Source organism: Emticicia sp. C21 (genome assembly GCF_003418935.1).
Classification (GTDB): domain Bacteria; phylum Bacteroidota; class Bacteroidia; order Cytophagales; family Spirosomataceae; genus Emticicia.
This window is the reverse complement of the sequence record NZ_QVMT01000001.1, coordinates 1038086-1095756: the sequence shown is the minus strand read 5'-3', so window position 1 is coordinate 1095756 and position 57671 is coordinate 1038086. Positions and strand designations below refer to the sequence as shown.

Genomic DNA, 57671 nt, shown 5'->3' with positions numbered 1-57671 from the left:
GAATCTGTATATGAAATCATCGGCAGCATCAGTAATGTATCCACCTGCGGCCAAGGCAGCCTTTAAGTCCGCATTACCACTGGCGCGACCTTTACGGGCAGTCAGCAATAATTTGATTTTAACAGTCTTAGCTAATTTAATCCATTTAGAAATGCTGCCTTTGTAAAGAAAATCGCCACCCTCAGTTGCTACTGATACAGGGCTCGTTTTTGAAAGATTAGCCACCGCTTGATCACAAAGTTTGATTAAAGCCTCATAAATTTCTGAATCTTTGTCAAATTTAGGTGTCAGAACAGCTGTTTCTGCGTTGCCTTTCCAGGCTTCTGAATAGGGGGCATCACCAAACATATCTACAAAGTTTCCCATAGCCAGGGCTTTCAGGGTTTGTGCTATACCTAAATAATGCGGGCTGTTGGCACTGGCATTAATAATCGCCTCCACATTATTCATGTCACGATAAAAATTATTCCAAGTGCCATTGTACGACTGGTTGTTCAGATCATAATTATCCGAACTGCTCAACAAACCTGCAAACCCAAGCGAGTTTTCAGAAAGCGAGGTAATGGCATTTACTGCAGCCGATTCTGCTGTTGGTAATAATAGTTTTACCGCAGCTACCGACGGACGGTTTAAATCCTGGTTAATATCCAGATCCGTCAGGTCGCAGCCACTAATTACACTGACGATACCGGTAGTCAGTATTAGTTTTGATATATGTTTTAATTTCATTGTTTCTGATGTTTAGGTAGTTCCCTGAATTAGAATGTTACTGCAAGGTTGACTCCATAACGACGGGTAGAAGGAGCAGCACCTAAGTCGAAACCCTGAATGTTCGAGTCCGCAAAGTTTGATAATACTTCTGGGTCGAAGTTCAGGCCCTCAAGCATATTTGGCGCTTTGAACCAAAGGTTTCTACCTGAGGCTGAGATTCTGGCGCTACCAAAGAATGGAAGCACTTTTTTCAAAGCAGATTTCGGAATCACATAACCTAAAGAAACCTCACGCAGACGAATGGTTGTAATATCATAAATATTAGTTTCATCGGCACCATAAGCACCGTAACCACTAGAGAAATGATATTGAAAGGCCGTCATCGGAATCGTATTTCTGATTTGTTTGCCTGCTTCGTCTAGCAATGGTTTATAGGTCTGAGGATCTCCTAATATACCCGGAATCACACGCATACCTTCGCGGTCTTCTGAGTTTTTCAACTGACCTCTCAACAACAAAGAAGCCGCCGTTGCCGAGAACATGCTACCTCCATGACGGTAATCCATCAGGGCTGTCAGGGTGAAACCTTTAAAGGTGAAAGTGTTTGTCCAGCCTACTGTAAACTTAGGAGCCGGATTAGCCAGGATGTCAGAAGTCGGACTAAGAATCGGTAATCCGTTGATAGGGCTGATTAATAGTTTGTCATCATCGCTACGAGAGTTTTTCGAGCCATAAATCATACCATACGGGTAACCATTGCGGTGCATAGTACCAGTGGCAGAAAGACCAGTGCCACCTAAGAACAGTTCACCACTTGGGCCAGCATCAACTATTTCGGAACGTAGACGGGTAAACGCCACAAATGAATTCCAGGTAAAGCCATTGCTAAGTTTTACAGGCACCAGATTCAGACCGATCTCAATACCATTATTCTTGATTTTTCCGGCATTGGTTGCTTTATAATCAAAACCTGTTGAGGTAGGGATACGAGCCGTAACAATTAAATCAGTTGAAGTACGATCGAAATAAGCGATGTCAAGACCAATACGATTTTTGAAGAATTGCAATTCGGCCCCAACTTCTACTTCTGATGTAAACTCCGGTTTTAAGCCTGAATTGTTAAGCGTAGTCGGTAAACTTTCTGAAGAAATAGGGGTAGCATTATAATAAGTAGCCCCTAAGTTGTAGGCAGTGTATACCTGATATGGATCGGCATCTTTACCTACTTTAGCATAGTTGGCACGTAGTTTACCAAAACTTAATACATTGGTTGGTATCTTTAATGCTTCAGAGAACACGAATGAAGCACTTACTGACGGGTATAGATAACTGTTGTTGGCTTTCGGCAAAGTAGAAGAGTGGTCGTTACGGATGGTTGCCGTCAGGAACAAAATATTGTTATATCCTGCAGTATATTCAGCAAAGAAGCCATATAATCTTCTTTTCTCACGATATTCAGAAGCAAACTGTGCATTGGTACCACCCACAATTGGCAGGTTAGGGTCAATAACTGTATTACCCGTCACATAGCTGATATTCTTGCTACGTTGGTTGGCATTATAACCTACCATCAAACGCATATTCAGTTTCTCACCAATATCCTTGGTAGCTGTGGCAAGGAAAGTAAAGTCGATTTCGGTATTAGTAATATCACGACGGCTTACATTACCTAGCGGAACACTCACCCCGCCCGGACGAAAAACATTACGACGCACCTCGCTATAAGTATTCACCCCGCCTTTGGCCGTCAGGTTCAACCATGGAGTTACATCATAATTCAAGGCCATATTACCAAATACACGGTTTACAGTACTATTATATAAATTGTATTTGGCTGTCCAGAGCGGGTTATCTAAAGCACGGAAATATACGTTCGAGCCATCAACCGGATTTTCGAATGGGTATCCGTTCAAATCGTAGTTACGAGGCTGATAGAATAAACGACCGTAAATTGAACCGCCAAAGCCTAGTCCACCATAATCAGCATAATAACCTGCTCCTGATTGTGGCGATTGCTGGTCAGTATTTACATAGTTTACATTACCGCTCATTGTGATTTTATTAGCCAGAACCGCATTACCTCCAAAGTTGAGGGTAGTGCGGCTTGCTGTTGAATTTGGGATAATCCCTTTGTTGGTCATGCATGAAGCCCCGGCACTGATAGTAGTTTTATCACCGGTTGAAGAAATATTCAGGCTGTTTTCAAATACATTACCTGTACGGAAGAACCCCCCGATAATATCATGCGGTTTCAATTCAACACCTACCGGTTTGCCATTGGCATCAAGCAAATTCGGGAATACAGAAGTATAACGTGCTGCCCCATAAGCTACCCCAACTAATGGGTGAGGAACCTGTCCGGCAGGATAGTTAGAATCAATAATCTTAGAGTAACGTTCAAAGCCTAAGGCCTGATTTACACGGTCTACTTCTGAAGGGAATACTGTTCCCCAGTTACCAATAAAACCACCATTATACGTTTGGTTTGAACCCTGTGTATAAGTATCCTGGTATTCGGGTACAGTAGAAATTTTTTCAACTGAGTAAGAAGATGCATAGGTTATTTCTAAACCTTTTTTAGCATTTTTACTTCCGGCTTTTGTGGTAATAACCACTACACCATTAGCCGCCCGAGAACCATAAAGCGCCGATGCCGCAGCACCTTTTAATACAGTGAGCGACTCAACGTTATTAGGGTCGATGTCATAAGCACGGTTAGAAGTAACCGTATTCTGGTTGAAACCATCAGTAGCATTTACTGAGTTATCAAACGGAATACCATCTACTACGAATAGTGGTTGGTTGTTTCCGGCGAATGAGTTGTTACCCCTAATGGTAATACGAGTGGCTTGTCCTGGAGCACCACCACCGGCAATGATGTTTACGCCTGGTACTTTACCATTCAGCGCCCGTAAGGCATCGGGCTCAGAGCGTTGTTGTAAATCGTCTGCCTTTACATTTGATACAGCATACGCTAAAGCACGTTTTTCGCGTTGAATACCAATGGCCGTTACCACAACTTCTGAAAGTTGTTTGGTATCGCCACCTAAAGAAACATTAATAACAGATTGGTTGCCCACTTTTTCTTCGAGAGTGTTCATACCAACAAAACTGAAAACAAGGGTAGCGCCTGTAGTGGCTTCAATAGAATAATTGCCATCTACATCTGTTTGTGTACCTTTGGAGGTACCTTTTACTTGAACTGAAACGCCGGGCAATGAAGAGCCATCGTCGGATGAGGTCACTTTACCGGTAATCTTCCTTGTTTGCGCAGTAGCGGCAATAGCAAGCCAGACCCCCAGTAAACTGAGAAGTAGAGTTTTTTTCATGAACAGTTTAGTTTAGGTTTATTAACGCATGATGCGGCAGAAATAACTATTTTTACAAAAAGGATAAAATAACTATTCTTTCACATCATAAAATAAACTTATACTTTTTTTAGATTAAAAGAAAGTAAATGCAAGAAAATTTATAAAAAACTTTGTTAAATCATTAATTTTATAAATAGAGTGCAAAGTTTTAATATATTTTATTGATTTGTCAAAATTCCAAATATTATTCTGATATTATTGATATACGTATGTTGTTGTGCTTTTTTAAGGTCTTTGTTTAGTGATTTTTACTTATTTTTGGTTAAAAAGAATATTCTTTTTAAAGTACAAGTACATATGTACTACTCATAAAAAATGAAAAGTCATTTTGTTGCGACGAAAAAAAATATTGTTGATATGATTGAAAAAAATATATAGACAAAGAATGAATGCACCGACTGGTAACAAAGGATTGCTTATAAAAAAACTACAAGAAATAGATAATAAAGAGGCTTCTTTGCGATTTTTTGTACTTTTACAAGAATTGATAGAGGTGACTAACCTGGGAGTAGACGACCCTCGGATAGCCTTTTCTATACGAAAAGACAAGGCAATTACGGCCAATATAAATAACTATATTGCTCTGGATTTCCGACGTAAAAAAGGGGTGTGGTTTGACATGATATTCTGTAAACGTCATGAGCAGTTATTCTCAAAACACGAAACTATTGAAATTTCACCGCTGAGTAATCCTGATTACTTTTACGCACATATTCCTTTTGAACAGAAGCATTTGATCGATGATACAAAAATCAGAAGTGGCTGGCAGGAATGTCTGGAAGAGTTGAAAGCGATGGCTGTATCAAGCGCCAGAAAAGAGCGCCATAATCCTTATATATACGAGATTGCTGAAAACGAAAACTTGCGCAACGAACTTTTCTGGGAAATTGATAATCCGAATACTCCATATTCACCGCAGGATGAACACCTCGTGGAGGTAAAGGAAGATGACCCAGCATATGTAGTAAAACTGGATATTCCGCTTAATCTGGTCTATTATGGTCCTCCGGGTACAGGCAAAACTTTTGAAGCCCAACAGATTGCCCAGAAGACTCATGCCCAGTTCATTACTTTTCATCAATCATATAGCTATGAAGAATTTATAGAGGGTCTCAGACCTGTTACCAAAGGCGGACAGGTGCATTATGAAGTAGTAAAAGGTATTTTCTATAAAGCCTGCCTGGAAGCTTTGAAAAAGGCCGGATACCATAGCTTTACCGCTTGCATTGATGATAAGAAAGAAAACCGGGAAAAGAAATTTAAAAACGCTGAAAGCCACGTATTGATTATAGATGAACTGAACCGCGCAAATATCTCAAAAGTTTTTGGTGAACTAATCACCCTTATTGAGAATGATAAACGCTTGGGAGCATCTAACGAACTCTCATTGACGCTTCCTTACTCAAAGGAGCGTTTTGGTGTTCCTGCCAATCTACATATTGTGGGTACCATGAACACTACCGATCGCTCAATTGCCTTATTAGACCTGGCTCTGAGACGAAGGTTTGAATTTCAGGAGCTAATGCCCAAGCCTTATCTGTTAAAAGAGATACAGGGCATTGATTTAGAAAAACTTCTGACCAGACTCAATCAACGTATAGAGTTTTTGCTAGACCGTAATCATACCATCGGTCACGCTTATTTTCTTGAAATAGAATCTGCAGAAGAACTGCATCGGGTATTCCTGAATAAAATTATTCCCTTGTTACAAGAGTATTTCTATAACGATTGGGAGAAAGTACGTTTGATTTTAGGCCAGGAAATTATTCTGCGCGAAACCATCAGAACGAGAGAAGTATTCGGCAAAAATCTGGATAATTATGACGACGAAACTTATCGGTATATAATTAATCAGGAGTTAAATGCTGAGATATTGAAAAGTATTTATTCTTAGGCCTGTGTGGCACGGCTATACTCGTCCGCAAAAGGCCGTGTCACGCATATTTTGGGGAATGAATTTAAATTTTATCCAAATAATAAAAAAAATGGCATAATTGGTAGGAGTGCTTATGCGTGGTACGCGCTTTTTCGGACGAGTATACGCGTGCCACACAAGTCTTTGCTCTAATAATTCAAAATACTCAAATCCCAAGCTTTCTTAATATCATATCTTAGGCTACCATTTTCAACAGTAAGTGGGCCATCTATATTATTATGATATAATCCGCCAGTACCTAAGCCTTGCGGAAGAGGATTTTTGTATTCGGCAGTAAATTGTGCAATGGCGTTTAATCCTATATTCGATTCAAGGGCAGAAGTAATCCACCAGCCAATCTGTAGTCTGGTAGCAATTTCAATCCATTCCCGGCAATGTTGCAAACCACCCAATAGGGTAGGTTTCAATATAATATATTGAGGTTTTATCTTTTTGAGCAACTGCATTTTCTGCACATAATCGCTCACGCCAATCAGTTCTTCATCTAAAGCAATCGGTACAGGACTTTTTTCACTCAGACTAGCCATTGCCTCAGTCTGGTAAGCTTTAATCGGTTGCTCTATACTATGGAGTTGATAAGTGCTTAAAGCAGCTAATTTTTGTCCGGCTTCTTCTACAGCAAATGCCCCATTGGCATCTACGCGTAAACTGATTTGCTCAGGCGAAAATCTTTCTCTGATAGATGCCAGAATACTCAACTCATCCTGAAAATTAATAGCACCTATTTTAAGTTTCAGGGTATTGAATCCTGCTTCCAGTTTTTCTTCTACCTGATTCACCATAAATTCTTTACTCCCCATCCATACTAGACCATTAATAGGAATGGTCTTTCGGCCATCAATAAAATCATTTTCAAAGATGATTCTTTTACCTCCATTCATTACATCGAGCAGAGCGGTTTCAAAGCCGAATTTTACAGAGGGAAAAGCATCATCAATTAATTGCGAGAGAATAATATTGAGATTCCACGGAAAAACCTCCAAATCAAGACTGTTGAAAGTATCGCATACGTTATTCAATACCTGTTCGAAATCAGGTACATAATCAATACTCAAACCAGCCAGGGGGGCAATTTCACCCAATCCGAAAACCGTGGGATTCGCGGTATCAGATATGTGTAAAATAAAAGTTTCTTTCTCGGTATAAACACCACGAGACGTCCCCGCTTCAAATTTGAACTTCAATAAGTGTTTAAACCATTTAGCTTTCAGCCCCATCGAAAAAATGCGTAAGTTTGCAAAAGTACAGAAAGTTTTATTTTTTATGTCACAGATAACCCAGTTTGTATTGTTTTATACCGAAAAAGTATAAAAAAATTGATGTAATGGTATTGATCTGCATACTCTCATAAAATTTCCGATGTTCTTTATTTTACGTATAGTCTTATTTCCTATTACAATTTTGTTGACCTGTGTGGTCTACATAAGAAACTGGCTGTACGATAATGGCATACTCAAAAGTACTCAACCCGATGTGTTTACAATTAATGTAGGAAATCTGAATCTGGGTGGCACAGGAAAAACCCCTCATGTAGAATACCTGGTTAATTTATTGAGCAATCAATACAAGACCAGTATCTTGAGCCGGGGATATAAGCGCCAGACCAAAGGTTTTGTATTGGCAGATAATACCGTCAACGCCAAAACCATAGGCGACGAACCTATGCAATACTATCTGAAATTCAAGGATAAAATAAAGGTAATAGTGTGCGAAAACAGGGTACAAGGAGTAAACCAGATTCAGGCTACTTTCCCGGATAATGAATTAGTTATTCTGGATGATGCTTTTCAACACCGCAAAATCGCCCCACATCTTAATCTGCTCTTATGTGATTATAATCGACCTTTTTACAAAGATTATTTGGTACCGGTTGGCAAGCTGAGAGATATTCGCCGAAGTGCCAACAGAGCCCATGTAGTGATTGTGACCAAATGCCCGGAGGAAGTTTCTGCTCAAATAAAAGAAGAAATGAAGACGAGTATAAGCCAGTATACTTTCGCAAATACCCCTGTTTTCTTTTCTCGAATTCACTATAATGCAATTGCATCTTATGTAGGTGATAAGGCTTTTATCTCTGAAAACCCTGCAACTGTTGTAACTGCCATTGCCAAGCCAGAGGTATTTCAGCAGTATTTACAGAAGAAAGGATATAAGATTGAGAAGGCAAGAGATTACCCGGATCATTTCGCTTTTTCAAGAAAAGAAATCGATGCGTTGCTTGATACTCAAAACCCCGCACAGCAAATCATCACGACCGAGAAAGACATGGTAAAAATAAAGCCCTTGCTGATTGAGCAAGAGCTTGAAAAATTCTTTTATATTCCGATTGACGTCATTATCTCTGATAAAAATGATTTTGATAAATTCATTCTATCAAACGCTGCCAGAGCTATTTCAAAAAGTATCTGAAGCCGATGCCTACTGATGGATTCAGACTTATATTAGTACTCATTGTATAGCTACTCAGGTCGCCAGACTTAGTGTAAACCGAGGTTATATTAACCAGTGAGGTTACTCCTTCGATAGCCCATTTATCATTCAATAAATAGATAACACCCGGCCCTGCGTTTAAATCAAGTATCGCACCCTTTAAGAGATCATCAGAATCGGCAGTAAGCGAGGTAGTAGTAAACAAATATCCTACTTCCCCACCATATCGGATAGACGCCCCGAATTTTTCGTTAAACATCTTGTAATTGCTTAAATAAAAACCCGCCGAAATAGTGTGTACTGAAGCTTTCAGAAGTTCTGAGCTAAACGATGCTTTAGATCCGGTAGTATTAATAGAATACCCTAACGATACAGTAAAAGCGGTATTATCTTTTGTGAAACTCGTAAAAGAGGGGGTAATACCAATCATAAATACGTTATTTTGAACCACACTTTTTACTTTCGATTCCGTTATATTGAATTTTAAATCGCCGCCTATAAAACGCGTGCCTTTAGGAATTACCTGTCCGAAAGTTGTGATAGAAATAAATAGAAAGAGAGAGATACACAGCTTTTTTTTCATGAGGAATAGATTTGTTTTGTTGTGGAAAAATAAAACTATGATAAAGATAGAGATTGATTGGGAGGGATAAAAATTAAAAAACTAAAATGGTTATTTTCGGGCATTAATATATGTTAAATCAGTTGGCTGACGTTTAAATGAATCTATCCCGATGATTACGCGTATATTTGCATCATGCTTCAATCGTATTCAGTAAAATATGCCAATCTTATCAAAGCCAAAGCACAAGAGTTGGGTTTTGATTTTTGTGGTATATCTAAGGCTGAATTTCTGGAAGAAGAAGCACCACGACTGGAAGCATGGCTCAACAAAAACTATCATGGCAAAATGGCCTATATGGCCAATTATTTCGATAAGCGCCTCGACCCTCGCCAATTAGTAGAAGGTGCCAAGTCAGTCATTACACTCATACTGAATTATTATCCCGAAAAAACGTTGCCTCAGGAATCTGATGACTTGAAATTATCCAAATATGCTTACGGTAAGGACTATCATTTCGTGATGAAAGACAAGCTAAAGGATTTGATGGAAATGATTTCGGAAGAAATAGGAGAGGTAAACGGCAGAGTTTTCGTCGATTCAGCTCCGGTCATGGATAAGGCCTGGGCGAAGAAAAGCGGAGTAGGCTGGGTTGGCAAACATACCAATCTGATTAACCGTGAGATAGGTAGTTTTTTCTTCATTGGTGAAATCATCTGTGATTTGGAATTACAGCCCGATGGCGCGATAAAAGATTATTGCGGCACCTGCACCCGTTGTATCGATGCCTGCCCCACAGATGCCATTGTAGAGCCTTATGTAGTGGATGGTAGCAAATGTATCAGCTACTATACTATCGAGCTGAAAGAAGCAATTCCAGAAGAAGTAAAAGGTAAATTGGATAACTGGATTTTTGGCTGTGATATTTGCCAGGATGTCTGCCCCTGGAATTCCTTTGCCCGTCCGCATACTACCCCGGAGTTCAATCTGAATCCTCAGTTAGCTGAATTTACTAAGAAAGATTGGGAGGAAATTACTGAGGAATTATTTCAGGAAATTTTTCGTCGTTCGGCAGTGAAGAGAACAAAACTGGAGGGATTGCGGCGGAATATTGGGTTTGTAGCAGATGTATAACGATTTTTCAAATCGTTTGTGTGGTCGATTGTTAATTTAGTAGAATTTTACCGCACAATTATATTTGCTGAACGACGATTTGAAAAATCGTCATACACAAGAAAATCACTTTTTAAAATCCCTTATATCAACAATATTCTTACAAAAAGCATACTCACTTGGCTGATTAGAACAGATAATCAACAGACGGTCCTGCGTATGTTCTTCAACTTGACTTAGATACCATTGTGATGCCTGTGCATCAAGGTTAGAAGTGGGCTCGTCTAGCATAATTATGGGGCAATCAGAATAAAAGGCTAAGCCAAGTTTCAGACGCTGTTTCATGCCTGATGAAAAATTCTTGACCGGCTTGTTTTTATGAGGAGCCAACTGTATAAGTTCGAGCAGTTGGGCAGGGGAGATTTGATTTTTAAATGGCTTGAATTTCTGATGAAATTCCACCATTTCGAGCAATGTAAATTCTTCTATCAGTTCAAGATATGGGGCAGCAATGACAATTTGTTTGTAAACATCATCAATGCTTACAGACTGGCTACCCGTAGTATAAGTGATTTCTCCTTCTGATTGAGGTAAGATGCCCGAAATAACTTGTAAAAGAGTGGATTTCCCGCTGCCATTCGGTCCTACGAAAGTATAACTTTCTTTGGCAGAGAAAGATAGATTGGCATAGCGAAAAATCCATTCGTTCCGGTATTTCTTACCGATATTATCCAGATTAATAGTCACTTTCAGAACCTTTTTTTGCAGGACTTTTAATAATTCCTCTTTCAGAATTAGAGATAAAATTCAGAATTTCATCACGCTCCGGCGAAGCCTGAAACTCTAACTCTACCTGCGTGATGGCATCACTATTATTTAATCCTTTCAGATAGATATAACGGTAAATATCCTGTATCTCGGCAATTTTCTCATCAGAGTGTCCTCTGCGTCTTAATCCTACCGAGTTGATACCTGCATAAGAAAGTGGCTCGCGGGCAGCTTTGATATAAGGCGGTACATCTTTACGGATTTGTGAACATCCTCCGATATAAGTGTGTTTGCCTATCTTCACAAATTGTTGCACAGCCGACATACCACCGATATTAGCATAGTCGCCTACTGAGATATGACCTGCTAATTGTACACAGTTTGCCAGAATTACATTATTTCCTACCAGACAATCGTGGGCAATGTGGGTATAAGCCATAATCAGGCAGTTAGAGCCGATTTCGGTGCGGTATTTATCTACTGTTCCGCGGTTAACGGTCACACATTCTCTGATAGTCGTATTATCTCCAATGATGGTTTTTGTATCTTCACCTTTGAACTTCAAGTCTTGTGGAACAGCCGAAATAACTGCTCCCGGAAAAATACGGCAGTTTTTACCGATTCGGGCGCCCTCCATGATAATTGCATGAGAGCCTATCCAAGTTCCTTCACCAATTTCTACATCCTTGTTTATCACAGCAAAGGGCTCAACTACTACGTTATGAGCTATTTTGGCATCTGGATGTATGAATGCTAATGGTTGATTCATAATTGTTTGATTTTGCTTATTAGTGGGAGTTAAACCTACACTCAAACGATTAGTAGTTTTAACTGGTGGTTGTGCTTATTTAGCTTTTTTTACTAATCGGGCGGTCATATTTACGTCACATACAAGGTTTTTGCCCACCCATGCATCTCCGTGCATTTTAGCTACACCTAATTTCATAGGAGCAATCAGTGAGCATCTGATTATCAATGTATCACCCGGTAATACATTTCTATAGAACCGACAGTTATCTATACTCACCAGATATGGCCAGTAAGCTTCAGGGTTTCCGGTAGAAGTCAGAACCAACACACCGCCATTTTGTGCTATCGCTTCAATTTGCAGCACACCAGGCATTACAGGATTATCAGGGAAGTGTCCTGTGAATTGTGGTTCGTTCATCGTAATATTTTTAATACCAATCACAGTTTGTCCGTCCAGATATACAATCTTGTCTAATAAAGCAAACGGATAACGATGCGGCAGTAATTTGGCTATATCGTTCACATTCAGCACAGGAGGCGTATTCGGATCATATTGAGGTGCCCCCTTTGCTGAATCAACCATTTGTTTTTTGATTTTCTTGGCCAATTCAATATTAGGCTTGTGACCCGGGCGAGCTGCCAGAATATGGGCTTTCAACGGACGACCCACCAACGCAAGGTCTCCCATTACGTCTAATAGTTTGTGGCGGGCAGGTTCGTTCGGGAAGCGCAAAGGCGCATCATTCAGAATACCTGTTTTGCCAACACTGATTTTTGGTTTATTCAGTAATTTAGATAAATCTTCCACTTCTTCTTCCGAAACTTCCTTATCTACAATTACCACCGCATTGCCGATATCTCCACCTTTAATCAACCCAGCTTTGAAAAGTGCTTCCAGTTCGTGTAAGAACACAAAAGTGCGGCAAGGAGCGATTTCTTCTTTAAATAACTCAATGGCATGTAACTGTGCATGCTGGCTATGTAGAATAGACGAGTTATAATCAACCATCGCTGTCAGGCGATAATCATTTAGTGGTAAAGCTGCCAGTTCAATGCTGCGTTCATCGTTGCGGTAATGAATGGCCTCTGTTACCTCATAATAATTGCGTAAAGATGCTTGTTCTTCAAAACCTGCTTCTTCTATTAATTCAACAAACTTGATAGCACTACCATCTAAAATCGGAATTTCAGGGCCATCAAGCTGTATCAAGACGTTATCAATCTGAAGACCAACCAAAGCTGCTAAAACGTGCTCAGTAGTATGTACTCTTGCTCCATCTTTCTCTAACACAGTACCTCGTGAGGTATCTACTACATAATCTACATCGGCTTCAATAATAGGCTTGTTTTCTAAGTCGATTCTTTGAAACTTATAACCATGGTTGATAGGAGCAGGTAGTATAGTTAGCGTTACGTTTTCGCCTGTATGCAAGCCTACGCCTGTAATTGAAATTTTCTTTTTTACGGTTTGTTGTTTAATGTTCATTGGCAAGTTTTATATTTTGCGGTGCTATGCTTCAGAGAATAACCCCTCATTAACCAGTTCTTCAAGACGTTTTTCTAATTCACGCACTTGCTTGTCTAATTGAGGAAGTTTTCTGAAAACAGCGGTTGCCCGCAGATAGTCGTTTAACTCGAAGGCGTATGTGCCTGTTATAGAAGTATTTTCTTTTTTTACACTTTTAAGAACACCGGCTTGTGCACCAATTTTGGTACCATTTGCAACAAAAATATGGCCGCCAAAACCTACTTGCCCAGCAATTACACAGTTTTCGCCGATAATGGTTGAACCCGCTATTCCGGTTTGTGCTGCCATTACGGTGTTTTTCCCGATTTCTACATTATGGGCAACCTGCACCAGGTTATCAATCTTCACACCCTGACGGATAATTGTCGAGCCCATAGTGGCACAATCAATAGTAGTATTGGCGCCTATACTAACATTATCTTCTATTAAAACATTACCTAATTGCGGGATAGTTTTATAGGTACCGTCTTCCTGCGGAGCAAAACCAAATCCATCACTGCCAATCACTGCTCCTGCATGAAACACACAATTATTTCCGATTACTGTATTACTATATATTTTTACACCTGCATAGATAAGCGTATTATCACCGATGGTTACATTATCTCCTATATATGCCTGTGGGTAAATCTTTACGTTTTTGCCTATTTTAGTGTTGTTCCCGATATAAGAAAAAGCACCTTGATAAGCGCCCTCTCCAACCTCTGTTCCTTGTCCGACAAACACTGGTTGTTCGACTCCTTTCTTAGAAAAATTCAAAATCTTCTGGTACTCTTCAAGTAGTTGCGTAAACGAAAGATAAGGATTATCTACTACAATTAACGTAGAAGAAATGTCTTTTTTAGGAACAAAATCTTTGCCAACGATGACAGCCGAAGCCTTGGTAGTGTAGATGAAGTTTTCGTATTTCTGATTGGCGAGGAATGAAATATCGCCTGTATTTCCCTCTTCAATTTTTGCTAACTTACTGACTGTCAGGGAGTCATCTCCTCGGACTTCGCCATTTAATAAGTGAGCTATTTGCTTTACCGTAAATTGCATAAGATACTTCAGCGTGTTTAAATTTTGCTTGTTTAAATACTATAACGCTTTATTTATATTTGATTCGACAAAATAATTTTTGTCGAAAATATTCTTGAAATAGTACAAAATTAATTCACAACATAGCAAAATCAATGCAAATATACATTTTTGCCCCAACATACATAGTATTTTTTCACGATGTTGCTCAATGCCTTGATGGTCGGTAAATCAGAAGCATCAGCAATATCTACTACATCTTTGTTTTTGGTGCAAATGTAGATGGTCTCATCACCTCTCACATAACCTTTATTACTTACGCTGTCTTCGGTGATAAAATAGTCTAACTGATTTTCGGGGATGCCTTTGTCAATGAGTGCTTGCTTTAATGAACTAATGAGTGTGTCTTCTATCGGTTTATTGGCTATTTTGATTTTGAACAGGTTTCTGTTCAGTAAGTCCTGGCAAATAGTTGATAAAATTTTGTCGGAATGAAATTGCCAGTTTTTTACACAAGCCCATATATCGTAATCGTCTAATAGTGTAAACGATTGCAAATACCTATCATTGTTTTTAAAGGCTTCTAAACTAACGTTTTCTTTCAAAAAGACCATAAATGCCGGATTCGCAAATAATTCTTCTCCTTTGTTAATCAACTCTCTGGCACGTTTAATGATTTGCATCAGCATGGTTTCGGCACAGATTGCTGTTTTATGTAAATACACCTGCCAGTACATCAGACGGCGGGCATTCAGAAAATTTTCAACACTTAATACACCTTTTTCTTCTACTACCAACTGGTTACCCACCACATTCAACATCTTAATGATTCTATCTACGCCAATTGTACCCTCTGCCACGCCGGTAAAAAAACGGTCTCTGTTCAGATAATCCATTCTGTCCATATCCAACTGGCTCGAAATCAGCTGATGGAAAAAATCCCGGTGATAAGTACCATTGAACATTTCAATAGCCAGTGAGAGCTTTCCGTCAAAATCACGGTTGAGCTTTTCCATCAATAATTCTGATATATGCTCGTGGTGCACTTCGTCCAGAATGGTGTATTCTAATACATGAGAAAACGGCCCGTGGCCAATATCATGTAGCAAAATTGCTATTTGTGCCGCTTCCAATTCGCTTTCAGAAATATGCTGTCCTTTCGATTGCAATACTGTAATAGCTTCCTGCATCAGGTGCATCGCACCCATCGCATGTTGGAAACGTGTATGCAAAGCGCCGGGATAAACAAGCTCGGCAACACCTAATTGCTTTATACGACGTAAACGCTGGAAAAAAGGATGCTCGATGAGATCATAAATTAAATCAGAATGTATTGTTACGAATCCATAAACCGGGTCATTAAATATCTTGCGTTTATTGGTCGTCATCGCTGGGCTACCTGTAACGTTACTGGCAAACGTCATACTTGAATTTTTGTGAAATTTATTAATAAAAAATTAATCACTTCTGCACAAACAACATAAACTAGACGTATTTGGTTGTGAAAAGGCTGAAAATACGGATGAAATTTTAAAATTAGTTGAGCAAAAGACTATTTAACAAGAGGAAAGCATATGGGTGTAGAGAAGTTTCAGAAGTAATAACGCTGAAAACACTTGGTTATCAGTGCTGTTGTGTAAGCATCTGACTGCCAGATAAGAATATTACGAAGCAGCGTACCGCCCGAAAAATATACACCTCCATCCCAGTAGCACATGCCATCTTTTCTATGTGCTTTCGTTAATAGAAAATCAAACGCCTTTCTGATATTTTCATCGGGGATAGGCATGCCTTTATCTTTTAAATCAAGCATGGCGTGTAATGCGTACGCTGTTGACTGGATAATATCTTTTTTATTCACCCAGGGTTTGCTTTCAAAGCTACCATCGGGTTGTTGCGTTTCAATCAGGTGCTTCGCTATTTTTTGTGCAGTTTCACGTAAATCATTAACCCCATTCCGATAAGCCTTTGCTGCGGCATAGTCTATATTGTAGCTGTTTGGATAATAGACTGCCGCTGTGCTCCAGAGGTTTTTTCTTGTACTATGTTCAATTACTTTAACAGCGCCTGCTTTGCCTGTACTTTTATTGACCTGATTAGTTAGAGATAAATAATTTAAGACATTACTATTCACTACTACATCTACATCATTGGCTCCGAAAGGAATCCAGGGTTCATAGGCCACAGGATAGGCTGAACTATTGGGTGTAAATATTAATAGTAATGAAAAGTAAGTGGTAATGGGGTTCCAGTGATTGTATTCATACTCCTGATGATGCCAAGTCAGATAAGCTCCTGACCGTCGGGGCGTAGGCAGCATGAAATTATACCAGTTGCGATTTTTACGCTTTTTGTCCAGATATTCATCAAAACCTGCATAAGAAAGTGCCTTTAATGAATCATTAAAAACCCGGTTATGATAATAAGTAGCTGTATTGCCTAAGGCCGTGTCGTCAGCATCCTCAGGCACATTGGCCGTTTTATTAATAAACCTTGAACTAAGCGGATAATTGGTCGGACGTCTTACCAGTAAATGCGGGTCTTTGCCAAACATGCGATGATTTCGAAGCGGGGGTAACAATTTCCAGAAATTGTAGCGTTTATCTACTTCATACGTCTGAATCTCACGGTATGCTTTTGCTAAAACCGGTTTCAACTCTCGCAGGGTAGTATCGTGCAGATATATCTCTGACAGAAAATTGTGAATGGCTGAAATATTGAAGCAATTGGAGTCTCTGACTTTCCTTTTTTTACCAATAAATATATAAGTCTCTACCAGATTCATATACACGGGCCACTCGCCCGCATATTGCTTACCCACAATAGTAGAATCGCACTGAGTTTTAATCAGAAAATTGATTGATTCTTTGAACACCTCTTGAGGAGTTGGGTTCTGAGCAGATATTTCGAAAGAAAGAGCAAGAATAAAAAATGAGATAACAAATTTTCTGCTGTTAAACAAAAGGTATGTGGCGTTTGTAATAGGCATTTTTGTGCATATCGGAAATAGGATGGCATTTTAAGAAAAAAATCGGAGAATGAATAGTGTCTAACGATTTTTTAAATCATTCGGTGTTTTAAATAGTTACAATGTATATCGTTAGGATTTTTTTGCTAAAGCTAACTAGATGATAAGATTCAATTGCCCCGTATTTCAATAGTAAAAAGAAAAAAACTACACTAATTACCTTTATCCAAATTTTACTCTAAGGTGAATTAACAAATGAACCACATATTAAAATGACTAAAATCATCGTTTCAATTCAGTAAATTTTGTAGATTTGCATTTATTAATTGTGTTTTTTTTAGTTCGTTTTGTACACTACCCATGTTAAAAAAATCGCTCCTCTTTTTGAGTATCGCTGTTATTGGCATATCTTTCAATGCCTGTAAACCCAAAAGCGATGCTAAAGCCTATAATGCTAAAGCCGCCGACCCTGAGCTTTATCATCAATCAGTTGAATTGCTGACCGAGGTTATCATTCATGATATTTTTAAACCCCCTGTAGCTAGTCGCATCTATGCCTACTCTACGTTGGCAGGCTATGAAGCCATGGTGCCTGGGTTTCCGGAATATGAATCTTTAGGTGGAAAACTGAAAGGATTTACCAAAAGTCCTGAACCTGAAAAAGGTAAAGAATATTGTTTTCCATTAGCTAGTACAAAGGCATTCCTGAAAGTAGCCCGTACGCTTACATTCTCAGGCAATTTCTTCGACGACTACGAAAAAACTTTCTTCAAAAAATACGAAGACATGGGTGTACCCGAGGACGTAATGGAGCGCTCAATGGCCTATGGCGATAGCGTTGCTGCCCACATTATGCGTTATTCGGGTAAAGATAAATATAAACAAACCCGTGGTATTCGCTTTACAGTAACCAATTTGCCGGGTACATGGGTACCAACCCCACCGGCTTATGCCGATGCCTGCGAACCAGAATGGAATAAGATTCGCACCTTTGCGTTAGATTCAGCAGGTCAATTTCCGGCACCGCCACCACCCATGTATAACCACGATAAAAAAAGTGCTTTCTGGAAAGAAGCCAACGAAGTATATGAATTGGGTAAAAACCTGACAGAAGAACAAAAAAACACGGCATGGTTCTGGGATGATAACCCGTTTGTAATGAATGTGATGGGACACGTGATGTTTGCCAATAAAAAAATGACGCCTAACGGCCATTGGGAGGCTATTCATATGACGGTTTGTCGTAAAACGAAAGCTTCATTTGAAAAAAGTGTAGAGGGTTACATATTAAACTCAATAGCCTTATTAGATGGATTTATCAGTTGCTGGAGAGAAAAATATCGTAGCGTTAAAGTTCGACCTGAAACGGTTATCAATGCCGAAGTTGACCCTAAGTGGCAACCATTCCTGCAAACACCTCCTTTTCCGGAATATACCAGCGGGCATAGTACTATTTCAGCGGCAGCTGCCGAAGTTCTAAGTTATATTCACGGCGATAACGTTGCTTTTACTGATTCTACCGAATACAAACACGGGCATGGCGTAAAATCATTCAGCTCATTCAGAGAAGCGGCTTTAAATGCCAGTATCAGTCGTTTATATGGCGGTATTCACTACCGTTCAGGTTGTGACGAAGGAAATAGATGCGGTGTAAAAATAGGGCAAGAGGTCTTAAGAGTAGCCCAGACGCGAAAGAAGAACGCAGTAGCAGTTAATAAATAAAATGAAAATGCCTCGCCAGTCGGCGGGGCATTTTCATTTGTAGAGACGTAACGGTTCGCCGTTGCGATGCAATACGTCTCCGAGGGCACATCCTAATTTAGAAATTTTTATTGAGAAGTGGTTTTAAAATCAAATATAGATTTTTGTTATCCACAGACTATTGGAGACGTATTGCATCGCAACGGCGAACCGTTACATATCTACGAAAAACACACATCCCCCTCACCAATCCATCCGTGGTAGCGGACTCACCTCCTGTGAGGTAAATTCTCCTTTCAAATATTTAAAATGCGCCGCCATCGCAATCATCCCTGCATTGTCGGTGCAGTACTGAAATTGTGGGATATATACATTCCATTTTTCTTTTTCTCCTAATTCCTGCAGGGCTTTTCTCAAACCCGAGTTAGCCGATACGCCTCCGGCAATGGCTACTTCTTTAATATTCAGTTCACGGGCAGCCCGGCGCAGTTTTTGCAATAGCATTTTGATAAGTGTATGTTGTACACTGGCACAAATATCAGCTATGTTTTCTTCAACAAAATTCACGTTCTTAGCCTGATTTGCCTTTAAAAAGTACAAAATGGAAGTCTTGATACCACTGAAAGAAAAGTTATACTTTGGCATCTCTGATAGCGGAAATTCAAAGGCTTCGGGGTTACCCTGTTGGGCATATTTATCTACCAATGGGCCACCAGGATAGGGCAGACCTAACAATTTGGCGGTTTTATCAAAGGCTTCGCCTACGGCATCATCCTGTGTTTCGCCTATTACTTCCATTGTCAAATGGTCATGTACCAATACAATCTGGGTATGGCCACCACTTACAGTCAGGCATAAAAATGGGAAACTTGGCGCAGGCTCATCAATGAAATGTGCCAGCACATGTGCCTGTATATGATTGACTTCAATCAATGGAATATTAAGCCCTAATGCCATGGCTTTGGCAAAAGAGGTACCTACTAGCAGAGAGCCCAAAAGGCCCGGTCCACGGGTAAATGCTATGGCATTTAGCTGATTTTTTGTTACCTTTGCCTTTTCCAAAGCACTTTCAACCACGGGTAAAATATGTTGCTGGTGCGCACGCGAGGCCAACTCTGGTACAACACCGCCAAAACGCTCATGAATTAGTTGCCCCGCTACAATGTTGGAGTAGATTTTACCGTTAGAAATAACAGCCGCTGACGTTTCGTCACAAGAAGATTCGATAGCTAATATATTCAAAACTAAAGGGTATAATTTTGTGTTTTATGGTTTCTAAACCACTTAGTAAATTAAAACACAAAATTACTATGGGTAATTCAGTAATTAATTGATTTGTTAATTATTTTGTTTTTTTGTTAAAGTATTTGCGCCAGGCAATTAAAATATCAACCAGAATCCTGCTGAATCTTATTTTCGTAATCTTTATGGGAATAATGATTGTGTTTTATGCCCTGCAGCTTCCGGTAGTACAAACAATGGCGCTCCAAAGAGCCACCGAATACCTCTCTGAAAAACTGGGTTCCAAAGTAAAAATCGAAAAAGCCAAGCTTACCTGGTTTGATGAAATCACCTTAGAGAACGTGACCATTTACGACTACAAAAACCGCGAAATGATTTTTGTAAAAGAGTTATACGTCAACTCTAAAACCAATTTTAATTTCGACTGGAATACTTTTCTGACCTTTGATAATAATCTTGATTATGTAATGGTTCTCGATCCTCGGGTGAAACTCATTTACGAAACCGATGGCGATTTGAATATTGATAAATGGATAGCTAAGATTGAAGACCTGACTTCAACTCCTGATACGGCCAAGGTTCGGATAGAGCGCAATATTCCGTTTACGATTGATGAAACCTATATTCAGGGTGGAACATTTACACTACAAGACCCTGAAGAACCGCGGTTTCCGAAAGAAGAATTTGATTATAATAACTTTACGGTAAATGGAGTACAGGGGCTATTGAAAGACTTTTTCATACAAGGTGATACCATCAAATTTGCCCTGACTGATTTGAAAGGCAAGGATCGCCGGAGTGACCTTGAAATCAAGGAGCTGAATACGCAGTTCTTTTATTCAAGACAGCATATGAGGTTTGATGATTTATATGCCAAAATCAATAATTCTACCCTCAAACGGTCAGTCCATTTCAATTATCGTACCCCAAGAGATTTCAGTGATTTCAACGAAAAAGTTGAAATGATAGGTGATTTAAGTGATTGTGAAATTGATGCACAGGATCTCGGCAGATTTGCCACAGATATGTATGAATATCGGGAAAACTACCTGCTCAACGGAGATTTCAGGGGAACAGTACATGATTTCCGGGTCAGGAATTTTAATCTGAAATTCGGTACAAATAGCTATCTCGACGGAGAAATTGCCTTTAAGCATATGCCTGATTTGCGAAAGGCAGTAATGGATCTGAACTGGAAACCCTCGCAGATTGATGCCGTTGACGCCCGCCAGTATGTTGGTGATTCTTTATATAACCAGCATGTAAAAAAATTTGGTATAACCACTTTTGCCGGAATTTTCAAAGGACTATACAATGATTTCACTACCGATGCCTTTGTAAAATCTCAACTCGGAATGGTAGCCGGAAACATCACCATGAAAATTCCTGATGGCAAAGCTTTGCCTACTTATACCGGGTCGTTAATGGTAGAAGAACTGGAATTAGGTAAGCTGGTGAACGAAGAGGGAATGCTTCAGCGAATGTCATTTAACGGCGAAATAAAAGGCAAAGGATTGACGATTAAAGACGCCCTGTTGAATTTTGACGGAACGGTGAAGCATATCTGGTTTAATGGGTATGATTATAAGAATATCCATGTAGATGGGGCCATGAGCCAATCTTTGTTTGATGGGCGGATAATTGTAAAAGATACCAATCTGACTTTTAATATTGGCGGCAAAGTAGATTTTGCACAGGCACTAAATAAATTTGATATCCATGGCATTGTGCAGAATGCTAATCTGCGAGCATTAGGCTATGCAAAAAACGATGTAAAATTCCGCTCAGAAATAACCCTCGATTTTCAGGGGAATGAATTAGATAACTGGATTGGAAAGGCTCAATTGCTTCACACAGTTTTGCAGTACGACAACCGCAAACTAGGGATTGACTCTGTATTTGTTACCTCAACTCTAGACAGCAATTCCCGCCGTGTTAGCCTGCTCTCAGAATTTTTCAATATTGATGTCACGGGCAAGTTCACCCCAAGTCAGGTAATAAGCGATGTGACGCGCTTCTCAAAAGAATACACCCAGTATTTTGTAGAAGACGAAGCTACCCGGATGGCATATTACATGAGTCTGCCTGTTAGTACTTACCAACCCAGATATAACTTAGATTATAAAGTCTTATTTAAGAAATCAGAGCCTTTCTTCGCTTATTTCTATCCGAATCTGTATATCTCACCCAATACTGAACTAAACGGACAACTCAATATAAGAAGCACAGTTGAGGTTTCATTGGGTGGCAAGATTGATACCCTCCGCCATGGAAGCTTTACTTTTTACAATAACGAATTAGACTTCAATACTTCTAAAGAAGTTACCTCTCCAAAAATCCTGACTTCATTGGTATTTAACTCAGATAAACAGAAGTTGGGTGATATGGCACCTACCGAAAAACTGGAAGTGAACGGAGCCTGGGGACAAGCCAATGTGATTGAATTTGATGCGAAAATCAAGCAACAGAAAAGCTCAAATAAAGCACAGGTATTTGGCCAACTGGCCTTCTTGCACGACGAAATAGATGTAAGTCTTAATCATCGTAACACCAAACTTGATTTGCTGGGCGAAACCTGGCAGGTGGCACAGAACAACCTGATTAATTTCTTTCAGTCGGATATTTGTTTTCAGGATGTATCTATTGCCAACAAAAATCAGAGTATCTCAATGAATGGCTATTTATCAAGCGATAGCCTGAAAGAAGCCTATATCAATGTGCAGGATTTTGACTTAAAAACCCTGCAACCCCTTACCAATGTTGATCTGAAAGGTATTGTTAATGGTAAGATGATGTTGAAAGATGTTTATAACGATGGGATCATTACAAGCCAGTTTGGTATTAATGAATTGATATACAAAAACAGTCTGGTAGGTGATATAGCAGGCGAAGTGCTTTGGGATAATCTGACCCGGAAACTCAATATCTATGGTAATGTTATCAGAATTAATAACGAGATATTCCGTATATCCGGTACTTATGACCCCAAAGACGACTACGACCCACTCAACCTGAAAGCGAACCTGAACAAAGCTAATCTTGAAATATTCCAGTCGTTTGTAGATGATATTTTCTCTAATGTTGGGGGCTATGGCTCAGGTGCGCTTACCATCAGGGGCACACCGGGCGACCCCGTTATCAGAGGCAGTGTGGCAGTGGAGAAAGGGAGCCTGGTAGTGAACGAATTGAATACAGCCTTGTATTTTGATGATAAAATCAACCTTAATGAAGAGGGCTTTGTAGCACAAAAAGGCTTTAAAGTACGTGATGCCCTCGGTAATGAAGCCGAACTGGCAGGGGGTATTTTTAATGGTGGTGGCGGAAACTTCATGTTGGGTCTGCATGCTTATATGCGTGGTCGGGATGGTTTTAAAATCATGAATACCACCATTAAAAACAATGAGGATTTTTACGGAACAGGTATCGCCACTGGCGATTTACATATCACAGGAAGCTTGAAAAATGTAGCTATTACGGGTAATCTTACCAGTAAAAAAGGTACTCAGATAACTATTCCTTTGGATGGTGCTACCTATGTAAATACCGAAGAGGAGGGAATCACATTTGTTACCAGAAATACACAGGAAGTTAAAAATAAAAGTGCTAAAAAAGACTCACTTAACACCGAAGAGTCTGGTAGCCTAAGTATGGCATTTAACTTTACCATTACCCCTGATGCTGAATGTATAGTAATCTTTGACCGTATTAATAAAGACCAGCTGACAGCCATAGGAAACGGACGTATCAGTATTGAATATGATACGCGTGGCGGCTTTACTATGACAGGCCCTTATACTATCAGAAGCGGAAAGTATGATTTCAGCTTACAGAATATCTCTCGTGTAAGGAAATTTGATATTGCCGATGGCAGCTGGATTCGTTGGTCGGGTGACCCGTATGATGCAGACATCAGTATTAGTGCTATTGTAACGGCTAATGTGTTTATCCCTGATGGAATAGCCTCTAGTAGCAATAGTTCTGAATTAAAAGCAACGTATCCGGTAAGTGCGTACGTGATACTCACAGATAAGTTAATGAAGCCTACCATTAAATACGATATTAAATTCGATCAGCGTAGAATACCTTTGAATCTTCAACCACAGGTAATTGCCTTTGAACAACGACTCAGGAATGACGAGCAACTCCTCTCAAACAACTTTGTAGGGGTAGCAGCATTTAATCGATTATTCTCAGATAATAGTTTCAAAGATGCTGTTGATTCCCAATTGCTTTTAGATAATGTAAGTAGTTTATTGACTAATCAATTAGGAACTATTGCATCTAAAATAGACCCGAATCTTGAAATCGGGGTACAGTTAGGCGCCATGAGTAATGTGCGCCAGAGTTTGTTCAACAATATGCAGTTCAATTTCTCGTATCGTTTCAGCAATAATCGCTTGAAACTGAGTGTGAATAATACGATTCTGCAAAGTCAGGAGCAAACCGCCGGAAACTATTTTTATGGTGGCGAAGTAGAGTGGTTGTTGAACGAAGAGGGTAGCTGGCGCTTAAAGGCCTACAGCCGAAACGTACCCAACTATTTCTACAACTTCAACACCAACGTAACCGTAAACGGTGTAAGCTTGCAACATACCCGTAATTTTAATACAATCTTCAAACGTAAACCAAGCCCCCCGGCCCCTAAAGGGGAGCTAAAAAAAATCGACGAAGTTGTAAGCACCCCTTTAAGGGCTGGGGGGCGGCTGGGTGTCGTTCTTTAGAACCTATACTGCACCCGACAGGTAAAATTATTATCCTTCAGATCCCTAGTATATTCATTTAGGGAAGTCTTTTCATTCTGTGGCATTTCGTACCAGAGCATCAGGCGAACATTCTCATAAATATACGTCAGGTAGCCGAAACCAAAGGTATTAAAGCGTACATCAGCACCAGTAAATCCCTGTCCGATTTGTTTGCCTTTTACGCTTTTGTTGGGGTCATACCAATCATATTTTACTACCAACTGGTGTTTCTTGCTGCCAAGGTGTTGCAGATAATAAAAATAGGCCCCATCAAAATTACGGACATATAATGGCGATAATTTGCCATTTTCCATAGGGATTACCGCAGGTGTTTCTGTTGTATTCTGAATGGCCGTTTGTGTTCCCCTAATATACTCTGCTCTGAACTCCGTTTCACCTACCTGATTAGGGATTCTGATTTGAATATCGGCTCCGTAATAATTTCTAGGGGCAATTTTGCCAACATTATTAGCTGACGAATCTATAGCGAAATGTCTGGTAGACTCATTCATGCGGTAAATTTGATTCGTAAACTGTTCCATTCCACCAAAGAAACCCGATACACTACCACTGACAATCAGTTTAGGAGCCAGGTTAAAATGCTTTACCGAAAGCCTTGAAACAAGGTCTTTATGGTTATCAAAATCAGCCACAGCGTTTACGCCTTGTCCGTTAAATACGGCTAAGTCAAACTTAATATATTTGAGGAAATTGGTTTTTGTTCGGGGCTCATAACTTCCCATAAAACCAAAATCACGCTCTACTTTCATCAGAATCTGAGACATTCTACCACGCTCCGGCGATTCACGGTCTGGTGAGCCATAGCCTAATTCAAAGCCGAATGGGCGGGCAAACATACCAGTTGTCAGATAAAAAGATTTGAATTTATTTTCGTAGATACGTCCCCAGAAATCCCGGATAAAAATACCTCTTTCGGTACCATCAAACTGAAAGATAAAGTAGAGTTTGGGCATGCCATTTTCGAAGAAGCGTGCATAATCAAAGCGCAGACGCCCCCGACGCATCATGAAACGATTGCTGGCATTGGGCTGAAAATCACCACCATTAAAATTCTTAGCTCCTTTGGTTTGTATCCACTGGAATTGGGGCTGAATATAACCACTGATGCCTACATATTCGTATTTTTTGAGCGTAGCAAGCAATTTACGGGTGGTAGTTGTATCAATCTCTGTCAAAGACCCATGGTCTTGCGCTTGCGTTTGAGATATACTGAAATAGAATAACAAGCCGATTAGCCCTGTCTTGGCTAACAGATTCAAGTGAAGTTTCATATTGGTGTTTTTTGACATGACTAATACATCATGTCTGGAATTTATGACGATAAGATTCCGGGTTTTATGCCGAAATCTTATCGTTAAGATTGAGATTTTACTTTAAAATGGAATCTTGTTTCTGCTTGGTGGATTATAAAACCCAACGGAAGAACAGAAACAAGGTAGCTGAAAGGATAATTGCCACAGGTAAAGTAAGCACCCAGGCTAAGGCGATATTTTTGATGGTACCAGACTGTAAGTTCTTAATACCTTTACTGGCAACCATTGTACCTGCAATACCCGACGATAAGGAGTGCGTAGTACTCACAGGTAATTTAAACCATGAGGCTAATCCGATGGTAGTAGCAGCCACTAATTCAGCCGAGGCTCCTTGCGCATAAGTCAGGTGAGATTTACCGATTTTCTCACCCACAGTTACCACGATTCTTTTCCAGCCAATCATCGTTCCTAGACCTAACGACATCGAAATCATCAGAATTACCCACATCGGTGCGTGATCTGTATATTTTCTGATACCTTTTTCTTCTTGCACAGCTGCTGCTTTCAAAGCGGCTTTATCGCCTTCGCTTAAAATAACATCAGGGTCTTCTACCAGCTTTTTAGTACCACCACTGATGGTAAGCAAAGCTTTACGGGCAGCCAGAGCATCCTTTTTGTCTACTTTATTGCTATCTGCCAAAGCATTCAGAAAACTCACACTTTCTTTAATTTTGAGGATTCTCGCATTTTCAACATCTGAAGTTCTGGTCGTATCAATCAATGCTATTTTTTGAGAAATCGTTGCTAAATCCGGCTTGATTTTATCAAAGTCAAGCGTATTGTTGATAGCGAAGTAAGCAGGAAGAATACCTATCAGAATCAACATTACCAGACCAATTCCTTTTTGTCCGTCGTTACGACCATGGAAGAAACTCACCAGTGTACAGGTAGTAATCAGAATGGCTCTTACCCAGAAAGGGGGCTCTTCGTTTTTCTTTGGTTCGTCGAATATCTGTTTTCTGATATCTTTATTCAGTGCTCTGCGGAGCGTGAACATCAGGATAACGGCTAAGCTAAAACCTACTAGCGGAGATAAAAACAAGGCGTAGAATATCTCTTTGGCTTTATCCCAGTTAACGGCTGCTACACCTGCTGTATTGTCAGGTAAGAGAGCATAGCCTAAGCCAACTCCTAAAATAGCACCGATTAATGTATGAGAACTTGAAGCCGGAATACCAAAATACCAGGTTCCGAAGTTCCAGATAATTGCACTAAACAATAAGGCCAGTACCATAGCTATACTATGATACACATTCTGGTCGATTAACAGTTCAACCGGGAGTAAGTTTACTATACTCATACCTACACCTACACCGCCGGTTACTACCCCAACAAAGTTAATGATCCCCGACCAGACTACGGCTTGGGTGGGTTTTAATGAATTGGTATAAATAACAGTAGCAACAGCGTTAGCTGTATCGTGGAAACCATTAATGAATTCGAATGCACAGGCCGCCAGAAGGCAGAAAGAGAGTAAGAGAAAAATGTCGGTTTCTAAGCCAAACATAAGGGATTTTGGGTTTAAGTTATTACAGTATGATTATATTGGTGTTCATGATGCAAAATTCCGAAAGTTTCTACGATAGTAGAAAGAAACCATGTTAAGAAATTGTAAACACTTGGGGAGGAGAGGTTTAAAAGATTGAGTGAATGAGTGATTTAGTGAATGAGTGATTAATTCCAGTTTAAGGACTTGTGGTCTCCTAATACTCTTTGGACAATTAGTGAAATTATTTGTCTATTTTCAAACATTCACTAATTCACCATTCACAATTAATCACTCATTCTCTCAATCACTAAATTATTCTCAAACAAAACTCATGATCTTATCAAAAAGTTCTCGCTGATTGAATGGTTTTGTAATGTATTCGTTCATACCGATTTCAATACACTTATCTTTTTCGCCCACCAATGAGTGAGCGGTCATTGCCATAATAGGGGTGGTATTTTTGAGTTCCTGGCGTATAAACGTAGTAGCCTGATACCCATCCATTTCCGGCATCTGTAAGTCCATCAGAATAATATCATAGGTATTCTCTCTGACTTTCTCGACGGCGATTCGTCCATTCTGAGCCAGATCACTGGTAAAGCCGAACTTTTCAAGCACGCGTAATGCCAGTTTCTGATTCAATACATTGTCTTCAACCAACAATACATGAACTTTTTTGTCGCTAATAAGCTGGCTATTATTAACATTTTTACTCTTTTCTTCTTCTTTTACTTTTTTATAAGTGAGTATAAATCCAAAAGTTGAACCCTCATCAGCCACACTTTCTACGGTAAGCGTTCCTTCCTGTAATTCTACCAACGATTTCGAGATACTTAGCCCTAAACCCGTACCACCATATTTGCGGGTAGTATCAGAGTTGGCCTGAGTAAAGCGGTCAAAAATCATCTGCAATTTATCTTGCGGAATACCAATACCCGTATCCACCACCTTAAACGAAACAGTGCTTTCAGTTTCAGTTTCGCCAATCTGCTCAACAATAATATTTACCGAGCCTTTAGTGGTAAACTTAACCGCATTATTAGCGAGATTGAGCAATATCTGATTCAATCTGGTTGGGTCTCCTAATAAAGTAGCAGGAATACTTTCGTCTACCGAACAATCTATCTCTAAACCTTTATCGTTGGCTTTACCTTTCAGAATATTCTTTACTGTTCTCACGATTTCTTTTACGCTGAAAGGTATTTCCTCAATTACGATATGCCCCGACTCAATTTTCGAAATATCCAGAATATCATTAATAATACCTAAAAGATTCTCGGTTGAGGTAGTGATATAGGATAGGAATTCGGCTTGTTCTTCGTTCAGTGGTGTATCTTTCAATAAATTGGCAAACCCTACAATCGCATTCATAGGCGTACGTATTTCATGGCTCATATTAGCCAGGAATACGTCTTTTGCGTGTGCGTTCTGTTCGGCTTGTACTTTGGCTTTGATCAATTCCTTTTCTATCAGAATGCGCTCGGTCATGTCAACCGCATTTCCTATTACATACTTTTCTCCATCTATCAGTTCAGATAAAATATTATTATACATCCAGGTTTTAAAAGTACCGTCTCTGTGCTGAACTTTCATTAAACCTTTAAAATACCCCTGCTCTTTTATCTGGTGCAGGTAAGCCTTTACTACATCTGCATATTCAGCAGGCACTAAATCGAACAAGGTTTTTTGCAGATACTCCTCTGCCGAATAGCCCAACAATTGCGCTCCGGCAGGATTAACAGTCAGGAACCTGCCTTTCAGGTCATGAGTACACATTAAGCCCTGCGAGTGTTCGAAGAAACCTCTATGGCGCTCTTCGCTGAGCATAATCTTACGCTCCCATATTTTCTTGGCTGTGATATCTTTAGCAATGCCCACAAATCCGGTAATTTGTTTCGCACCATTGGTAAGTGGTGTTAGTGATAGCTCAACCGTAATTCTGGTTCCATCTTTTGTGATATATGTCCACTCATTGGTATCAGTTGTTCCTAAACGCGCTTTAGCAATCAGAGATTCATCAGGAGCGTGTAGTTGAATGCCTAGTTCCTCGGTTACAGTTTGCGCATATTTATTAATCTCGTCAGAGTCATGGAAAAGATTCGCCTTATGGATACCAATTACTTCATCAGCTTTATAGCCTAACATCAACTCGGCACCCTTATTAAATGTCTTGATATTGCCATAGCCATCACTTGTGATAATCGCAATGCCCGAATCAGCATCTAATATGGCTTTTAGTTCGGTATAAACTTTATCTAATTCAAGTCTGACCTGTTTCTCTTTATCAATATCCTGTAAGGTTCCATAAAGAATGGCAGGTCTGCCTTTGCTAAGTTCGGCTTTACCTACGGCTCTTATCCATTTCTTATTTCCTTTAGCAGTAGTGATCTGAAACTCCGTATCAAAAGATGAACTATTTTCGATAGAATCCCTGATCATTTCTTCAATCACCTCTTTGTTGGCATTAGCAAACAAAATGTTGTTTTCTATCGTAGGTACATAGTCGGCCCCAACTTCATAGATCTCTTTGGTAATATCAGAAAACGCTATTTCGTGGGTATCCAGATTTACTTTCCATGCACCTATTTTTGCTACCCTGTTGGTAGACTCCAGCATATTTTTGGTTTCTACCAATTCCTGCTCTATACGGTTTTGCTCCGTAATATCACGGCCAATGGCATAAGAACCTCCGGTGCCCGGCTCTCTTGTAACTACCCATTGAAGCAGCTTATAGCTGCCATCAGCTGTTTTATATCTGTTGTTTACAGTTAAAGTTTTTACATTTTCAGAGAGGGCTTTAAGTTGCTCACGCGAAAACTCTAAATCATCAGGATGAATAAATTCCTGAATAGGCTTTTCTATTAATTCCTCATCCGACCAGCCAAGTGTTTGTTCAAATGCCGGATTAATCTTTTTAAAATGACCGTCTTCGGCTATACAAATCAAATCTTTAGAAAGATTAAAGAGGGTTTCATACTCTTTCAAAGATTCTTTTTCCTTGCGGGCTACAATCTGAGAAATAACTTCATGTGCAAGTATAGTAAGGGCTTCTTCCTGTTCTTTGCTTAATTTACGAGGTTTATCATCAATTACGCACATAGAGCCTAAAGCAAAACCATCCGGGTCTATTAGTGGATACCCTGCATAGAACCGAATATTAGGATTACCCAATACCAAAGGATTATCTCTGAACCGATCATCTTTTGTAGCATCTTCTACCGCAAAAAGCGCCTCGTCCATAATTGTATACTGACAGAAAGATATATCCCGACTGGTTTCATCATCTTCTAAACCAACCTTGGATTTAAACCACTGCCTCTCTTCATCTATAAGCGAAATGACAGATATAGGTACTCCACAAATAATAGAAGCTAATCTGGTCAGACGGTCAAACTCTTCTTCCTTTACCGAATCCAGTAAATTGTAATTTTTCAGGGCTTGTAGTCTTTCCTTTTCGTTAGCTGGAACAGGTAATAAAGCTGTCATGTTTCTTGGTTAAATAAATCCACTTAAAACTCTCAATCAAACAACCTTGTTTATACTGATTTTATCCAGGCATTAATAAAATCAGATTTTAATAGTACATCCATTAAATATTAATGATGTGTGCAGCAGATGTAGTGTTTTTAGAAAGATTTTGGCAAAAGTTATATTTTATTAATAGAGCGGCTATAACCGCAAATTTACAAACAACTTGTTTTTAGCTCAATAAATTACAATTTTTGTATGAGCAATTGGTTTTTAGCGCTCAAAAACCATACCATCTAGGCCTTTACAATATGTTAAATCTGTTATCCTTTTTTTATCAATATATTTATTATTGAGCGGATACAGAGCACTATTTTATATTAATTTCTTTACTATTTGTTCGATGAAACTAACAATTGGCATTACCGACTGCGGCGAAAAACACCCGATTTATGAAAAATGGATATTATGCCAAAGCGACAATATACGTATAATCAAACTTGGGTACAAAGAAAATAATTTAGAACAAATTAGCCAATGTAATGGCATATTATTAACAGGAGGAGAAGACGTTCACCCAAGGTTTTATAATAAACCTGACAACCTGCCACTGTGTAATCCAGCATTTATGGATGAGCAACGAGACGAGTTTGAGTGGAAAGTTTGTGAATATGTTTTTGAGAACAAAGTCCCGTTATTAGGCATTTGCAGAGGCTTACAATTTGCTAATGTATTTTTAGGCGGAACACTGGTAGGGGATATCCCAAGCATCGGCAAGAACAACCATTCGAAGTATTATGAGGGAAAAGACCGCTATCATCAGATAGAGGTTACGCCTGGCTCATATCTAGCAAAAATTGCTGGAACTACGGTAGGAGAAATAAATTCAGCACACCATCAATCAGTGGATACACCAGCAGAAGATTTGATAATTAATTCACTATCAGAGGACGGAATAGTTGAAGGTCTGGAATGGAAAACCTCAAACGACCATTCACTGACATTGGTACAATGGCATCCTGAGCGGATAGAAGATTCCGATAACCCTTTCAATAACCGCATCAGACAGGTTTTCATTCAAGCAGCAGCGGGGAATTTAGTGAATAAGTGATTACTAAAAAATAAAGAGTAATTGTGTTACATGGTGTATCCTGGTGAACATTGTCGCAATTAATCTAAGATGAAAACAACTACTTAATTTATTCACTATTCACCATTCGCAATTCAATCTAATCACTAAATCACTCAATAGTTTATGCACGACGCAATCATCATAGGAGGGGGACACAACGGCCTGGTAGCTGCCTGTTATCTGGCGAAGGCAGGCAAGAAAGTACTGATTCTGGAAAAAAACGATTATATCGGCGGAGGAACTACCTCACAAAGAGTTTTTCCCGATTATGATGCATACCTTTCCCGTTACTCTTATCTGGTTAGTCTTTTCCCAAAGGAGATTTTTGAAGAATTAAATCTTAAGGTAAATCTACTTCGCAGAGATACGGCTTCTTATACGCCCTATATACAAGAGGGTGGGCACAAGGGATTAATCATTAGCAATATAAATGAAGAGCTTTCTAAGCAATCTGTTTTAGATTTAGGTTATGGCGAGAGAGAGTGGGAGGGGTATCAAACCATTTTACAAAAACAACAAACCTTTGCCAGTTTAATCTGGGACTCATTTCTTTTACCTCTTAAAAGTAAAGAAGAATGGAAAGCCTATTTTGAAGAAAATGGACAAGCCGAACTCTGGAAAAGCTTTGTAGAAGAACCAATTGGTGAATTGATTGAAAGGTATGTAAAATCGGATATTCTGCGCGGCGTATTAATGACAGATGCCAAGATAGGCTCCTATACCCATGCTTACGATGTGAGTTTATTGCAGAATAAGACCTTTATCTACCATATTATTGGTAATAAAACAGGTGAATGGAGGGTACCTCAGGGAGGAATGGGTAATCTGGTGGCGCAATTGATTGAAAAAGCTATTGAGTTAGGCGTAGAACTCAAAACAAATGCCGAAGTAAAGCATATTGAAAGAGAAGAAAATCTGAAAGTAATCTATAGCAACAAAGGAGGCGAGCATGAAGTAATAGCGAAAGATATTCTAATCAATGTTGCTCCCAAAGTACTAGAGAAACTCTTAGGAAATATACCATTACCTAGCCAGCCTACCGAAGAGGGGACTGCTTTTAAAATTAATCTCCTACTAAAAAGACTACCCCAATTAAAAGATTCAAATGTAAAACCAGAGCAGGCTTTTGCAGGTACTTTTCATATCAATCAATCGTATGAGCAAATGGAAAGTACTTTTGATATGGCTTCTTCCGGCAAAATCCCTGACCCGATTGCCTGCGAAATTTATTGCCATACCTTAACTGATCCATCTATTTTATCAGAAGAACTCCAACAACAGGGCTATCATACCTTAACGGTCTTCGGGCTTGATTTACCCTATGAATTGTTTACAAAGGATAATGAAGCCGCCAAAAAAGAGGTAGTAGCAAAATTCCTGAAAGGCATAAATGAATACTTAGCCGAACCTTTAGAAAACTGTCTGGCTACCGACAAAAACGGAAATCTATGCCTGGAAGCGAAAAGCTCGGTAGATTTAGAAAAAGAACTAGGAATGCCAAGAGGCAATATATTCCATAATGGTTTATCATGGTTCTATGCCGAAAATGCCGACGCCGTTAGTAAATGGGGTATTGAAACCCCCTACGATCATATTTACATCTGCGGTTCAGGTGCAGCCAGAGGTGGTGCAGTCAGCGGTATTCCGGGTAGAAATGCGGCGCGGGTGTTGTTAAGTGTATAACGATTTGAAAAATCGTTATACACTAATTATTCTTCCATCCCGGCCCTTTCACAAATCTGCCTGATTTTACGCCCGTATGAGTACCATTTTTCAACACCTGTTTTCCATTTACAAATACATGTACCATCCCCTCTGATAGTTGATGAGGTTTTTCGAACGTGGCATTGTCTTTCATTTTGCCTAAGTCAAATGCCAATACATCGGCATAATAACCCACTTTTAACCGTCCTCTTTTCTGAATTTTCAGATTGTCGCAAGGCAAGGAAGATAATTTTCTGACAGCCTCCTGCAAGGGAATCACTTTTTCATCGCGCACATATTTGCTTATCAGGCGGGTAAAACTACCATAAGCTCTTGGGTGAGCACTTGATTTTAGAAATACACCTTCGGGAGCCATAGAAGCCGCATCAGAGCAGAAACTCATATAAGGTAACTGAATCTGTTTTTTTACATTTTCTTCGCTCATCAGAAAATACACCACATCTACTCTTGAATCATCGTCAATTACTAAATCCATAGCCGTTTCATACCAGGTTTTGTGGCGAATGGCAGCTACTTCGGCTAGTGTTTTACCGATGTATTTTTTCAGAGAATCCTGCTTGAAGCCAATCAATAAGGTCTTATCTGCTCCAGCGGCCAGACAAAGGTTTTCCCAGTCGTTTTGTTTGGCCTGCATTTCTTCACCCACTCTTCTTCTGATAATCTCTTCTTTTAGCCTTCTTCTCCATTGAGGTAAGCCCCCCTCTTGCACCCACGGCGGCATAGCCGCATCTAAACCCGTCGCTCCGGCAATGTAATTGTACATATCGGCGGTGATATTGATACCAGCCTTGCGGGCGCTGTCAATTTTGGCAATCACTTTATCCAGTTTGTACCAATTATCTTTTCCTGCCGCTTTCAAATGGTATATTTCGGAGTGGATATTGGCATCTTTCCCTATTTTTATAATTTCATTAACCGCTTCTTCAAATTTATTTCCTTCACTTCTGATATGCGAAATATACATGCCGCCATATTCAGATGCCACTTTGGCTAATTCAGTCAGTTCATAAGTATTAGCATAAGTGCCGGGCACATAAATAAGAGACGAACCTACGCCCATAGCCCCTTCTTCCATCGCTTTTCTGACCTGCTGTTTCATTCTTTCCAATTCTTCCGGTTTAGCTGGCCGGTTAGCATAGCCTAATTCATTGGCTCGCACAGTAGCTGCCCCAACGAAAGAAGCAACGTTAGTAGAAACCCCTCTTTTTTCTAAATAATTAAGGTATTCACCCAGAGTAGTCCACTCAATTTTATATTTAATATCGCCTTGTAATCTCTGTGAGTAGGCTTTCACAGAATCGCTCAATGGCCCCATCGAATCACCCTCACCCATTACCTCCAACGTAACCCCTTGTGTGATTTCACCTAAGGAACGCCCATCCTGAATCAGACTTTCAGTACTCCAACTTAACATATTAACAAAACCAGGGGAAACTACCAATCCCTTGGCATCAATGGTTTGTTTCGTACCTGTTTGTCCCGATAAATCACCAATAAAAGCAATGGTATCAGCCATAATGGCAATATCAGCTTTCTGAGGTTCGCCTCCACTACCGTCATAAACCAGGCCGTTTTTAATGATAATGTCGTAAGCGGATTTTTCTTCGCAGGAACTAAGCATGAAGAGTGTGATTAAGCCTGATAAGAGTTGGGAATATCGCATGCGTTTAGGGGGTTAATATTGAGTAATTGAGCCTACAAGGCCCGGTGTTGAGTGATTGTCTTTCATTTTGACTCAAAAGAGCCTTGTTAAGATTCAGTGCAACAAATTACGATTTTTGGCTGGATAATTATTGGAAAAATGCAATAAAAAAATCTATGTCAGAATTTCTGACATAGATTCACGATTTCTAACAAACTGTATAAATTTTATTTCTTTTCCTCCCTAAAGAAAATCTTACTGACAACTTTCCACTCTCCATTAATTTTCAGGAGATTGAAATAATCGATGAATTTAAAAGTAGGGTATTCTAATTCTAATTTTGCCTGGGCAGCTGTTCCCGTAATATCGATGTTCAGGATTTTGGTATTGCGTTCTGATTTTTTACCTGCATTGGCTTTGCCGCCCTCCAGGTATTTGGCAATAGGCACATCTCTGAACTCTCCGGTTTTTACATCCACAAATTTCATAAAGGCAGTCGGGTGAAACACCTTAGCCATTTTGGCCGTATCGCCATAAGTACCGCCATCCATATAATTCTGTACGGTTTCTTTTACTAAATCTAAGTCTGACTTTTGTGCTAGTGCAACCGAGAATTGCGTTAAAAGACAGAAAACAATAAGCGTGAGTTTTTGCATGATTAATTAAATTTTTGAATGGTTTATTTACGTTTTTCTTTATCGTCTGTCCATACCCTATATGAGTTGAAAACCACAATCTCCATAAAGTCATTGCGCTTCTTCTCATTGAGATAAGCCGGGCCATTCGGACGGAATTTTTTCAGAATCGGGCGAAAGTTTTCTTCACTTTTGCGGTAGGACAGGCTATCCGGGTATTCGGTAATCAGCACAATATTATTGCTGACACTATCAGCCTTGTTGACAAGCAGTTTGTAAGAGCTGATGATACCTTGTTTAATGGCATCTTCCCGATACAGTTTCCAGTTGTTTTCAAAGAAGTATAGGGCTTCATTCCAAAGTCCGTTTTTAACCTTGACAATGTCCATTATCACATAAGCGTCTTTTTGTGCATAAGATGGCTGATAGGCCATAAAACCTATCAGTAATAGAAGAGCAAGCTTTTTCATAATTGTTTTTTTATGCAATATTAGGGTTATGACGTAAGCGTTAAAAAATTATTAGACCGTTTCGCTCGGTTTTTCGACCCACTTATTTTCCTGGAAAAGCATCGAAAAAAAACAGGCAACTATCGAAATATTTGGGATAATTGCCTAAAAAAAAAGAAATTCGAATATGAATCAGACTCGAATCAATTTCAAAGGCATACAGATAGTACTATGGTTTATTGTGTATACCATGCTTGTCATGTACTTTACCCAAAAAAACAGATGGCAAATTGGATTCGTAACTGCCAATATTTTTGTGGTTTTCTTTTTGGCGGCTGTTTATGGGAATGCTAATTATTTAATAATCAGGTTCTTTCATAAAAACAGATATTGGGAGTATGGCATGTATTCAATTGCGTTTTTATTGTTGACAGTTTTTCTGAGAATGTTTATTGAAGACCAACTGCTAAACCGGGTATTTATCAGGCATACCTTTTATGGATGGAATTTTACTCATTTTTCTTTTTTATTAATGACCCAGTTTCTGGCCTTTCTCTTTGGGTTTTTGCTTCGTATTTCCATTGAATATGTCGATTTGTTGCATACACAGGAGATTCTGAAAAACAAACAACTGACCTCTGAGCTAAATCTGCTGAAAGCACAGGTTCAACCACATTTTTTGTTCAATACCCTCAATAATATTTATTCACTAAGTGTAAGCAATTCACCTAAAACCTCAGAAATGATTGCCAAGCTATCGGATATGATGCGGTATTTTGTAGATGAAGCTACAAAAGAAAAAGTATTATTGGAAACAGAAATCCAGTTTCTAAAGAACTATATTGAATTGGAGCAAATAAGGATGGTGAATCCATTAAAACTGACTTTTAACAATACCATTGCCGACAGACATTTTCTGGTACCCCCCATGCTATTGATACCTTTTGTGGAGAATGTTTTTAAACATGGCGTAAACAAAACTCTAAAAGATAATGAAGCTGAAATATCCTTAAACTTAAAAAATGGTATCCTGCAATATTCAGTCAGGAACAAAACTTTTAACCAGAAATCAGCTACATGGCGAAGTTTGGCTAATTTGCAGAAGCGATTACACTTGTTGTATCCTCATAACTTTGGTTTCAACGCCTACTGCAAAGACGGCTATTTTTATGCATCTTTATCGTTCCCTGTATTATGAAATTCAATTGTCTGATTGTAGATGATGAACCATTGGCCGTTGCTCTGATGGAAAATCACATTAAACAAGTGCCGTTTCTGACATTGGCAGGCAAGTGTTTCAATGCCATGGAAGCTATTGCTTTTCTGGAGAAAAACGAAGTAGACTTGATTTTTCTGGATATCGAAATGCCTTACCTGACAGGTATGCAATTAAAGAGTTTTCTGCCTGAAAAACAGAAGGTGATATTTACTACAGCCTATTCCGAATTTGCCATTGAAAGCTATGAGAAAAACGCCTTTGATTACCTACTGAAACCTATCACTTTTGAGCGCTTTCTGAAATCTGTCAAACGATTACAAAGCATTGAATCTATTAAACCAACAATTACACCAAGCCCCGCCGAAACTCATATTTTTGTAAAATCGGGCAGAGAAATTATTAAATTAGAGTATGATGATATTTTGTATATCGAAGGGCTAAAAGACTATGTATCTTTAGTGACTGATACTGATAAAGTAATTACTTATAAACTGATGCGGGAGTTGGAAGAAACCCTGCCTGCTAATTTCGCCCGGGTACATTTATCTTATATCATCAACTGCAATAAAATCAGGAAAATCAGTGATAATCAGGTCATTATTCAGGAGAAAAATATTCCTATTTCTGAGAAATATCGGGATAGCTTTTTGCAGAAAGTGAGTGGCAGGATGTTGTAGGTTATTCGAATAAATCACTCCACTTTAATTCAAAATCTTTCAGTACAATTGATTTTACAGTTAATGATTCTTCTCCGTCTGCCGAAGAATAAGGCGTATATTTATTGGCTTCAAGACTGAATATTTGTATAAACTGATTCTGAGGGTCAATAATCCAGTATTCTTTGATGCCGAATCTTTCATAATCCTCTTTCTTTTCTACATAATCCCTGATAATTGAACCTTTAGAAACAATTTCAACGATTAAATCTGGTGCACCAAAAACACTCTTTCTTTGATAATATCTTTATTCTCATTACTCACAAAAAGCAAATCCGGTTGAACGGTGTTACCCTCATCAAATATGACATCAAAAGGCGCTTGATAAAACTTACCTAATCTGTTAGAAACAATATGGTTTCCTAAAAGTAAAGTTAATTTGAATTGTAAATCCTGATATTTTTCAGTAGGCGAAGGCATATCAATAAGATTATAATTCCGAATTTCGTAGCGAGACTCGGCAGGCAGTTTGGCTAACATATCACTATAAGTCCATTTCTCCGTTGCAAGTATCATTGCCATTTTCATTAATTTTAGTTCTGATTTACTATTTTCTTCCAATAAGTCAAAATAGAAATATCATAAGGGGTATTTTCTCCTGCCCTGAACTCTATCTGGTCTACTATATCAAATTTACTTTCATCAAATTCTGGAAAGAAAGTATCCGCATCAAAAACCTGGTGTACGATTGTCAGGTAAATTTTATCAGCCATCGGTATAGCTAGTTTGAATATCTCTTCACCCCCTAAAACAAAAACTTCCTCTTGGTCAGCACTCTTTTCTAAGGCTTCTTCTAAACTACGTACCACCTCAAACCCTGAGTCTACAAGATAATCTTGCTGACGCGTGATTACATAATTGCCTGCTTCTGACCATAATCTATGCGGACTATCATAACTTTTCCGGCCCATAATCATTTTTCTGCCTTGTGTTACTTGTCGCAGATTATCCCAATCAGCAGGGATTGATTCCCAGGGTAAGGCATTATTGAGCCCTATGGCTCGGTTTTCACTCATCGCAGCAATTAAAGAAATAATGGGCATGGCTGTTAGTTTAGATAAAAACATAAAAATATTAATTTTCGTCAATTTCACAATCCTGTTTCGACATTAATGCCGACTTTAGTCGGTATTTAAAATAAAATTTATTCCTTTGTTACTTAGATGGTGATCACGGTGACTTACCACTTTATTCACCGAAAACCGAAGAAAATGTTTCAAACCTAAACCTAGTACCCACTTGACTAGTGCCATTCTCATACTTACTCTAGCTATTTTACTAAGAATTTTTGCCAATCCTTTTGCCAATGTTTTTCAGAAAAAACTAACCATACAAGGGCTTTCACCCTTATTCGTCAATTTTCTCACTTATTTCATTCTCGGGGCTATTTGTCTGGTTTTTACCCTTCAATTAGATTGGAGCAATATCACAGCTGATTACTGGGTTTATTCAATTATAATGGGTTTATTGGGTGCTTTAGGGAATCTGTTTCTGGTAAAAGCATTACAAGCAGGCGACCTCTCAGTTTTAGGACCAATTAATGCCTATAAGGCCGTTATCAGCATGATTATCGGGATTTTTCTACTGCAAGAGATTCCTGGGATATGGGGATTGATAGGGGTGGCCTTAATTATAGCAGGAAGTTATTTTGTATTGAATACTACTGAGGAGGGCTTTACGTGGCAATTATTTAAACGTAAAGAAATTCAGTTCAGAATCTGGGCGATGATTCTGACGGCTACTGAAGCAATTATAGGTAAGAAGGTAATTTTAGTTTCTTCTTATATACATTCATTCTTTAGCTGGTGCTGGTTTGGTACGCTGTTCTCATTGCTTCTCTTTTTATGGAATAGAGAAAGCCTATCTGATAGCATGCGGAAGATTGAACCCAAATTAATAGGTATATTTTCAGGATTAATACTATGTATTGGAATCACCCAATTTTCAACTACATTCATATTTAAGCAAATGCCTGTGGGCTATGCTTTATCGCTTTTCCAGCTATCGGTATTAGTGAATATCTTCTTAGGATACCGGATTTTTCAGGAGCAGGATATTTATAAAAAACTGATTGGAGGAGTAATTATGATTATGGGGTCGGTTCTGATTATTTTGTTTTGAAACAGAGCTGTAGGGGTTCAAAATTTTGAACCCCTACGAGCAACCTATACTAAATCACCCCTTCACATAAGCCAATTTTTCCGCCACCTTTCCATTTCGTACTTTGAAAACATCGACACCTCTCAAATGCCAGGGTTTACCATCTTTTGTTTTACGATATATCCACCGCACAACACAGCGGTCACCGGCTGCAAATACGTCTTCTGCTTCAAAAAAAGCATCAGGGTTGTTGGTAAAGAATTTTGTCCAATAGGCTCTAACAGCCTGTGCACCTTCTATGCGTGTGCCATCAGGTGATGGAGCCGTATTTTCAAAAATACAATCTTCGGTCATGGCATTCATCACTGCATCAACATCGTGGCGATTAAATGCTTCATTGAACCTTTCAACTGCGGCTATTGTAGCGCTTTGGGTAGAAATATTGGTTTCGGTGCTCATACCTGTTTGGGTTTGTTTTTGTCTGGAACTGCTTTTGCAAGACGTGAGTATAACTAATGTCAGGATTAAAAACGTCAGGATTTTATTCATTTGATTAAAATGGTTTATATAAATGAAATAAAACGATAGACTTGAATTTCAAGGAGTTGCGAGGCATTACCACATCAGTGGTGAGACACTTCCAGAAAAAGGAGTGACGGTTGTATGGAAGAAAATCAGGGTAAAAATTTAAGTAGACAATCACCTCTGGAGGGGAGATTGGTGTTAAAATAACACGGTCACCATACGGCTACCGTCATAATAAATTTTATAATGTATTATTAATCGAGTCGTAATATTTAAAAACCTCAACTAAACCGTGTTCTGTTTTCAGGTTGATTTTTTGGGTTCTTACAAACTGTTCCAGCAAAGGCCTTTTGCCTTTCGGGAAAGTTTGTAGTGCCTTTTTACCTAGTGATACCACATGAAGCTCATCTTCCAGAATCGTAAAATACTTATGAGATTTTCTGAATTCTCCTTCATAGGCAGATTCTCCACCCTGAGGTTCGTAACCTGTTTTTTCAACATAATTTGAGCTTAGTACACAATCATAGCCTTTTAGCAGAATATTTTCGCGTCGCATAAAAAGTGTTTCTAGGAAGATATTCTCATACTTTCTGAATGTATGCCCTTCAATAGTAAATTCATCTGGTCGTACGGCAATGGCATCACCGATAGAATTTTGTACGATGTACACTACATTTTTCTCGATATTATAAGCCATCAGAAATTTCATGTCTTTTCCGCTTTCTGAGCTCATACTACCCTTATACCAACCGTTTTTAAAAAAAGGCGTGCCCTTAAAAACCCTGGTAAATTCCTGCAAAGAATTGTTAATCGAATTTTGCGCTTTATAGTATGCCACAAGCGTAGTATCGCCTTTGTCGTTGACAACAATTTTAGTCTGATTATTATCAGCAATTTTTGCGTCTCTTACAAAATAATCATAACCACCGGCTTTTTGTCCAATAAGACAAAGTGGTGAAGCCACTAATGTGAAAAGAAGTACGAACGTTTTCATAGGTAGTAATACGAATAAATATCTGTAACAAAAATAACATTAAAACTGTATTTTTCTTATAATATTTTTGAATATTATAAGAGTTATGTGTATTTATCCGGTCAACCTATGATGCCTATACTCCTCTGTTTTACAGCGCTTCCAGATACAAGGCTTTGAAATCTTCCCTGCTCACAGGTTTTGGATTATTGGGGTGGGCAAAGTCGGCAATAGCTAAATCGGCTAAGGTTTCTATATGCTCGTCTCTGACACCGATGTCTCTTAAACGGTGTGGAATATTGATGCGGCTGTTCAGGTTAAACAAGTAGGTGACTACAGCATCGCCAGTTTCTTCCTTCAGGTCTAAAGTACGAGCAATTCTACGGAACTTGTCTTCAAAACCTGCAATATTGAATTGCATGCCATAAGGTATATTTACCGCATTAGCTAAGCCATGATGTGTATCAAGCAAAGATGATAAAGGATGAGCCAATGAGTGTACTACCCCAAGACCCTTTTGAAAGGCAATAGCGCCCATCATGGAACCCAATAACATTTGGCTGCGTGAATCTACATCAGGATTATGAACAGCCTTTTCTAATGAGTTGTGGATTAATGAGATACCCTCCAGGGCGATACCCTCACAAATAGGGTGAAACATTTTGGCCAAGAAAGCCTCCATGTTATGCGTCAAAGCATCCATTCCGGTGGCTGCCGTAACGAATGGAGGTAAATCCATCGTCAGGAGAGGATCAGCGAAAACGATTTTTGCCAATAACTTTGGCGAAAAAAGAATTTTCTTCTGGTGCGTCTCATCGTCGGCAATAATGGCACTTCTGCCTACTTCACTACCCGTACCCGAAGTGGTTGGAATGGTTATAAAATGTGGTACATCATTGGTTACATAGATGTCGCCGCCAATCAAATCATCATATTTAAATAAATCTTCTCTATGATTGATGCGCAATACAATCGCTCTTGCAACGTCCATTGCTGCACCGCCACCTATGCCTATAATACTGTCTCTATTGGTACTGTGATAAGCTTCATCTCCCTTATAAACGTCTGATTTAACAGGGTTTTTATGGATATCGGAGAAAATTTCTACACTGATACCTTTAAGACGTAAATTATCTGCAATTCGCTTAAGAAAAGGTAAACCTGCTACCACAGGGTCGGTCACGATTAATGGTTTTGAAAGATTATTGTCTTTCAGATAATCAGCCAGTTCTTCTACGGCGCCAGCGCCAAAGCGTATCTTAGTAGGGAAGTTGTAGGTCGAAATCACAATAGAAATAGTATTAAAATGAATATTAAACAGAAAAACCATCAATCAAACAAAAGTAATTAATAAGCTCGTTTGATCGATGGTTTCCCAATATTTTTTTGTTGACAAGGCTTAGTCGCGTCTACCTAAAAACATGCTCAGATAGTACAATAAATTGGCTACTGCACCAGCCGCTGCCACTACATAGGTAAGAGCCGCCCATTTCAAGGCATCTTTCGCCATGGCATGTTCACGATTATTCACAATTCCTCTGTTTTCCATCCAGGCTAAGGCACGATTACTGGCATCATACTCCACCGGTAATGTAATTAAAGAGAAAATTGCGATAATAGCGTTGGCAACTATCAGGGCTAAAAGTACTGTTTGAGCCATGGCTGTATTTCTTGAAAAAATATAAGCCATAAACATAAACCCAAACATATAAAAGAAATTCATAGCATTAGTCGCCACATTAACAATAGGGACTAAAGCCGACCGCATTTTAAGAGGCGCATAAGCCACATTATGTTGCACCGCGTGCCCACATTCGTGCGCTGCTACAGCCGCTGAGGCCGCACTGTTACCATTATATACGTCGTAGCTCAGATTAACAGTCTTATTGATGGGATCATAATGGTCTGTTAATTGTCCTTCTACCTGTATAATTCTTACATCATATATCCCGTTATCATTCAGCATTTTACGGGCTATTTCTGCGCCGGTCATGCCATTAGCCAAACCCACTTGCGAATACTCGGCAAATTTCCGCTTTAACCTTGACGAAACCGCCAGACCAAGTAACATAAAAACAATACTTATTACAAAAATCATCATAGCTTTACTTTTTCATTTAAATTGTGATAGTTTAACGGATTTTTTGAAAAGGTATCAGTCTAAATCCTTTATTTTTTTGATGATAGCTGTTGTTGAATAGCCATTTACCAGCGCAACCGTTTTCACCTCCCCTCCATTAGCTATAACAAAATCTGCTCCAACAATGTTCTCGATGCTGTAATCGTCACCTTTCACCAAAATATTCGGACAAAGTGTCTCAATCAGTTCTTTAGGCGTTGGTTCATCGAACAAAATGACAGTATCAACAAATTCAAACGCCGACATCATTCTGGCTCTGGCATATTCGTTTACCACAGGTCGACTTGGGCCTTTTAGCCTTGATACCGAGGCATCAGTATTCAAACCTAACACCAGCTTATCACCCAGGTTTCTGGCTTTCTCTAAGTAATCTATATGCCCTAAATGCACAATGTCAAAGCATCCATTAGTAAAAACGATTTTCTTTCCTTCAGATTGCCATTGTTTTACTTGTTCTGTGGCTTGTTCTTTATTTAATATTTTTGATTCGGTCATTTGTTATTTTGTAAGGTCATTTTCCTTACCCACGGCCTTCGATTACGCTCAGGCACCGGGCTAGGCTTCCTTTTTTTCTCTTTAAATTATTTTAGACGAAAACTATCTTTCGGTGGCTGAGCGGAGCCGAAGCCACTTGTCTTCCAAACGTCCAATGCAGTAATACTTTCTTTATTTATACGCTTTCCACCTTTTTCTTAGGTAAAACCAACGTCAACAAAAACGCTACAATCCCAAAAACCACCACAAAAAATAGGCCTTGCATGGCATGCAGGAATGTGGCTAAGGTAATACCATCCTGTTCAGATAAACCATATAATACTACAATACTACCCACCAGAAAATGATAACTACCGATACCTCCCTGCGTTGGTGCTGCCATTCCGATAGAACCCATCACAAAAATGGTCAGGGCTGCTAAAGGTGAAAGATTAGCAGTTTCGGGCAAGGCAAAACAAAGAACATAAGTTGTAATGTAATAAAGCACCCAGATGAATATGGTATGAAATACAAATATCATCGGGTTCTTCAGATTGCGTACACTTAAAAAACCATCCGCCAGTCCTTTAATAACCTTACTGACTTTCTGATAAAGCGGCAATTGCGAAATTTTATCTTTATTACGTTTAAAAGTCAGATAAGCCATAAAGGCTAGAATGATGAATGCTGCTCCCAAGCCAAACAAAAGAATCGGATTCTTAAATTTATCGCCGAAGAAGTTGAAAAAGAACGTACTTAGTCGGTCAAATTCCAATAAAAGATTCAGTAAAATCAAGATTAACAAGACCATTACATCGGCTATCCTTTCAGCTACTACTGCTCCAAACGATTTTTCAAAAGGAATATCTTCCAGATTTTTGAGTGTTCCGCAACGGGCAAATTCACCTGCTCTCGGAAAAACCAGATTGGCGAGATAACCGACTAAAACGGCCAGAGTAGTTCGGAAAACTGATGGATTATAGCCCAAAGGCTGTAACATATATGCCCAGCGATAGGCCCGGCTCCAATGGGCAACTAAAGCTAAAACGCCTGACAACGCCACCCATTTATAATCAGCCTGTTTTATTTTTTCCCAAAGGGCGTTTAAGTCTATATCTTTAAAAACAAACCATAATAAGCCTCCGGCTACTGCCAGAGAAATAGTGTATTGCAAAACTTTTTTTATCATTTCACTACACGGTTATTCTCATCCGGAAATACGACAAGGGGTTTATGCGTTTTGGCTTCTTCCTGGGTCATCCATGCATACGAAATGATAATCACAATATCACCGACCTCTGCCTTGCGGGCTGCTGCACCATTCAGGCAGATAATTCCCGAACCTCGCTTGCCTTTGATGGCGTATGTCTCCAGACGCTCACCATTATTATTATTCACTACCTGTACTCTTTCGTTTTCCATAATACCCGCGGCATCGAGCAAATCTTCATCAATCGTAATACTTCCCACATAATTCAACTCTGCCTGAGTAACTTTCACTCTATGAATTTTCGACTTAAAAATATTGACAAGCATAATACCTTCCTTTTTTTGATAGTGGTGCAAAATTATAAAAATGCTTAGTAAACAAACATTCCGGTGTCGAATAAAATTCCTTAATATTAGTATGCAGTGTAGGTGAATTCCATTCTGGGTTCAAAATTTTGAACCCCTACAAAAAATCATTTGTCCACAGCAACCCCATTCGCTTTCAGAACCTTGCTGAAAAACAACAGGTGATAAGGCAAAGAATTTTCCCAATATTCCCAGGTATGGGCGCCCGGTCTTTCGGTATAATCATGAGGTACATTGTTAAATACCAATCGGTGGTGTAATTCACGGTTAGCTTCAATTAGAAAATCATCTACGCCGCAATCAATAATTACAGGCATACCATTCTTTTTAATGGCGTCTACCATATTGATGATAGAGTTTTTGATATATACATCATTAGAAGTATCTGATGTTCCTAATAATTTCTGGAAACGGTCTTTTAATGATTTGGCAAAATCTTCATTTATTCTGAATCTGGTATAATTCATATCCATTGCCCCACTCATCGTACCTGCTGCACAAAACAAATCAGGATGTCTGGTTGAAAGATACATAGCGCCGTGTCCACCCATTGAAAGGCCGGTAATCACTCTTCCTTTGTTACTTTTAACAGTCCGATAAGTATTATCTATTTTCTGGATTACCTCTTTCGTGATATAAGTTTCAAACTTATTGGTTGGGTCAGCGGGGCTATCCAGATACCAGCCAAAAGTTTCACCTTCCGGCATCACGATGATGATATTAAACTGATCAGCCAGATTTTTAACCAGCATTTTATCCGGTGTTTTATTGAGCCAATCATTAAAATGACCTGAACCACCGTGTAATAGATATAAAACCGGATAAGAAGCTTTGTTATTGGCATAAGAAGCTGGAAGTACTACGGCAGCTTTATAGGCTTTATTCATGACTGCACTGGGTACATCAAGGCTATCAACAGTTGAAGCCTGAGCATAAAAGTAAGAAAGACTAAGAAAAGAAAAAACGAGTAAACGGAATTTTTGCGACATCATAGAGTTGAAATAGTAATGGTAAGGCAAATTGATTAAGTTAAGACCTGAAGTCTGAAAGCAAAGCTAAGGAATAGGCCGGGATTCTCTAAAAAATAAATAAGATTTTGCACCAAAGCGATTTTTACTGTAAAGCTAGTCTAATCACAGATTTATTTCTCAATTTATAGCTCAAAATAGTATAAAACGCTACTTTTTGCTATTTTTGTAGAAGTGAAAAGCTACATATCGTATGATTAAAAAACTACCTAATTTATTATTTTTTATTACTTCTTTTTCTTTTGCGCAAGACGCTGAAATTTTCAAGCCCGACTCGATTAAAAAAAAGATTGAAGCCATACAAATCAGTACAACGTTACGCATTGACGGCGTAATGAATGATCCTGAATGGAAGTTGGCGAAACCCACATCTGATTTCACACAAATTGAGCCTTACCAAGGGAAACAACCCAGTCATAGAACAGAAGTGAGGGTTCTCTACAACAAAAACTACTTGTATGTAGGTATTTTTGCTCGAGACTCGCTGGGTAAAAAAGCCATTCGTGCCACCGATTTCAAACGTGATTTCAGTTTCAGACAGCACGATTTAGTGGCACTCTCGTTTGACGGTTTCAATGATAAGCGTAACGCTATGGCACTGGTGACCAATCCGTATGGCGTACAAAGAGACTTTCTGTCGTTCGATGATATTTATTATGATATTGACTGGGATGGACTCTGGCGCGTGCGCACCTCCCGCACAGATTCAGGTTGGGTAGCTGAAATGGCTGTACCCTGGAAAACGCTGCGCTATCCGAAAACAGATTCCCTGACACAGAACTGGGGTTTCAATGTATTCCGTAACAGGCGCCTGACAAACGAGCAAACGGCTTTTTCGCCTTTTCCCCGTTCGTTTACCAATACCCGTATGGATTACGCAGGGGTATTAAGCAACCTGCAACCTCCACCGCCATCGACCAACTTACGTATCCAGCCGTATTTCCTGACCTCACTCGACCGTTACAAGAATTTTGATAATAAACCCAACGAGAATACGTATAAGGTTGGAGGAGAAATCAAATGGGCCATTAATCCGAATGCGATTTTAGATGTAACAGCCAATACGGATTTTGCACAGGCAGATGCCGACCGTCAGGTAAATAATGTTACCCGTTTCTCGGTGTTTTTCCCTGAAAGAAGACAGTTTTTCTTAGAGAATGCTTCGCTATTTGGTGTAGGCGTGGGTCCAAACGAAGACCTTTCTGGTGGAAACATGCGTGTGCAACCCTTTTTCAGTCGAAGAATAGGTTTAGATGATAATGGTAATCCGATTCCGATTGATGTGGGTGCCAGATTTGTGTATCGTTCATTAAAAAGAAACTATGGAGCAATTGCCATGCGTCAGCGTGAAGTAGGGGATAGTCCGGGCACTAATTTCTTTGTTGGACGATATTCTGAAAACTTTGGTAAGCAAAGCCGTATAGGTGGCCTGGTAACGGTGAAAAACCGTCCGGATGGAAGTAATATGACAGGTACTATAGACGGCTTCTTCCGCCTGAGTGAGTCACACTCATTGAATACGATGGCCGTATATTCTACCTCAACTAATGGTGGTAAACAGGGATTTTCAGGGTTTGCGCAGTATTATTATTCGACCAATCAATTTAAATTCTGGTGGACACAGTCCATAGTTACGAAAGATTTTAACCCTGAAATGGGTTTTGTTTCCAGAAGCGATGTCATCGGGACAACACCTGGTGTATTCTTCTTCAACCGGGGGAAATGGATTCCGTTCAAGAAGTTTATCCGTGCCTTTGAGCCCGGTATTATGACAGAGTTTTATCATCAGGCATCTACCGGAAAACTGATTGAAAGACAGTTAAATATTAACCCTATCTGGTTGAATTTCCAGCGTGGGGGCTTCTTTGGTTATCTCATTAATCCTACTTTTCAAAGGCTGACAGAGGCTTTTATACCTTTGGGTGTAACTATTGGCACAGGTGATTACAACTATGTAAGACACCAGATTTATGCCAGTACCAATCCGGCGGCAGCCCTTAGTCTGAATACTTCGTTTGAATGGGGGACTTATTTTGACGGCCGATTGAACTCGCATGATATTCGTTTACAAATAGCACCGATTCCGCATATTTCAATTCTGGCAAGATATAACCGGAATCATTTTAAAGAAGTTGGTGTAGAGAATGCTACTACCAAAGTAGACCTATATAGTATAGAAGGGCGTTTTGCTTTAAACCCACGCGTACAGTTGATAGGGTTCTATCAGAAAAACGCTGAGAACCTTTCGCAGAATTATAATATTCGTTTATCATGGGAGTATCAGCCATTGTCATATATCTATGTGGTGTATAACCATAGAGAATTTGACAATCTGCTACAAAAACCAAAACAGATGGAAGACCATGTGATTGCTAAAATCAGTTACCTTAAACAATTTTAAAAATGAGAGTGTTATTATTGGAAAGTTTATTGGTTGTATTACTGAATGCCTGTACTTCAAATACCAACGAACAAAAGGCAGACTCAACTGCTTTGGCTGATAGTGGCGCGGCTGTGGTAAATGATTGGGAATGTATTCCAGGTGAAAGGGCCGGCATTATCACGAGTAGAAGTAGCGAACAGGAATTGATAGATAAACTAGGCGAAGCAAATGTAAGTGCACATGACACCATTTATGGAGCAGAGGGCATGTTTTCCATAGGAACAATCATTTATAAAGGCACGCCCAACGAAGCCCATATCGTTTGGAAAGATACACTTAACTTTAAAAATCCGGACTATGTAGAGGTAGGTTTTATAGAGCCGGGGAAAGAAAGTCAGGTAAAATGGTATGTAACCAATGGGGTAAAAGTAGGTACTAAACTAACCGAACTGGAGCTGATAAACGGAAAACCATTCAATTTTTCAGGCTTTGGTTGGGACTATGGCGGCTCGGTTGTAGATTGGAATGGCGGTAAACTGATGAACAGCGATAGCACCAGTTATTTGTCAATCATATTGGCCTATGACTACGAAAACCAGGCTTTGAACAGCATTGCAGAAAAGGTAATGGGCGATAAATCTTTTGAATCAAAAGACCCGAATGCACAAATGCTTAATCCTTTTGTTTCCCATTTTATTATCAGTTTTAAGTAATTGAGTGAATGAGCGATTGAGTGAATTAGTGATTAATTATTTAATTAAAAACTCGGTGAAGCTCTGTGCAAAACTCAGTTTCACTCCGTGGTAAAGTTTATACAACACCTACGTATATAATTTTAATAATAAAAAAACAGGCTAATTGCTTAAAAATCAATTGCTTTGGTTTTATTTGTGTAAAAATTTCACAGACACTTTTATCTCATTTACTAACTCAAACTCTGAAACAAAAATGGCAACTAACAAGAAATCCGAAACCACCGATAAAGTAGAAGAAACAAGTACTCCAACTGATGCAGTAGCAGAGGCGAAAGCTGCTGTTGAAGAAACCATTGAAGCAGGCAAAGAAAAAGCTGCTGAGGTAAAAGAAGAAGCAACCGTAGCCGTTGAAGAAGCCAAAGCCGTGGCAGAGGAGAAAGTAGAGGGAGCAAAAGAGGAAGCCGCAGCGAAGGTTGAAGAAATCAAAGCTGAGGCTACAGAGGCAGTAACAGAAGCCAAAGAGAAAACTGCTGCCAAAGTAGAAGAAATCAAAGAAGAAGCTAAGGAAAAAGCTGCAGTTGGCGGAGAAAAAGCAGAAGAGGTGAAAGAAGCCGCCAAAGAAAAAGTGGCAGAATTAAAAGAAGAGGCATCTGTCAAAGTAGAAGAAGTAAAAGCAAAAGCAGAAGAGAAAGTAGCATTGGCAGAAGAGAAAGTTGAAGAAGTGAAAAGCATTGCGCAAGAAAAGGCAGCAGCGCTAAAAGAAGAAGCTGCTATTAAAGTGGAAGAAACGAAAACAGAAGTGGCAGAAAAAGTCGCCGTTGCCGAAGAGAAAGTAGAAGAGGTAAAAACAACTGCCCAGGAAAAAGTTGATACTGCCAAAGCAAAGGTTGAGGAAGAAGCCTCAGGCATTGCTGATAAATTTGAAGACTTCAAAGATGATGTGAAAGGAGCCGCTTCATCAGCAAAAAACAAAGCACAGGAAGTAGCATCTGATGCGGCTGATAAATTTGAAGATTTGAAAGAGGATTTAAAAGATGCTGCCTCAACAGCTAAGGCAAAAGTACAGGAAGTAGCAGCAGAAGCCTCAGAAAAATTTGAAGAACTGAAAGCCAAGTACGCCAACGAAGAGAAAATTAACGAGCTGAAAAATCAGGCAGCAGAAAAACTGGAAGATATTAAAGAAGATGCAGCCGAAGCATTAGAAACAGCTAAAGTAAAAGCGCAGGAAATGGCTAATGAAGCAGCAGAAGCTGCCGAGAAAGTAACAGAAAAAGCCAAAGGTTTCTGGAGCCGCTTGTTTGGTAAGAAATAATTACGGCATTTTAATAGTAAAGGGAGCAATGAAATTAGATTTCATTGCTCCCTTGCTTTTTATTCGTAGAGACGTAATGCATTACGTCTCAAGGCCTATAAATTGGTAAAATCTGTCTATAGGCTGTAAAATCTCCTCAATTAAAATTTATTGGTTAAGATAGACCTCTGGAGACGTATTGCAATACGTCTCTACTAATCAAACCAAAAATTTCCCCAACGTCTGTAATTTCATTTCTGTTTCAATCCATTCTTTTTCTGCGTTTGAATCGGCTGTGATACCACAACCTGCATAAAGCGTGGCTACGCCATTCTGCAACTTCATGGTGCGGAGATTGACGAAAATATGGGATTCCTGCTGGATATTTACAGGGCCAAGGAAACCACTATAAAACTCACGGTCATATTTTTCGTTGGCCAGAATAAACTGCCTAGCAGGTTCTTTAGGCATTCCGCAAACGGCTGAGGTAGGGTGCAATAAATCCAGCATCACCGTAGCCATTTCAGGAAAATTGATTTCAACCGTATCTACGATAAAATCCATACGCAGATGCATCAGATTACCTGCTATTACGGTTTTCGGCCCCTCTTCTTCAAATTCACGTACCCGTATTTTTTTCAGACAACTCACAATATATCGGCTCACCAACGCATGTTCTTCAATCTCTTTTTGTCGCCATAATGCCTCTGATGGTTTGATAAGATTCCCTTCTGCATCAAAAGCAGATTGCGTGCCTGCCAACGCCATCGTACGGAATAACCCCTGCGCATCCTGACTCACCAATGTTTCAGGAGAAGCCCCCATCCAGACCATTCCTAATTCCGGAATCGATACTGCCGACACAAAAGCATTAGGATAAGCTCTGCATAATTTATCGAAGACGCCAACTATCTCGAAATCGTTAGGTATGGCAATAGTTTTGGTTCTTGATAGTACTACTTTCTTGAATTTTCCATCCTCAATGTCCTTGATAGCGGTCTCTACTTCCTCAATAAAATCTTCTTTGGCAGTGGCACTCTCAATATCTCCTTTTTGTGTATGAAAAAATGGTTTTGTCTTTGCCTTAGCATTCAGCAACTCAATAAAATTGGGGTCAATAGACGAGGGTGCAATTACTTCCTCAAATGTTTCGTTTTCACTCAGAACATCAGAAAAAATATAGTGTAAATCTGCTTTCAGAAAGTAGGTATCGTTCCCGTCAGGATTAATAAAAGGAGAAAATGCAAAACCAGGGCCTAAATCTTCAAATTCAATCTTAAGCTGTTCGGGATTTTTAAGGAAAGAAGTTAAGAAATGTTTTTCGTTTTGTTTAGGCAAACGCCACATGACCGTTGGGAAACCTGATTCAATCGCTGCATTCCAGAGTGTTTGTCGATAGGTGTTTGTCTTGAAGTTTGTTGTTGTCATATCACTTAACTATATCTCAAACAAAAAGCGAAGATATAATGTATTTATTAAACCCTTTATTTGTACAACAAATTTGGGAGGAAAACCGCTCAAAAAAAAGCAGATTTTTTAAGTTGATGATTTATTGCTATAAATTTGTTAGAAATGTGCCAAAACTCTCTTCATCCATGAAAAGAATATTCTACTTCCTGTTTTTGTTCACTACCGCAGTTCATGCCAAAGAGACAAAGGGCATCAGATTTACCGAGGGTACATGGGCACAGATACTCACTGAAGCCAGAACTCAGAATAAACTGATATTCGTAGATATTTATACTACCTGGTGCGGGCCATGCAAAGTCATGGATAAAAATGTATTTACCAATACCGAAGTCGGTGAAAAATTTAATACGTCTTTTATCAACTATAAAATAGATGCCGAGCAAGGTGAGGGCATTGACCTGAAAAAAAAATATGCAATTACAGGCTTCCCAACCTATCTCTTTGTAAATCAGGAAGGTGAACTGGTATATAAGAGCATAGGCTCTATGCCTGCCAAAAAGTTTCTATCAGAAGCAGATAAAGCCTTGCAGGCAGGAAACCATTATAAATCTACTGCCGCATTAGAAGAAGATTTCAAGTCAGGACGAAGAGATGCTAAGTTTTTATACGAATTTCTGGAAAGAAAAAAACTGAATGGCGAACAAAACGACGGGATTTTAGAAGAATACCTGAAAGCTATTCCCGAATCAGCGCAAAAGACTGAAAAAGTATTGATGATTATATCAGAAAATATTGGTTCTATTGACTCGAAAGCATTTGATATTCTACGAAATTCGCTCGACCGCTTTATGAATATGACGCCTGAACAGCAAAAATTTGTGTTAGAGGGCATTTCAAAAGCCAAGCGGGGTACATTTAAAAAAGCTATTGAAACCAAGGATAATGTATTATTTGAAAGACTAATCAGTGCAGTAAGGCAGACGGCCTATAGTGAAGCAGGTTTTGAGGCCGAAGAGAGGCAGTTCAGACTGGATTTTGCCAAAATCACCCGTGATGCCAATAATTTCAGAATGATAGCATCGAAAGAGGGAGCCAAACTGCTGGAAAAAACTAACGAGCAACTGGCAGCGGAATCTCAACTAAAAACGGAAAGATTTATACAAGCGGCTAAAGCCAAAGGCATCAAAGAAAATACGATGGAATATCTTTCAGCCTTGGAAGATATCAAGACCTCGGCCCAAAAACTGACCTCTTTTCATCTGAATGAATACGCCTGGGGCTATTTTCAGTTAATTGAAAGTAAAGACGAATTAGAAACCGCCTTGAAATGGTCGGAACGTTCAATAGAATTATTTAAATCTCCTGTTAATCTGGATACTTATGCTAATCTCCTTTCGAAATTAGGAAGAAGAAAAGAAGCTATTAAGGCTGAAAAAGGGGCTATTAAATTAGCTAAAAAACAGGGTATTGAGACTAAGGAATTGAAATTGGCTTTGAAGGAGATGAAGAAAAGGTGAAATGGTTATTTCTGTGATTCATATACCAAAGGACAGCCAATAAATTCGCCTTCTAAGATAACAGCGGATGTTTATATATTTAAGCCGAACTTAAGTCCGACGATGTAAGCAAAAAAATACCTTTGTTATCTTAGCCACCGACCGCGACAGCGGACCGTTTCTGTCGGTGAAAGCGGAGGATGATGATAGCTCAGATATTCAAACCCCACCAATCTCCCCCAAACCCCTAATTTGCCGTTTTAATCAGGGAATTTGTCGATTTTCTTGGAAGTGTGATATATAATGAAGTATTTTTATTCATTATATTATTTTTCAAATAAAAAAATGAAAGTATCTAAGAAAAGCCCTTCCAAAACACTGAAAATTTTCTTATCCTTTGCTTTTTGTCTGTACTTCGTAAGCTCTTGTAAAACCAGTCTGCCTACGCAAACTACTGGTACAAGCACAATCAGTACGACTCCTGTTCCTCAACAAGACTTAGTCAAAGAAGTGATCAATTCACTTTCACCAAATGGTCCGCAACTATCATTGCCTGCCGGAGCAGATCCTAATAGCGACGACTGGAAAGGTGTTGACTTAGAAGCTAAACAACCTGTTAAGCCTTTATATGTATCAGAAGAAGCCCAGCGCTTTATGCTTCCTCCGGGTTATCATATTGAGCCTGTATTGACTGAGCCTGCTATTCAGCAACCGGGTGCGATTGCTTTTGATGGCAATGGCCGCATGTATGTATTGGAACTAAGGTCTTATATGCTGACGGCTGATTCTAAAGATGAATTAGAACCAACCAGCCGCATTTCAAGATGGGAAGATAAAGACAATGATGGGGTTTATGAAACAGGAACAACTTTCATTGATAATCTGATTTTCCCACGTTTTGTATTGCCGTATGGCAAAGATTGTGTGTTAACGATGGAGTCAGACGCTGACAATGTCTATAAATATACCGATACGGATGGCGATGGCAAAGCCGATAAAAAAGAATTGTTTACCAACAAATATGGCCGCTCGGGTAATGTAGAGCATCAACAGGCATTTATGTACTGGGGCATGGATAACTGGCTTTATAGTACAGTAAATGCTTTCCGTGTAAGAGAAACACCAGGGGGTGTAATCCGTGAGAAAACAGGTTTCAACCGCGCACAATGGGGTATAACTCACGACGACGATGGTAAACTATGGTTTCAGGGTGGGGCCAGTGGTCTACCCTCTTATTTCCAGTTTCCGATTCATTATGGAAACTTTGAAGTGCCTAACGAATTTGCCAAAGGCTTTGATATTCCATGGGGTGCTGCTGTAAAAATATCAGATATGCAAGGGGGGATGGATGAAATCAGACAACCTGATGGATCATTAAAACGCGTGACCGGTTCAGCCGGGAATGACGTATATCGGGGAGACCGCCTACCGGAATCATTGAGAGGTCAGTACTTCTATGGTGAGCCGGTAGCCCGAATTGTTCGTCAGATCAACCCTGTTGTGAAAGAGGGGCTTACCACACTGCATAATGTCTACCAAGACCAGCAATCAGAGTTCTTACGTTCGTCTGATCCACTTTTCCGTCCGGTTGATATGGCTACTGCACCTGATGGTACCATGTACATTGTAGATATGTATCATGGCATTATTCAGGAAGGACAATGGACACAAAAAGGTACTTATCTGCGTACCAAAATCGAGCAGTATCAATTAGATAAAGTAGTAGGTCTTGGTCGTATCTGGCGCATCACTCATGACAGCAAAGAGCGCGACAAAACCAAACCTAAGATGTTGAACGAAAAAACATCAGCTTTGGTAAAACACCTCGAACATCCGAATGGCTGGTGGAGAGACGCTGCCCAACAACTCATTGTATTGCGCAAAGACCTTTCTGCAGTACCTGCCTTAGAAAAAATGGCATTGAATAGCCCGAATATATTGGCAAGAATGCATGCCATCTGGGCATTGGAGGGCTTAGACGCTTTAAAAACAGAAACTGCTCAAAAACTATTGAGCGATGCAAATCCTCGCATCCGCATTCAGGCATTAAGAGCAGCAGAAACGCTCTATAAAGCTGGACAAAAAGAACTTGATGCTAACTACAAAGCCGCTTTGGCTGACGCCAACACAGATGTAACCATTCAGGCGATGTTGAGTAGCAAATTCCTGAAATTGCCTGAGTTCGAAGCGAGTATCAATAGTACAGTAGAGAAAAATAAAGCAGCAGGTGTAAAACTGGTTGGCGAGCAGATTATCAAACCACCAAGAGTTACCAGAGGATTGGGTATAGCTGCAGAATTAAGCAAAGACCAACAAGAGATGCTTAGCCGTGGGGCGGTAATTTATAATGAATTATGCTCGCAATGCCACGGTAATAGCGGCCAGGGTACTCCAGCAGGAGATGGTAAATTATTAGCTCCGGCACTGGCAGGTTCTGCTCGTATTCAATCTCACCCTGAATATGCTATCAGAGTAGTATTACACGGCATGGATGGTGCTATTGAGGGCAAAACCTATGCAGGGGGTATGATGGCAAGCATGAAAGAACAACCAGACCAATGGGTAGCTGATGTGATTTCTTATATCCGCAATGGTTTGTCGAATGATGCTTCGCTGGTTTCTACTGACTTAGTTGCCAAAATACGCCAGAAGACAGCGAGTCAGACAGGTATGTATAAATTTGATGAGTTAATAAAGTTAGTCCCGCATGAATTACAACAACGTGATGGGTGGAAGGTCACCGCTAGCAATACCGCTTCTACACGTATCGGAGGTAATGTAACACCAACCAGTGCTTTTACTTATGAGGGTTGGTCGACTGGTGTGAAACAAGAAAAAGGCATGTGGTATCAGATAGAGTTTCCTAAAGAGACGGCAGTGAGCGAAATACAATTTAATTCTGCAGCGCAGGTGAAAAAAGGCTGGGTACC

The 57671-nt window shown here is 39.4% G+C and carries 44 protein-coding genes (2 of these 44 running past the window's edge); 15 read left to right on the top strand and 29 right to left on the bottom strand.

Going from position 1 to position 57671, the window contains the following annotated elements; all coding sequences use genetic code 11:
* A protein-coding gene (locus D0T08_RS04380) for a SusD/RagB family nutrient-binding outer membrane lipoprotein (RefSeq protein WP_116981349.1) crosses the window boundary here: on the bottom strand, positions 1-729 show its start. It extends 951 nt beyond the left edge of the window; the window shows 729 of its 1680 coding nt (coding positions 1-729); the start codon lies at positions 727-729; its stop codon lies beyond the left edge, outside the window.
* A 29-nt stretch (positions 730-758) separates the two neighbouring features.
* On the bottom strand, positions 759-4040 hold the full coding sequence (locus D0T08_RS04375) for a SusC/RagA family TonB-linked outer membrane protein (protein ID WP_116981348.1): 3282 nt from the start codon (positions 4038-4040) through the stop codon (positions 759-761).
* A gap of 427 nt (positions 4041-4467) precedes the next feature.
* Between D0T08_RS04375 and D0T08_RS04370 the strand changes: the two genes are divergently transcribed.
* Positions 4468-5976 carry an McrB family protein gene (locus D0T08_RS04370; RefSeq protein ID WP_116981347.1) on the top strand — a complete coding sequence of 503 codons (1509 nt, stop codon included), beginning with the start codon at positions 4468-4470 and terminating at the stop codon, positions 5974-5976.
* A gap of 170 nt (positions 5977-6146) precedes the next feature.
* Here the strand turns inward: D0T08_RS04370 and menC are convergent, their stop codons facing one another.
* On the bottom strand, positions 6147-7235 hold the full coding sequence (gene menC / locus D0T08_RS04365; protein WP_116981346.1) for an o-succinylbenzoate synthase: 1089 nt from the start codon (positions 7233-7235) through the stop codon (positions 6147-6149).
* 142 nt (positions 7236-7377) lie between these two features.
* Here menC and lpxK point away from each other — a divergent pair, with 142 nt between their 5' ends.
* A complete protein-coding gene (gene lpxK / locus D0T08_RS04360; protein ID WP_116981345.1) occupies positions 7378-8427 on the top strand; it encodes a tetraacyldisaccharide 4'-kinase in 1050 nt (349 codons plus the stop codon).
* On the opposite strand, the gene D0T08_RS04355 is transcribed toward lpxK, so the two are convergent.
* Complete coding sequence (locus D0T08_RS04355) at positions 8408-9031, bottom strand: hypothetical protein (RefSeq protein WP_116981344.1); 624 nt, start codon at positions 9029-9031, stop codon at positions 8408-8410. The two genes, lpxK and D0T08_RS04355, sit on opposite strands and share 20 nt — an antisense overlap.
* A gap of 174 nt (positions 9032-9205) precedes the next feature.
* Between D0T08_RS04355 and queG the strand changes: the two genes are divergently transcribed.
* Positions 9206-10144, top strand: coding sequence for a tRNA epoxyqueuosine(34) reductase QueG (gene queG, locus D0T08_RS04350; RefSeq protein WP_116981343.1), 939 nt, complete (start codon positions 9206-9208; stop codon positions 10142-10144).
* 105 nt (positions 10145-10249) lie between these two features.
* On the opposite strand, the gene D0T08_RS04345 is transcribed toward queG, so the two are convergent.
* The 6 genes from D0T08_RS04345 to D0T08_RS04320 all read right to left on the bottom strand — a co-directional run bounded on the left by D0T08_RS04345 (position 10250) and on the right by D0T08_RS04320 (position 17178).
* Positions 10250-10870: an ABC transporter ATP-binding protein gene (locus D0T08_RS04345; RefSeq protein ID WP_116981342.1), complete on the bottom strand. Its 621-nt coding sequence runs from the start codon at positions 10868-10870 to the stop codon at positions 10250-10252.
* Positions 10860-11660, bottom strand: coding sequence for an acyl-ACP--UDP-N-acetylglucosamine O-acyltransferase (lpxA, locus tag D0T08_RS04340; protein WP_116981341.1), 801 nt, complete (start codon positions 11658-11660; stop codon positions 10860-10862). Before lpxA ends, D0T08_RS04345 begins: the two co-directional genes overlap by 11 nt.
* Before the next feature lie 75 nt (positions 11661-11735).
* Positions 11736-13127 (bottom strand): bifunctional UDP-3-O-[3-hydroxymyristoyl] N-acetylglucosamine deacetylase/3-hydroxyacyl-ACP dehydratase, encoded by a 1392-nt coding sequence (locus D0T08_RS04335; RefSeq protein WP_116981340.1) that lies wholly within the window; start codon positions 13125-13127, stop codon positions 11736-11738.
* Between the two features lie 24 nt (positions 13128-13151).
* A complete protein-coding gene (gene lpxD, locus D0T08_RS04330) occupies positions 13152-14210 on the bottom strand; it encodes a UDP-3-O-(3-hydroxymyristoyl)glucosamine N-acyltransferase (RefSeq protein WP_116981339.1) in 1059 nt (352 codons plus the stop codon).
* Positions 14211-14341: 131 nt separating this feature from the next.
* Positions 14342-15613 (bottom strand): HD domain-containing protein, encoded by a 1272-nt coding sequence (locus D0T08_RS04325; RefSeq protein WP_229238893.1) that lies wholly within the window; start codon positions 15611-15613, stop codon positions 14342-14344.
* A gap of 167 nt (positions 15614-15780) precedes the next feature.
* Positions 15781-17178, bottom strand: coding sequence for a hypothetical protein (locus tag D0T08_RS04320; RefSeq protein ID WP_116981338.1), 1398 nt, complete (start codon positions 17176-17178; stop codon positions 15781-15783).
* A gap of 339 nt (positions 17179-17517) precedes the next feature.
* Here D0T08_RS04320 and D0T08_RS04315 point away from each other — a divergent pair, with 339 nt between their 5' ends.
* Complete coding sequence (locus D0T08_RS04315) at positions 17518-18879, top strand: vanadium-dependent haloperoxidase (protein ID WP_116981337.1); 1362 nt, start codon at positions 17518-17520, stop codon at positions 18877-18879.
* A gap of 222 nt (positions 18880-19101) precedes the next feature.
* On the opposite strand, the gene tsaD is transcribed toward D0T08_RS04315, so the two are convergent.
* A complete protein-coding gene (gene tsaD / locus D0T08_RS04310; RefSeq protein ID WP_116981336.1) occupies positions 19102-20100 on the bottom strand; it encodes a tRNA (adenosine(37)-N6)-threonylcarbamoyltransferase complex transferase subunit TsaD in 999 nt (332 codons plus the stop codon).
* Positions 20101-20285: 185 nt separating this feature from the next.
* Here tsaD and D0T08_RS04305 point away from each other — a divergent pair, with 185 nt between their 5' ends.
* The gene (locus D0T08_RS04305; protein ID WP_158561190.1) at positions 20286-24821 is read left to right on the top strand and encodes a translocation/assembly module TamB domain-containing protein; all 4536 of its coding nucleotides are present in this window, start codon (positions 20286-20288) and stop codon (positions 24819-24821) included.
* Here D0T08_RS04305 and D0T08_RS04300 read toward each other — a convergent pair.
* From D0T08_RS04300 to D0T08_RS04290, 3 genes are all read right to left on the bottom strand, one after another.
* Positions 24818-26134 carry a porin gene (locus D0T08_RS04300; protein ID WP_229238892.1) on the bottom strand — a complete coding sequence of 439 codons (1317 nt, stop codon included), beginning with the start codon at positions 26132-26134 and terminating at the stop codon, positions 24818-24820. The genes D0T08_RS04305 and D0T08_RS04300 overlap by 4 nt on opposite strands.
* A 133-nt stretch (positions 26135-26267) precedes the next feature.
* Positions 26268-27683 (bottom strand): inorganic phosphate transporter, encoded by a 1416-nt coding sequence (locus D0T08_RS04295; protein WP_116981334.1) that lies wholly within the window; start codon positions 27681-27683, stop codon positions 26268-26270.
* A 300-nt stretch (positions 27684-27983) separates the two neighbouring features.
* Entirely contained in the window at positions 27984-31151 is a 3168-nt protein-coding gene (locus D0T08_RS04290; RefSeq protein WP_116981333.1) for a PAS domain S-box protein, read from the bottom strand.
* A 385-nt stretch (positions 31152-31536) separates the two neighbouring features.
* Between D0T08_RS04290 and D0T08_RS04285 the strand changes: the two genes are divergently transcribed.
* Both D0T08_RS04285 and D0T08_RS04280 read left to right on the top strand, forming a co-directional pair.
* The gene (locus D0T08_RS04285; protein ID WP_116981332.1) at positions 31537-32244 is read left to right on the top strand and encodes a gamma-glutamyl-gamma-aminobutyrate hydrolase family protein; all 708 of its coding nucleotides are present in this window, start codon (positions 31537-31539) and stop codon (positions 32242-32244) included.
* A gap of 144 nt (positions 32245-32388) precedes the next feature.
* Positions 32389-33948, top strand: coding sequence for an NAD(P)/FAD-dependent oxidoreductase (locus D0T08_RS04280; RefSeq protein WP_116981331.1), 1560 nt, complete (start codon positions 32389-32391; stop codon positions 33946-33948).
* A 22-nt stretch (positions 33949-33970) separates the two neighbouring features.
* Here the strand turns inward: D0T08_RS04280 and D0T08_RS04275 are convergent, their stop codons facing one another.
* From D0T08_RS04275 to D0T08_RS04265, 3 genes are all read right to left on the bottom strand, one after another.
* Entirely contained in the window at positions 33971-35653 is a 1683-nt protein-coding gene (locus tag D0T08_RS04275; RefSeq protein WP_116981330.1) for an amidohydrolase family protein, read from the bottom strand.
* 206 nt (positions 35654-35859) lie between these two features.
* On the bottom strand, positions 35860-36288 hold the full coding sequence (locus D0T08_RS04270; RefSeq protein WP_116981329.1) for a nuclear transport factor 2 family protein: 429 nt from the start codon (positions 36286-36288) through the stop codon (positions 35860-35862).
* Positions 36289-36311: 23 nt separating this feature from the next.
* Positions 36312-36737: a hypothetical protein gene (locus tag D0T08_RS04265; protein ID WP_116981328.1), complete on the bottom strand. Its 426-nt coding sequence runs from the start codon at positions 36735-36737 to the stop codon at positions 36312-36314.
* Between the two features lie 166 nt (positions 36738-36903).
* On the opposite strand from D0T08_RS04265, the gene D0T08_RS04260 reads away from it, so the two are divergent.
* The gene (locus tag D0T08_RS04260) at positions 36904-37914 is read left to right on the top strand and encodes a sensor histidine kinase (RefSeq protein ID WP_116981327.1); all 1011 of its coding nucleotides are present in this window, start codon (positions 36904-36906) and stop codon (positions 37912-37914) included.
* Positions 37911-38612, top strand: a complete 702-nt coding sequence (locus tag D0T08_RS04255; RefSeq protein WP_116981326.1) for a LytTR family DNA-binding domain-containing protein — start codon at positions 37911-37913, stop codon at positions 38610-38612. Before D0T08_RS04260 ends, D0T08_RS04255 begins: the two co-directional genes overlap by 4 nt.
* 1 nt (position 38613) lies before the next feature.
* On the opposite strand, the gene D0T08_RS28195 is transcribed toward D0T08_RS04255, so the two are convergent.
* Genes D0T08_RS28195 through D0T08_RS04240 form a run of 3 tightly spaced genes read right to left on the bottom strand, consistent with a single transcriptional unit; the run spans position 38614 to position 39718 of the window.
* Positions 38614-38826 (bottom strand): Uma2 family endonuclease, encoded by a 213-nt coding sequence (locus tag D0T08_RS28195; RefSeq protein WP_409012904.1) that lies wholly within the window; start codon positions 38824-38826, stop codon positions 38614-38616.
* Between the two features lie 29 nt (positions 38827-38855).
* Positions 38856-39173: a Uma2 family endonuclease gene (locus D0T08_RS04245; RefSeq protein ID WP_158561189.1), complete on the bottom strand. Its 318-nt coding sequence runs from the start codon at positions 39171-39173 to the stop codon at positions 38856-38858.
* Between the two features lie 11 nt (positions 39174-39184).
* Positions 39185-39718 (bottom strand): dihydrofolate reductase, encoded by a 534-nt coding sequence (locus tag D0T08_RS04240; RefSeq protein ID WP_116981324.1) that lies wholly within the window; start codon positions 39716-39718, stop codon positions 39185-39187.
* Positions 39719-39890: 172 nt separating this feature from the next.
* On the opposite strand from D0T08_RS04240, the gene D0T08_RS04235 reads away from it, so the two are divergent.
* Positions 39891-40772, top strand: a complete 882-nt coding sequence (locus D0T08_RS04235; RefSeq protein ID WP_116981323.1) for an EamA family transporter — start codon at positions 39891-39893, stop codon at positions 40770-40772.
* Between the two features lie 54 nt (positions 40773-40826).
* Here D0T08_RS04235 and D0T08_RS04230 read toward each other — a convergent pair whose 3' ends face one another.
* The 8 genes from D0T08_RS04230 to D0T08_RS04195 all read right to left on the bottom strand — a co-directional run bounded on the left by D0T08_RS04230 (position 40827) and on the right by D0T08_RS04195 (position 47427).
* Positions 40827-41300, bottom strand: a complete 474-nt coding sequence (locus D0T08_RS04230) for a nuclear transport factor 2 family protein (protein ID WP_199538110.1) — start codon at positions 41298-41300, stop codon at positions 40827-40829.
* Positions 41301-41517: 217 nt separating this feature from the next.
* Complete coding sequence (locus tag D0T08_RS04225) at positions 41518-42270, bottom strand: hypothetical protein (protein WP_116981322.1); 753 nt, start codon at positions 42268-42270, stop codon at positions 41518-41520.
* A gap of 130 nt (positions 42271-42400) precedes the next feature.
* On the bottom strand, positions 42401-43537 hold the full coding sequence (locus D0T08_RS04220) for an iron-containing alcohol dehydrogenase (RefSeq protein WP_229238891.1): 1137 nt from the start codon (positions 43535-43537) through the stop codon (positions 42401-42403).
* A 111-nt stretch (positions 43538-43648) separates the two neighbouring features.
* Entirely contained in the window at positions 43649-44347 is a 699-nt protein-coding gene (locus D0T08_RS04215; RefSeq protein ID WP_116981320.1) for a zinc metallopeptidase, read from the bottom strand.
* Between the two features lie 57 nt (positions 44348-44404).
* On the bottom strand, positions 44405-44884 hold the full coding sequence (gene rfaE2 / locus D0T08_RS04210) for a D-glycero-beta-D-manno-heptose 1-phosphate adenylyltransferase (RefSeq protein WP_116981319.1): 480 nt from the start codon (positions 44882-44884) through the stop codon (positions 44405-44407).
* A 175-nt stretch (positions 44885-45059) separates the two neighbouring features.
* Positions 45060-46052: a lysylphosphatidylglycerol synthase transmembrane domain-containing protein gene (locus D0T08_RS04205; RefSeq protein ID WP_229238890.1), complete on the bottom strand. Its 993-nt coding sequence runs from the start codon at positions 46050-46052 to the stop codon at positions 45060-45062.
* Positions 46049-46399 (bottom strand): aspartate 1-decarboxylase, encoded by a 351-nt coding sequence (gene panD / locus D0T08_RS04200; RefSeq protein ID WP_116981318.1) that lies wholly within the window; start codon positions 46397-46399, stop codon positions 46049-46051. The genes D0T08_RS04205 and panD overlap by 4 nt, the downstream gene beginning before the upstream one ends.
* A 146-nt stretch (positions 46400-46545) precedes the next feature.
* A complete protein-coding gene (locus tag D0T08_RS04195; RefSeq protein ID WP_116981317.1) occupies positions 46546-47427 on the bottom strand; it encodes an alpha/beta hydrolase family protein in 882 nt (293 codons plus the stop codon).
* A gap of 232 nt (positions 47428-47659) precedes the next feature.
* On the opposite strand from D0T08_RS04195, the gene D0T08_RS04190 reads away from it, so the two are divergent.
* The 3 genes from D0T08_RS04190 (at position 47660) to D0T08_RS04180 (ending at position 51856) form a co-directional block, all read left to right on the top strand.
* Entirely contained in the window at positions 47660-49867 is a 2208-nt protein-coding gene (locus D0T08_RS04190; protein WP_116981316.1) for a carbohydrate binding family 9 domain-containing protein, read from the top strand.
* A 2-nt stretch (positions 49868-49869) separates the two neighbouring features.
* Positions 49870-50562 (top strand): hypothetical protein, encoded by a 693-nt coding sequence (locus D0T08_RS04185; protein ID WP_116981315.1) that lies wholly within the window; start codon positions 49870-49872, stop codon positions 50560-50562.
* A gap of 235 nt (positions 50563-50797) precedes the next feature.
* Positions 50798-51856: a hypothetical protein gene (locus D0T08_RS04180; protein WP_116981314.1), complete on the top strand. Its 1059-nt coding sequence runs from the start codon at positions 50798-50800 to the stop codon at positions 51854-51856.
* 198 nt (positions 51857-52054) lie between these two features.
* On the opposite strand, the gene D0T08_RS04175 is transcribed toward D0T08_RS04180, so the two are convergent.
* The gene (locus D0T08_RS04175) at positions 52055-53263 is read right to left on the bottom strand and encodes a chorismate-binding protein (protein ID WP_116981313.1); all 1209 of its coding nucleotides are present in this window, start codon (positions 53261-53263) and stop codon (positions 52055-52057) included.
* Positions 53264-53430: 167 nt separating this feature from the next.
* Between D0T08_RS04175 and D0T08_RS04170 the strand changes: the two genes are divergently transcribed.
* Both D0T08_RS04170 and D0T08_RS04165 read left to right on the top strand, forming a co-directional pair.
* Positions 53431-54762, top strand: coding sequence for a thioredoxin family protein (locus D0T08_RS04170; RefSeq protein ID WP_158561188.1), 1332 nt, complete (start codon positions 53431-53433; stop codon positions 54760-54762).
* A 324-nt stretch (positions 54763-55086) separates the two neighbouring features.
* Positions 55087-57671, top strand: the 5' portion of a protein-coding gene (locus tag D0T08_RS04165) for a c-type cytochrome (RefSeq protein WP_116981497.1). The gene runs 256 nt beyond the window's last position; 2585 of the gene's 2841 nt are visible here — the first part of the coding sequence; the start codon lies at positions 55087-55089; the stop codon falls past the right edge of the window.

Excerpts from the sequence above, each read along its gene's own strand:
- D0T08_RS04375 (WP_116981348.1), bottom strand. The coding sequence starts at position 4,040 with ATGAAAAAAACTCTACTTCTCAGTTTACTGGGGGTCTGGCTTGCTATT.
- D0T08_RS04370 (WP_116981347.1), top strand. The coding sequence starts at position 4,468 with ATGAATGCACCGACTGGTAACAAAGGATTGCTTATAAAAAAACTACAA.
- menC (WP_116981346.1), bottom strand. The coding sequence starts at position 7,235 with ATGGGGCTGAAAGCTAAATGGTTTAAACACTTATTGAAGTTCAAATTT.
- lpxK (WP_116981345.1), top strand. The coding sequence starts at position 7,378 with ATGTTCTTTATTTTACGTATAGTCTTATTTCCTATTACAATTTTGTTG.
- D0T08_RS04355 (WP_116981344.1), bottom strand. The coding sequence starts at position 9,031 with ATGAAAAAAAAGCTGTGTATCTCTCTCTTTCTATTTATTTCTATCACA.
- queG (WP_116981343.1), top strand. The coding sequence starts at position 9,206 with ATGCTTCAATCGTATTCAGTAAAATATGCCAATCTTATCAAAGCCAAA.
- lpxA (WP_116981341.1), bottom strand. The coding sequence starts at position 11,660 with ATGAATCAACCATTAGCATTCATACATCCAGATGCCAAAATAGCTCAT.
- D0T08_RS04335 (WP_116981340.1), bottom strand. The coding sequence starts at position 13,127 with ATGAACATTAAACAACAAACCGTAAAAAAGAAAATTTCAATTACAGGC.
- lpxD (WP_116981339.1), bottom strand. The coding sequence starts at position 14,210 with ATGCAATTTACGGTAAAGCAAATAGCTCACTTATTAAATGGCGAAGTC.
- D0T08_RS04325 (WP_229238893.1), bottom strand. The coding sequence starts at position 15,613 with ATGACGTTTGCCAGTAACGTTACAGGTAGCCCAGCGATGACGACCAAT.
- D0T08_RS04320 (WP_116981338.1), bottom strand. The coding sequence starts at position 17,178 with ATGCCTATTACAAACGCCACATACCTTTTGTTTAACAGCAGAAAATTT.
- D0T08_RS04315 (WP_116981337.1), top strand. The coding sequence starts at position 17,518 with ATGTTAAAAAAATCGCTCCTCTTTTTGAGTATCGCTGTTATTGGCATA.
- D0T08_RS04305 (WP_158561190.1), top strand. The coding sequence starts at position 20,286 with ATGGGAATAATGATTGTGTTTTATGCCCTGCAGCTTCCGGTAGTACAA.
- D0T08_RS04300 (WP_229238892.1), bottom strand. The coding sequence starts at position 26,134 with ATGAAACTTCACTTGAATCTGTTAGCCAAGACAGGGCTAATCGGCTTG.
- D0T08_RS04295 (WP_116981334.1), bottom strand. The coding sequence starts at position 27,683 with ATGTTTGGCTTAGAAACCGACATTTTTCTCTTACTCTCTTTCTGCCTT.
- D0T08_RS04290 (WP_116981333.1), bottom strand. The coding sequence starts at position 31,151 with ATGACAGCTTTATTACCTGTTCCAGCTAACGAAAAGGAAAGACTACAA.
- D0T08_RS04285 (WP_116981332.1), top strand. The coding sequence starts at position 31,537 with ATGAAACTAACAATTGGCATTACCGACTGCGGCGAAAAACACCCGATT.
- D0T08_RS04280 (WP_116981331.1), top strand. The coding sequence starts at position 32,389 with ATGCACGACGCAATCATCATAGGAGGGGGACACAACGGCCTGGTAGCT.
- D0T08_RS04275 (WP_116981330.1), bottom strand. The coding sequence starts at position 35,653 with ATGCGATATTCCCAACTCTTATCAGGCTTAATCACACTCTTCATGCTT.
- D0T08_RS04270 (WP_116981329.1), bottom strand. The coding sequence starts at position 36,288 with ATGCAAAAACTCACGCTTATTGTTTTCTGTCTTTTAACGCAATTCTCG.
- D0T08_RS04265 (WP_116981328.1), bottom strand. The coding sequence starts at position 36,737 with ATGAAAAAGCTTGCTCTTCTATTACTGATAGGTTTTATGGCCTATCAG.
- D0T08_RS04260 (WP_116981327.1), top strand. The coding sequence starts at position 36,904 with ATGAATCAGACTCGAATCAATTTCAAAGGCATACAGATAGTACTATGG.
- D0T08_RS04255 (WP_116981326.1), top strand. The coding sequence starts at position 37,911 with ATGAAATTCAATTGTCTGATTGTAGATGATGAACCATTGGCCGTTGCT.
- D0T08_RS04245 (WP_158561189.1), bottom strand. The coding sequence starts at position 39,173 with ATGGCAATGATACTTGCAACGGAGAAATGGACTTATAGTGATATGTTA.
- D0T08_RS04240 (WP_116981324.1), bottom strand. The coding sequence starts at position 39,718 with ATGTTTTTATCTAAACTAACAGCCATGCCCATTATTTCTTTAATTGCT.
- D0T08_RS04230 (WP_199538110.1), bottom strand. The coding sequence starts at position 41,300 with ATGAATAAAATCCTGACGTTTTTAATCCTGACATTAGTTATACTCACG.
- D0T08_RS04225 (WP_116981322.1), bottom strand. The coding sequence starts at position 42,270 with ATGAAAACGTTCGTACTTCTTTTCACATTAGTGGCTTCACCACTTTGT.
- D0T08_RS04215 (WP_116981320.1), bottom strand. The coding sequence starts at position 44,347 with ATGATTTTTGTAATAAGTATTGTTTTTATGTTACTTGGTCTGGCGGTT.
- rfaE2 (WP_116981319.1), bottom strand. The coding sequence starts at position 44,884 with ATGACCGAATCAAAAATATTAAATAAAGAACAAGCCACAGAACAAGTA.
- D0T08_RS04205 (WP_229238890.1), bottom strand. The coding sequence starts at position 46,052 with ATGATAAAAAAAGTTTTGCAATACACTATTTCTCTGGCAGTAGCCGGA.
- panD (WP_116981318.1), bottom strand. The coding sequence starts at position 46,399 with ATGCTTGTCAATATTTTTAAGTCGAAAATTCATAGAGTGAAAGTTACT.
- D0T08_RS04195 (WP_116981317.1), bottom strand. The coding sequence starts at position 47,427 with ATGTCGCAAAAATTCCGTTTACTCGTTTTTTCTTTTCTTAGTCTTTCT.
- D0T08_RS04190 (WP_116981316.1), top strand. The coding sequence starts at position 47,660 with ATGATTAAAAAACTACCTAATTTATTATTTTTTATTACTTCTTTTTCT.
- D0T08_RS04185 (WP_116981315.1), top strand. The coding sequence starts at position 49,870 with ATGAGAGTGTTATTATTGGAAAGTTTATTGGTTGTATTACTGAATGCC.
- D0T08_RS04180 (WP_116981314.1), top strand. The coding sequence starts at position 50,798 with ATGGCAACTAACAAGAAATCCGAAACCACCGATAAAGTAGAAGAAACA.
- D0T08_RS04175 (WP_116981313.1), bottom strand. The coding sequence starts at position 53,263 with ATGACAACAACAAACTTCAAGACAAACACCTATCGACAAACACTCTGG.
- D0T08_RS04170 (WP_158561188.1), top strand. The coding sequence starts at position 53,431 with ATGAAAAGAATATTCTACTTCCTGTTTTTGTTCACTACCGCAGTTCAT.